General features: G+C 70.7%; 48 protein-coding genes (1 of these 48 cut by a window edge). 27 read left to right on the forward strand and 21 right to left on the reverse strand.

The genetic code is table 11. The features are described from left to right. The 3 genes in view from ABZ260_RS00280 to ABZ260_RS00290 are tightly spaced (each overlapping or abutting the next) and all read right to left on the reverse strand, a layout consistent with a single transcriptional unit that may run on beyond the window. Positions 1 to 753, reverse strand: partial view of an iron chelate uptake ABC transporter family permease subunit gene (locus tag ABZ260_RS00280; protein WP_355610720.1) — the 5' portion only. It extends 237 nt beyond the left edge of the window; only the first 753 of its 990 coding nucleotides appear in the window; its start codon is at positions 751 to 753; its stop codon lies off the left edge, out of view. Then, positions 743 to 1,558, reverse strand: a complete 816-nt coding sequence (locus tag ABZ260_RS00285; protein ID WP_355610723.1) for a siderophore-interacting protein — start codon at positions 1,556 to 1,558, stop codon at positions 743 to 745. Before ABZ260_RS00285 ends, ABZ260_RS00280 begins: the two co-directional genes overlap by 11 nt. Beyond that, entirely contained in the window at positions 1,555 to 2,556 is a 1,002-nt protein-coding gene (locus ABZ260_RS00290; protein ID WP_355610726.1) for an ABC transporter substrate-binding protein, read from the reverse strand. Before ABZ260_RS00290 ends, ABZ260_RS00285 begins: the two co-directional genes overlap by 4 nt. A gap of 112 nt (positions 2,557 to 2,668) precedes the next feature. Between ABZ260_RS00290 and ABZ260_RS00295 the strand changes: the two genes are divergently transcribed. The 3 genes from ABZ260_RS00295 (at position 2,669) to ABZ260_RS00305 (ending at position 5,410) form a co-directional block, all read left to right on the forward strand. After that, on the forward strand, positions 2,669 to 3,496 hold the full coding sequence (locus ABZ260_RS00295; RefSeq protein ID WP_355610729.1) for an AraC family transcriptional regulator: 828 nt from the start codon (positions 2,669 to 2,671) through the stop codon (positions 3,494 to 3,496). Between the two features lie 293 nt (positions 3,497 to 3,789). Beyond that, on the forward strand, positions 3,790 to 4,794 hold the full coding sequence (locus ABZ260_RS00300; RefSeq protein WP_355610732.1) for a hypothetical protein: 1,005 nt from the start codon (positions 3,790 to 3,792) through the stop codon (positions 4,792 to 4,794). Next, positions 4,787 to 5,410: a hypothetical protein gene (locus ABZ260_RS00305; RefSeq protein WP_355610735.1), complete on the forward strand. Its 624-nt coding sequence runs from the start codon at positions 4,787 to 4,789 to the stop codon at positions 5,408 to 5,410. Before ABZ260_RS00300 ends, ABZ260_RS00305 begins: the two co-directional genes overlap by 8 nt. Positions 5,411 to 5,494: 84 nt before the next feature. Here ABZ260_RS00305 and erm read toward each other — a convergent pair whose 3' ends face one another. Next, complete coding sequence (gene erm, locus ABZ260_RS00310; RefSeq protein WP_355610738.1) at positions 5,495 to 6,325, reverse strand: ErmE/ErmH/ErmO/ErmR family 23S rRNA (adenine(2058)-N(6))-methyltransferase; 831 nt, start codon at positions 6,323 to 6,325, stop codon at positions 5,495 to 5,497. A 356-nt stretch (positions 6,326 to 6,681) separates the two neighbouring features. On the opposite strand from erm, the gene ABZ260_RS00315 reads away from it, so the two are divergent. Beyond that, complete coding sequence (locus tag ABZ260_RS00315) at positions 6,682 to 7,494, forward strand: aldo/keto reductase (RefSeq protein ID WP_355610741.1); 813 nt, start codon at positions 6,682 to 6,684, stop codon at positions 7,492 to 7,494. Positions 7,495 to 7,621: 127 nt separating this feature from the next. Here ABZ260_RS00315 and ABZ260_RS00320 read toward each other — a convergent pair whose 3' ends face one another. Next, entirely contained in the window at positions 7,622 to 8,923 is a 1,302-nt protein-coding gene (locus tag ABZ260_RS00320; protein WP_355610838.1) for a GH1 family beta-glucosidase, read from the reverse strand. A gap of 68 nt (positions 8,924 to 8,991) precedes the next feature. On the opposite strand from ABZ260_RS00320, the gene ABZ260_RS00325 reads away from it, so the two are divergent. Next, positions 8,992 to 9,648, forward strand: coding sequence for a TetR family transcriptional regulator (locus ABZ260_RS00325; protein ID WP_355610744.1), 657 nt, complete (start codon positions 8,992 to 8,994; stop codon positions 9,646 to 9,648). A 117-nt stretch (positions 9,649 to 9,765) separates the two neighbouring features. On the opposite strand, the gene ABZ260_RS00330 is transcribed toward ABZ260_RS00325, so the two are convergent. After that, positions 9,766 to 10,704, reverse strand: a complete 939-nt coding sequence (locus ABZ260_RS00330; protein WP_355610841.1) for an aldo/keto reductase — start codon at positions 10,702 to 10,704, stop codon at positions 9,766 to 9,768. Between the two features lie 101 nt (positions 10,705 to 10,805). Between ABZ260_RS00330 and ABZ260_RS00335 the strand changes: the two genes are divergently transcribed. Together ABZ260_RS00335 and ABZ260_RS00340 are read left to right on the forward strand one after the other, a co-directional pair. Next, positions 10,806 to 11,168 carry a MerR family transcriptional regulator gene (locus tag ABZ260_RS00335; RefSeq protein ID WP_350912094.1) on the forward strand — a complete coding sequence of 121 codons (363 nt, stop codon included), beginning with the start codon at positions 10,806 to 10,808 and terminating at the stop codon, positions 11,166 to 11,168. A gap of 187 nt (positions 11,169 to 11,355) precedes the next feature. Continuing rightward, positions 11,356 to 12,822 (forward strand): penicillin-binding protein 2, encoded by a 1,467-nt coding sequence (locus ABZ260_RS00340; RefSeq protein WP_355610748.1) that lies wholly within the window; start codon positions 11,356 to 11,358, stop codon positions 12,820 to 12,822. 82 nt (positions 12,823 to 12,904) lie between these two features. Here ABZ260_RS00340 and ABZ260_RS00345 read toward each other — a convergent pair whose 3' ends face one another. After that, on the reverse strand, positions 12,905 to 14,782 hold the full coding sequence (locus ABZ260_RS00345) for an ABC transporter ATP-binding protein (protein ID WP_355610751.1): 1,878 nt from the start codon (positions 14,780 to 14,782) through the stop codon (positions 12,905 to 12,907). A gap of 344 nt (positions 14,783 to 15,126) precedes the next feature. Between ABZ260_RS00345 and ABZ260_RS00350 the strand changes: the two genes are divergently transcribed. The 9 genes from ABZ260_RS00350 (at position 15,127) to ABZ260_RS00390 (ending at position 26,389) form a co-directional block, all read left to right on the forward strand. Next, positions 15,127 to 17,520, forward strand: a complete 2,394-nt coding sequence (locus tag ABZ260_RS00350; protein WP_355610754.1) for a tetratricopeptide repeat protein — start codon at positions 15,127 to 15,129, stop codon at positions 17,518 to 17,520. An 810-nt stretch (positions 17,521 to 18,330) separates the two neighbouring features. Continuing rightward, positions 18,331 to 19,107: an AMP-binding protein gene (locus ABZ260_RS00355; protein WP_355554286.1), complete on the forward strand. Its 777-nt coding sequence runs from the start codon at positions 18,331 to 18,333 to the stop codon at positions 19,105 to 19,107. Between the two features lie 396 nt (positions 19,108 to 19,503). Next, entirely contained in the window at positions 19,504 to 20,796 is a 1,293-nt protein-coding gene (locus ABZ260_RS00360; RefSeq protein WP_355610757.1) for an ABC transporter substrate-binding protein, read from the forward strand. A gap of 52 nt (positions 20,797 to 20,848) precedes the next feature. Then, positions 20,849 to 21,736 carry a sugar ABC transporter permease gene (locus ABZ260_RS00365; protein WP_350912106.1) on the forward strand — a complete coding sequence of 296 codons (888 nt, stop codon included), beginning with the start codon at positions 20,849 to 20,851 and terminating at the stop codon, positions 21,734 to 21,736. Beyond that, complete coding sequence (locus tag ABZ260_RS00370; protein ID WP_355610761.1) at positions 21,733 to 22,659, forward strand: carbohydrate ABC transporter permease; 927 nt, start codon at positions 21,733 to 21,735, stop codon at positions 22,657 to 22,659. The genes ABZ260_RS00365 and ABZ260_RS00370 overlap by 4 nt, the downstream gene beginning before the upstream one ends. Before the next feature lie 74 nt (positions 22,660 to 22,733). Next, positions 22,734 to 23,609 carry an MOSC N-terminal beta barrel domain-containing protein gene (locus tag ABZ260_RS00375; protein ID WP_355610764.1) on the forward strand — a complete coding sequence of 292 codons (876 nt, stop codon included), beginning with the start codon at positions 22,734 to 22,736 and terminating at the stop codon, positions 23,607 to 23,609. 129 nt (positions 23,610 to 23,738) lie between these two features. Continuing rightward, the gene (locus ABZ260_RS00380; protein ID WP_355610767.1) at positions 23,739 to 24,494 is read left to right on the forward strand and encodes a hypothetical protein; all 756 of its coding nucleotides are present in this window, start codon (positions 23,739 to 23,741) and stop codon (positions 24,492 to 24,494) included. A gap of 343 nt (positions 24,495 to 24,837) precedes the next feature. Further along, positions 24,838 to 25,395: a PadR family transcriptional regulator gene (locus tag ABZ260_RS00385; protein WP_355610770.1), complete on the forward strand. Its 558-nt coding sequence runs from the start codon at positions 24,838 to 24,840 to the stop codon at positions 25,393 to 25,395. Between the two features lie 82 nt (positions 25,396 to 25,477). Then, positions 25,478 to 26,389: an alpha/beta hydrolase gene (locus tag ABZ260_RS00390; protein ID WP_355610773.1), complete on the forward strand. Its 912-nt coding sequence runs from the start codon at positions 25,478 to 25,480 to the stop codon at positions 26,387 to 26,389. A gap of 59 nt (positions 26,390 to 26,448) precedes the next feature. Here ABZ260_RS00390 and ABZ260_RS00395 read toward each other — a convergent pair whose 3' ends face one another. After that, positions 26,449 to 27,444 carry a winged helix-turn-helix domain-containing protein gene (locus ABZ260_RS00395; protein ID WP_355610776.1) on the reverse strand — a complete coding sequence of 332 codons (996 nt, stop codon included), beginning with the start codon at positions 27,442 to 27,444 and terminating at the stop codon, positions 26,449 to 26,451. A 66-nt stretch (positions 27,445 to 27,510) separates the two neighbouring features. Here ABZ260_RS00395 and ABZ260_RS00400 point away from each other — a divergent pair, with 66 nt between their 5' ends. After that, a complete protein-coding gene (locus ABZ260_RS00400; protein ID WP_355610779.1) occupies positions 27,511 to 28,785 on the forward strand; it encodes an MFS transporter in 1,275 nt (424 codons plus the stop codon). Between the two features lie 76 nt (positions 28,786 to 28,861). Next, a complete protein-coding gene (locus tag ABZ260_RS00405) occupies positions 28,862 to 29,695 on the forward strand; it encodes a pentapeptide repeat-containing protein (protein WP_355610782.1) in 834 nt (277 codons plus the stop codon). Positions 29,696 to 29,705: 10 nt separating this feature from the next. On the opposite strand, the gene ABZ260_RS00410 is transcribed toward ABZ260_RS00405, so the two are convergent. Further along, positions 29,706 to 30,068 carry a helix-turn-helix domain-containing protein gene (locus ABZ260_RS00410; protein ID WP_355610785.1) on the reverse strand — a complete coding sequence of 121 codons (363 nt, stop codon included), beginning with the start codon at positions 30,066 to 30,068 and terminating at the stop codon, positions 29,706 to 29,708. Between the two features lie 108 nt (positions 30,069 to 30,176). On the opposite strand from ABZ260_RS00410, the gene ABZ260_RS00415 reads away from it, so the two are divergent. Then, a complete protein-coding gene (locus ABZ260_RS00415) occupies positions 30,177 to 30,830 on the forward strand; it encodes an NAD(P)H-binding protein (RefSeq protein ID WP_355610788.1) in 654 nt (217 codons plus the stop codon). 146 nt (positions 30,831 to 30,976) lie between these two features. Here ABZ260_RS00415 and ABZ260_RS00420 read toward each other — a convergent pair whose 3' ends face one another. After that, positions 30,977 to 31,984 carry a LacI family DNA-binding transcriptional regulator gene (locus ABZ260_RS00420; protein ID WP_355610791.1) on the reverse strand — a complete coding sequence of 336 codons (1,008 nt, stop codon included), beginning with the start codon at positions 31,982 to 31,984 and terminating at the stop codon, positions 30,977 to 30,979. A gap of 125 nt (positions 31,985 to 32,109) precedes the next feature. Next, positions 32,110 to 32,967 carry an SDR family oxidoreductase gene (locus ABZ260_RS00425; RefSeq protein ID WP_355610793.1) on the reverse strand — a complete coding sequence of 286 codons (858 nt, stop codon included), beginning with the start codon at positions 32,965 to 32,967 and terminating at the stop codon, positions 32,110 to 32,112. Positions 32,968 to 33,058: 91 nt separating this feature from the next. On the opposite strand from ABZ260_RS00425, the gene ABZ260_RS00430 reads away from it, so the two are divergent. Continuing rightward, positions 33,059 to 33,469 carry a helix-turn-helix domain-containing protein gene (locus tag ABZ260_RS00430; RefSeq protein WP_355610796.1) on the forward strand — a complete coding sequence of 137 codons (411 nt, stop codon included), beginning with the start codon at positions 33,059 to 33,061 and terminating at the stop codon, positions 33,467 to 33,469. Between the two features lie 17 nt (positions 33,470 to 33,486). Here ABZ260_RS00430 and ABZ260_RS00435 read toward each other — a convergent pair whose 3' ends face one another. The 5 genes from ABZ260_RS00435 to ABZ260_RS00455 form a co-directional block, all read right to left on the reverse strand. Next, positions 33,487 to 34,308 carry an IclR family transcriptional regulator C-terminal domain-containing protein gene (locus ABZ260_RS00435; protein WP_355610799.1) on the reverse strand — a complete coding sequence of 274 codons (822 nt, stop codon included), beginning with the start codon at positions 34,306 to 34,308 and terminating at the stop codon, positions 33,487 to 33,489. Next, positions 34,292 to 34,714, reverse strand: coding sequence for a 4-carboxymuconolactone decarboxylase (pcaC, locus tag ABZ260_RS00440; protein WP_350912140.1), 423 nt, complete (start codon positions 34,712 to 34,714; stop codon positions 34,292 to 34,294). Before pcaC ends, ABZ260_RS00435 begins: the two co-directional genes overlap by 17 nt. Before the next feature lie 43 nt (positions 34,715 to 34,757). Next, entirely contained in the window at positions 34,758 to 36,098 is a 1,341-nt protein-coding gene (gene pcaB / locus ABZ260_RS00445) for a 3-carboxy-cis,cis-muconate cycloisomerase (protein WP_355610803.1), read from the reverse strand. A 90-nt stretch (positions 36,099 to 36,188) separates the two neighbouring features. Then, complete coding sequence (locus tag ABZ260_RS00450) at positions 36,189 to 36,917, reverse strand: CoA-transferase (protein ID WP_355610844.1); 729 nt, start codon at positions 36,915 to 36,917, stop codon at positions 36,189 to 36,191. 41 nt (positions 36,918 to 36,958) lie between these two features. After that, positions 36,959 to 37,759 carry a CoA transferase subunit A gene (locus tag ABZ260_RS00455; protein WP_355610806.1) on the reverse strand — a complete coding sequence of 267 codons (801 nt, stop codon included), beginning with the start codon at positions 37,757 to 37,759 and terminating at the stop codon, positions 36,959 to 36,961. Between the two features lie 209 nt (positions 37,760 to 37,968). On the opposite strand from ABZ260_RS00455, the gene ABZ260_RS00460 reads away from it, so the two are divergent. The 6 genes from ABZ260_RS00460 to ABZ260_RS00485 all read left to right on the forward strand — a co-directional run bounded on the left by ABZ260_RS00460 (position 37,969) and on the right by ABZ260_RS00485 (position 44,221). After that, positions 37,969 to 38,931, forward strand: a complete 963-nt coding sequence (locus tag ABZ260_RS00460; RefSeq protein WP_355610809.1) for an ABC transporter substrate-binding protein — start codon at positions 37,969 to 37,971, stop codon at positions 38,929 to 38,931. Next, positions 38,928 to 39,707, forward strand: coding sequence for an ABC transporter permease (locus ABZ260_RS00465; RefSeq protein ID WP_355610812.1), 780 nt, complete (start codon positions 38,928 to 38,930; stop codon positions 39,705 to 39,707). The genes ABZ260_RS00460 and ABZ260_RS00465 overlap by 4 nt, the downstream gene beginning before the upstream one ends. 71 nt (positions 39,708 to 39,778) lie before the next feature. Further along, a complete protein-coding gene (locus ABZ260_RS00470) occupies positions 39,779 to 40,519 on the forward strand; it encodes an ABC transporter permease (protein WP_355610847.1) in 741 nt (246 codons plus the stop codon). After that, entirely contained in the window at positions 40,512 to 41,276 is a 765-nt protein-coding gene (locus tag ABZ260_RS00475; protein ID WP_355610850.1) for an ABC transporter ATP-binding protein, read from the forward strand. The genes ABZ260_RS00470 and ABZ260_RS00475 overlap by 8 nt, the downstream gene beginning before the upstream one ends. Beyond that, entirely contained in the window at positions 41,273 to 42,877 is a 1,605-nt protein-coding gene (locus ABZ260_RS00480; protein ID WP_355610815.1) for a thiamine pyrophosphate-dependent enzyme, read from the forward strand. Before ABZ260_RS00475 ends, ABZ260_RS00480 begins: the two co-directional genes overlap by 4 nt. Before the next feature lie 105 nt (positions 42,878 to 42,982). After that, positions 42,983 to 44,221, forward strand: coding sequence for an MFS transporter (locus ABZ260_RS00485; protein WP_350962815.1), 1,239 nt, complete (start codon positions 42,983 to 42,985; stop codon positions 44,219 to 44,221). A 72-nt stretch (positions 44,222 to 44,293) separates the two neighbouring features. Here the strand turns inward: ABZ260_RS00485 and ABZ260_RS00490 are convergent, their stop codons facing one another. Genes ABZ260_RS00490 through ABZ260_RS00505 form a run of 4 tightly spaced genes read right to left on the reverse strand, consistent with a single transcriptional unit; the run spans position 44,294 to position 47,629 of the window. Beyond that, on the reverse strand, positions 44,294 to 44,887 hold the full coding sequence (locus ABZ260_RS00490; RefSeq protein WP_350912148.1) for a response regulator transcription factor: 594 nt from the start codon (positions 44,885 to 44,887) through the stop codon (positions 44,294 to 44,296). Continuing rightward, positions 44,884 to 46,023, reverse strand: a complete 1,140-nt coding sequence (locus tag ABZ260_RS00495; RefSeq protein ID WP_355610820.1) for a sensor histidine kinase — start codon at positions 46,021 to 46,023, stop codon at positions 44,884 to 44,886. Before ABZ260_RS00495 ends, ABZ260_RS00490 begins: the two co-directional genes overlap by 4 nt. Then, positions 46,020 to 46,742 (reverse strand): ABC transporter permease, encoded by a 723-nt coding sequence (locus tag ABZ260_RS00500; protein WP_355610823.1) that lies wholly within the window; start codon positions 46,740 to 46,742, stop codon positions 46,020 to 46,022. The genes ABZ260_RS00495 and ABZ260_RS00500 overlap by 4 nt, the downstream gene beginning before the upstream one ends. Then, positions 46,739 to 47,629 (reverse strand): ABC transporter ATP-binding protein, encoded by an 891-nt coding sequence (locus ABZ260_RS00505; RefSeq protein ID WP_355610826.1) that lies wholly within the window; start codon positions 47,627 to 47,629, stop codon positions 46,739 to 46,741. Before ABZ260_RS00505 ends, ABZ260_RS00500 begins: the two co-directional genes overlap by 4 nt. 183 nt (positions 47,630 to 47,812) lie before the next feature. Here ABZ260_RS00505 and ABZ260_RS00510 point away from each other — a divergent pair, with 183 nt between their 5' ends. Then, complete coding sequence (locus tag ABZ260_RS00510) at positions 47,813 to 48,910, forward strand: glycerophosphodiester phosphodiesterase (protein ID WP_355610829.1); 1,098 nt, start codon at positions 47,813 to 47,815, stop codon at positions 48,908 to 48,910. Positions 48,911 to 48,932: 22 nt separating this feature from the next. Here the strand turns inward: ABZ260_RS00510 and ABZ260_RS00515 are convergent, their stop codons facing one another. Beyond that, positions 48,933 to 50,009 carry an NAD(P)/FAD-dependent oxidoreductase gene (locus ABZ260_RS00515; RefSeq protein WP_355610832.1) on the reverse strand — a complete coding sequence of 359 codons (1,077 nt, stop codon included), beginning with the start codon at positions 50,007 to 50,009 and terminating at the stop codon, positions 48,933 to 48,935. Position 50,010: the final 1 nt, after the last annotated feature.

The following is a 50,010-nucleotide window of genomic DNA, read 5'->3' on the forward strand; positions in this document are numbered from 1 at the left end:
TCCGGCCACGGCCGTGGCGGCGCCGGCGAGCAGGGTGACGAGTACGAGGACGCCGAGCTTGGTCCGTGCGGTGTGACCGCCGAGCGTGTGGGCGACCTGGTCGCCCAGGACCATGGCGTTCAGCGGCCTGGCCATCGCCATGGCACAGACCAGGGCGATGCCGATCGCCAGCAGCGGGATGGTGTGCGACATCTGCTCGCGGCCGGCCAGCGCCCCGACGGACCAGAAGCGGAACCGGTCGAAGACGTCGGGAAGCATCAGGCGCATGCCGAGCGAGAGGCCCGCGAGTACCGAGCTGAGGGCGACGCCGGCCAGCACGAGCCGGAGCGGGGAGGTCCGGCCGACGGAGTAGACCAGGAGCACCGCGAGCACGGAGCCGGCGAACGCGAGCATCAGCTGCGCGAACTGTGACCCCGCGAGGCCGAGCGCGCCGCCCAGGTTGATGGCGAAACCGGCGCCGGCGGTCACCCCGAGGATGCCGGGTTCGGCCAGCGGGTTGCGGGTCAGCGTCTGGATCAGCGTGCCCGAGGCGCCGAGGGCGGCGCCGACGAGGATCCCGAGGATCGTGCGCGGCACCCGGACATCGCGGACGATCAGATGATCGTCACTGCCGGCGTAGTCGGCGAAGGCACGCCAGATCTCGGCCGGTGCGATCGCGCGCGTTCCGACACTCACGCCGGCCACCGCCACCACAACGAGCAGCGCGAGGGCCGCGAGGAGGATCGCGGCCCGCGCCGGTAGATCAGTCCTCAAGCCCGGCAACTCCGCGCTTCCAGTATCCGGTGAACAGCGAGTCGAGCCGTCCCGCGCTCCACGAGCGCAGCGGCTTGATGTCGCCCGCCTCCCCGGCCGCGAACAGGAAGGTCCGCTCCTCGGGCAGGGGCAGGGAGCGCACCGTCTCCGCGAGTGAGGAGCGGGTGCCCTCGCGGACCAGCCAGACGACCTGCACCCCTTCGCGCGCCGCGAGCGGGTAGGCGTGCTCGGCGGCGGCGTCGGTCTCGATCACCACCTGGGCCGAGACGTCGGCCGGGGACTCCTCCAGCCAGCGCGCGACCGCGGGCAGCGCGGTGGCGTCGACCGCGAAGACGTAGTGGCCGTAGTTGTGGGGGAACGCCTTGGCCCCCGGCGGACCGGCGATCGTGAGCTCGTCGCCCACCTCGGCGGCGACCGCCCACGCCGACGCGACCCCGCCCTGGTGGAGCACGAAGTCCAGGTCGAGCTCGCCGGCCTCGGCGTCGTACCGCCGCACCGTGTACTTGCGCGTCGTGGGTATCGGCCTCGGCCAGTCGAGCTCCAGGTGGTCGTTGGCGACCGGGGCGCGGCGGGTGCCGTCCGGGTCCGGGAAGACGATCTTGACGTGGTCGTCGGCCTGGTAGGTGTGGAACCCTTCGAGCCCGGGGCCGCCGACGGTCAGCCGGAGCAGGCGCGGGGTCACGTACTCACGCGCGAGCACCGAGACGGTGCGGACCCCGATCGGGTAGCCGATACGCGCGGTGCCGGTCCCGGACCGGTGGTGGGAGGCGACCCGGCCCCGCGGGTCGAGGCGGTCGATGCTCATCGGCTGAGCAGCGGCGCGAGCGCCTCGTCGATGGAGTCCAGCGCCTTGAGCGCCGAGCGGTACGTCGCCGCCTCGGTGTAGCGCAGCGGGAAGACGTTGCCGGCCTTGACCGCGGGCAGGTTCTTCCAGAGCTTGGAGTCGAGGACGTAGCGCACCGGCTCGCTCACCGAACCGTCGCTCTCCAGCGTGTACGTGACGGCGTCGGCCTCGGCGAGGCTCTCCGGCAGCTCCTCGATCGAGGGGTGCTCGCTGACGTCGAGCGCGTTGCCGCCCTTCTCCTTGACCTCGCCGTAGTAGGTCACGCCGATGTCGGAGGCGATGTTGGTGCCCCACGACCCGGCGAACTCGCGATGGAACGTTCCCTTGGCGATGTCGCCGTAGGCGCCGACGTGGCCGAACTTCACGCCGTCCAGAGCGCCCCGGTACTTCTCGGCGAGCTCGGCGGCCCTCTTCTCGTACGCCGCCTTGGCGGTCTCGAAGTCGCCGAGACGGCCCGCGGCGTCGGACTGGCGTCGCGACAGCTCGCGCCAGGCGGAGGGGACGGTCGGGCCGAGGACGACGACCGGGGCGATGGACTCCAGCCGCTTCATGTCGAGATCGGCGAGGGCCGGCTTCGGGACGCCGATGACGATCAGGTCGGGCTTGGCCTTGGCGACGGCCTCGTAGTTGGTCTCGGCGGCCGTCTCTCCGGCGACCTTTTCGAGGCCGTTGTACGTCGCCAGGTCCTCCTCGGTCATCATCGCCAGACCACGTCTCCAGCCGGAGATGCCGACCAGGGGGGTGTTGGCCTCGATGAGCGCCGGCACCGCGTACCCGGTCGCGACGACGCGCTTGGGGTCGGCGGGGATGGTGATCTCGCCGTTGTCGGCGGCGAAGACGCGGGTCTCGGGCGCCGCGGCGGCGGGCCCCTCGCCGGAATCGGTGGAACCGCAGCCGGCGACCAGGGCGAGGGTGAGGGCCAGAGCGCCGGCAAGGCGCCGGGGCTGTCGGGAGGACATGGGTGTGTTCCTTCGGGGTGTTTCAGAGCGGGAGAGTGGCCCGACCTCATGGTCAGGCGCTACTTAGGTTAGCCTTACCAAAACCTTTCTGATATCGACGGGAGGCCATCCGATGTCGCTGGGAAGTCACTCTGCGACCGGTGCCGGCCACTTCGGGACCGATCCGCTCTGGTGCGAGGAGTACGGCTACGGCCTGGGCACGCTCACCGGCATCCTGGTGCTCAAGTACCGTTCGGCGGCCGTGCTCGAATTCGGCCAGAGCAGGCAGGACTTCCTGCACCAGCTCTACTGGTCGCCCGACGGCGTGCTCTCCACCCGGTACGGTGCCGACGCGCAGTTCGTGGGCGCGCGGGAGGCGTTCTGGGCGCACCGCGCGGTGAGCCACGAGGTGCGGGCGGCGGACCGGCAGACCGTGTACCGGGTCTGCCTGCGCCAGGTGCCCGAGGTGCTCGGCGGGCTGCGCGCCGGCGCGGTGTCCATCGACGACGAGGCGGCCCGGCTCGTCCAGGCGATCGCCCGCCCGGGGTACGACGAGCAGGCGGCACTCGTCGCCCGCGAGCGCATCATGGCCGGACTCGGCGCGTCGACCCGTGACTTCGTCGGCCACCACGCCACCGGTACCGGATTCGCGATGACCGTCGCCCGCGCGCTGTCACACGACCCGGGCGACCCCGTCCTCCTTGAGGAGTGGGCCGAGCGGTTGCACGTCAGCGTCAAGACGCTGCAACGCGACTTCGTGCGCGAGTTCGGCATGCCCTACTCGCAGTGGCGCACCAAGCTGCGCCTGCGTGCCTCGCGGGTGCTGCTGGAGAGCCGGCCGGTGGCCGAGGTGGCCCGCCGTGTCGGATACGCGACCCCCTCGGCCTTCATCACGGCCTTCGCCAGGGAGTACGGATGCACGCCCGGCCGCTACGCGTTGCGCGAGGCCGATTCGGCCTGACGGTCCGGATGGCGGTGCCGGCGCCCTGCTCGACGAGGTGCGCGGCGTCGTGCCTGGATCCGTGATGGCCGGCACCCCGGGGCGTCCGGTGTCCGCTCCTCATTTGACTACGCACCAAACCGGGATATCGCCGATGGATAAATTCGATCCCGACGGGTCTCTCGTTCTCTCGGGCAGGTAGAACGTCGTTTTCGCGGAAGAAATCAAATCTCCTGTCGGAGAAGTAGATCCATCCGTTCCGTTTCCCCGTTAACTTGGGTGAATCAGCCGGCTGGTCAGGTGAGGGCGGTGGCGTGCGCGGAAAAGTTCTGCTGGCCTGGTTCGGTGCCAATGCCGAAGCGCTGATCGCGCTGGTGATCGCGGTTGTGGCGGGTGTGCTCGGGCTCACCGGTGTGGCATCGGTCGCGCATGTCAACAGCGCCATCCTGGTCACGCTCGCGGCGCTCTCGCTCGCGTTGCTGCGTGAGCGTTGGGGAAGGGAGTCCGAGCCGGATACTCGCAAGGCACTGCTGGCCGCCGGGGCCGCCTTGGAGCAGTTGCCCGATCAGCTTGAGCGGATCAACGCCGTCGATGACGTGATCTCCGATGCCAGGATCGCGCTGGACGAGGCGGCCAAGGTCAGGGTCCTGACCGGAAGCGAGATCTCCCGGGTCCTGGCCGAGGCCAGGAGCGAGGCCAAGGAATGGATTTTCAAGGGGGGCACGGCGACCTTCGTACGGGCGGTGGTGATTCCCGAATGTGTACGGCGGGCGCGGCATAACCGCCGGGAGTTGAGTATCCGGCTGGAGATCCTCGATCCGATGAATTATGAGCTGTGCGCGCGATACGCGAACTATTTCCGGCGCATGGTCGACGACCCGAACGAGGACGAGAGATCCTGGACGGCCAAGCAGACGCAGGTGGAGTTGTACGCCACGATCTTCGCGGCGTGCTGGTGGCAGCAGAGATACCCGCGCCTCAAGATCGCTGTGGGACTCTCGTCCACCATGACCATCTTCCGCTGGGACATGACGCAGGCGTGCGTGGTCATCACCGAGCGGGGCCCCCGCTTTCCCGCCATGCTGATCAAAGAAGGTCGCTTCTACTACGACTACTGGCGCAATGAACTGGACGAGAGTTTCAACCAGGCGCGGGCCGTGCCGTTGCGTCGCGCCCCGATGCTGAGCGATACGCCTACGGTGGAGGAAGCACGAGAACTGTTCACCCAGCTGGAGATGCAGCTTCCAGATGCCTACTCCGATTCGGACGTCGCAGAGGTCGTCAGGCACGCCATCGACGCCGACAATCCGTATGTGTGAGGTCGACCCGGTACGAGCTCTGCGTGACGGCGACACGGTGAGCCTGCGGCGGTGGGCGCGGGATACCATCACCGAACTGTGTTCGGGACGCCGTTCCATCAAGGCGGTCCGGCACCCCCTGGAGTTCGTGTGCCTGCCCCTGCGTCGGGACGGGTTGACCGGACTCTGCCTGCACCTGTGGGAAGGCGAGGGGGAGGAGGTGTATCCCGTCGTCCACGCGCACAGCTGGGACCTGTGCAGCTATGTGCTGTCCGGCACGGTGTTCAACGAGATATTCGAGATTCGTGACGACGCCGCCCGCCGGGGTCATCGCCTGTACCAGGTGGACAGTTCGGACGGTGTGGACGAGGCCCGGTTCACCGAGCGCTTCGTCACCTCCGTCCGCGAACGGCTGGAAGAGGTCCCGGAGGGACGGGTCTATCGCCTGGCGGCCGGGCAGTACCACCGCAGCGGGCATCGTGGCCGCACCGCCACCGTTGTGCTGGGAGAGCATCGTCCCGGAGTGCACAACCTGGTGCTGGGCCCGCTGGACGGTGAGCTGTCGACGAGCCGTCGTGAGTCGTACCCGGCGGACAGGGTCCTGGCCCTGTTGCGGCCTCTTGCCCATGCTCTGTGACGGGGCGGCACCGGATGGCCCGAACGGAAGGGGACCCGGGGCCGGCCGATGAGGTCGGCCGGACCCGGGCGGTGTGCGGGAGTGTCAGCAGAGCAACTCGAAGAGGGTCAGCCACCGGTCGGGGTGGACGAACGCCACCACCGTGTCGCGGTCCACTCGCGCCTCCGCGAACGCGGCGTCGACCCGGTGGGCCGCGTACCGCATCCGCAGCGAGGCGTGCAGCGAACCGCCAAGACCGGTGAAGCCGTACTCGACGAACTCGCGCCAGGCCGCGTCCCGCTCCGCGGGCAGCAGCCGGACACCGCGCGGCTCGATCCGCAGGATCGCCGAGTCGACGGCGGGCACCGGCCGGAAGCTCATCCGGCCGACGCGGCCGGCCAGCTCCCAGGAGTGACCCGGCCAGGTCAGCACGGTCAGCCTGCTCCAGCGGCCGAAGTCGCCGGACCGCTTGCGCGCGTACTCCAGCTGGGTGAGCAGGGTCGCCGAGGTGAGCGCGGGGGCGCGCAGGCACCAGTCGACGATCCTGGAGGTGATCGAGTACGGGATGTTCCCGGCGACCGCGAACGGTTCGCGCGGGGCCCGCGCGGTCAGGAAGTCACCCCTGATCACCTCGATTCTGTCGTCGCCGCGGGTGCGGGCGGCGAGCCTGCCCGCATGTCGCGGGTCGATCTCGTACGCCACGACCCTCGCGCAGCTCTCGGCGAGGGAGAGGGTGAGAGCACCCTCGCCCGCGCCCGGCTCCAGGACCAGCCCGTGCGATCCGGCCGCGGCGGCCATCTGCCGGACGGCGCGCGGATCGACGAGGAAGTTCTGCGAGAGGGTGCGTCTGGCCCGGTCGCGGTCATCGCGACCGCCGCCGTTCCTTACCTTTCTCTGGGTGTGCGAATGGTTTCCGTGCGCGAAGGAGTGCGCCACAGCCGTCGCCCTTTCGGGTCCGAGGTGAAAAAGGTCTCGGAAAGGCCCTGGGCGCGCATAGGGGACGCGTGCGGAACGGAGTGGAGGTCGACGCGTCCCTAGCGGGCCAGAGCCCGGCTGCCGCGAGGACGGATCACGTAGCCGACCAGAAGGTTGGCGAAGTACATGCACATGGCTCTGGACGCTACGGGCCCCTCTCGCCGGCTCGCAACGGATTTTCCGCTCCGTCGGAGGGGATCTGTTCTGGTGTTCGCCGTGGCGGCGTGCTCAGATAACCGGCGTTTGCCGATAATGCGGAGATCTGTGTTCGTGACGGCCACCAGGTTGTTCGCGACCGCTCAAGGAGAGAACCACTGATGATCACTTTGAACAACGGGGTCTCCATGCCCCGGCTCGGCTTCGGCGTGTACCAGGTGCCGCCGTCGGAGACCGCCCAGGTGGTGAGCGCCGCGCTGGAGGCGGGATACCGGAGCATCGACACCGCGAAGCTGTACGGCAACGAGCGGGAGGTGGGCGAGGCGCTGGCCGCCTCCGGCCTGCCGCGTGACGAGGTCTTCGTCACCACCAAGCTGTGGAACAGCGACCACGGCTACGACGCCGCCCTCGCCGCCTTCGACGCGAGCATGGAGCGGCTGGGCCTGGAGCAGCTCGACCTCTATCTCATCCACTGGCCCACCCCGGCCAGGGACCTGTACGTCGAGACCTGGAGGGCGCTGGAGAAGCTGTACACCGAGGACCGGGTCCGCGCCATCGGGGTGTCCAACTTTCAGTCCGCCCACCTGCTCCGCCTCATCGAGGAGTGCGACATCGTCCCGGCGGTCAACCAGGTCGAGCTCCACCCGGCACTGCAGCAGGTCGAGTTGCGCGAGTTCCACGCCAGGCACGGCATCGTCACCGAGGCGTGGAGCCCGCTGGCGCAGGGGGCGGTGCTCGTCGATCCGGTGATCGTCGACATCGCCGAGAAGTACGGCAAGACCCCGGCCCAGGTGGTCCTGCGCTGGCACCTCGACCTGGGCAACGTCGTCATCCCCAAGTCGGTGACGCCGTCGCGGATCAGGGAGAACCTCGACGTCTTCGACTTCGCCCTCACGGACGAGGACATCGTCGAGATCGCCAAGCTGGACACCGGGACCCGCATCGGCCCCGACCCGGACGCTTTCAACCGCTGAGTGCGGTGTCCGTGCCGTGGCGGTGAGCCGCACCGCCACGGCACGGACACGGCGTCGGGGACGCGATGCCGGCTCCCGGTGTACGCGGGCGTCCGAGCACGCGGCGCCGGGCGGGAAAGACGTGACGTCAGCTCTGTGAGATCCGCCGGCGCAGCCACGCGTAGGAGGCCTTGGGGGTGCGCCTCCCGGTGGGGAAGTCGACGTGGACGAGTCCGAAGCGCTGGCTGTAGCCCTCGGCCCACTCGAAGTTGTCCAGCAGGGACCAGACGTAGTAGCCGCGCACGTCCACCCCCTCCGCCCGCGCCCGCTCGACGGCCCCGATGTGGCCGTCGAGGAAGTCGATCCTGGCCTGGTCGTCGACCGTCCCGTCAGGGGCCGGCTCGTCGGGCTGGGAGCAGCCGTTCTCGGTGATGTAGACCGGCGGGAGGGCGTCGCCGTACCGGGCCCGGAGGCCGACCAGCAGCTCGCGCAGGCCGTCGGGGACGACGGGCCAGCCGAAGGCGGTGGTGGGGTAGCCGGTGACGCCCACGTCGGAGAAGGGGAGGCCCGCATCGGTGGGCGCGGCGATCCGGGTGGGGTTGTAGTAGTTGATACCGATGCCGTCGAGGGGCGCGCCGATCAGATCCAGGTCGCCGTCCCGGACACAGTCCAGGCTCACCCCGTACGCCGACAGGTCGGGATAGGAACCGAGCAGCACCGGGTCGTTGAACAGGCGGTTGTGCAGGGTGTCGTAGGCGTCGGCGGCGGCCAGGTCGGCGGGGTCGGCGGAGGCGGGCCAGACCGGGGTGCAGTTGTTGGTGATCAGGACCTGCTCCGCGCCGCGCGCCCGCAGCTCCCGCACGGCCAGGCCGTGCCCGAGCAGCTGGTGGTGGGCGGCGGGGAGCGCGTCCAGGAGCAGGGTCCTGCCGGGGGCGTGGGCGCCCAGCGCGTAGCCGAAGACCATGTGGACGAAGGGCTCGTTCAGGGTGATCCACATCGGGATCCGGTCGGCGAGCCGGTCGGCGACCGCCGCGGCGTACTCGGCGAAGCGGTAGGCGGTGTCGCGGTTCAGCCAGCCGCCCTCGTCCTCCAGGGGCTGGGGCAGGTCCCAGTGGAACAGCGTGGCCGCCGGGACGATGTCCCGCTCGCGGAGCGCGTCGGTCAGCCGGTCGTAGAAGTCCAGGCCGGCCTGGTTGATCGCACCCTTGCCGGCCGGCTGGACGCGCGGCCAGGCGATGGAGAAGCGGTAGGAGTTCACGCCGAGGCCGGACATCAGCTCGACGTCCTCATCCCAGCGGTGGTAATGGTCGCAGGCCACGTCACCGGTGTCGCCGCTGCGGACGCGGCCGGGCTCGTGGGTGAAGGTATCCCAGATCGAGGCGCCCCGCCCGTCCTCGGCGACGGCGCCCTCGATCTGGTAGGACGCGGTCGCCGTACCCCACAGGAACATTCCGGCCTCCAATGCATGAGTCTGGCTCATGTTAACCCCCGGGTCTGCTCGTGGGGGATGATAGGGGGATGACGAACGTCTCCGGGGGAACGCTTCGCCGCCGCCCTGCCCAGCGCCGCAGCCTGGAACGGGTCGAGCGCATGCTGGACGAGTGCGCGCGGCTGCTGGACGAGGTCGGCTACGAGGCGCTGACCACCAAGGAGGTCGCGCGCCGCGCGGGGGTGCCGATCGGTACCTTCTACCAGTTCTTCCCCGACAAGCAGGGGCTGGTACGGGCGCTGGCGCTGCGCAACCTGGAGGCGTTCCTCGGCCGGATCACGGCCAGGCTCGCGGAGGTGCGGCTCTCCAACTGGACGGAGATGGTCGACCTCGCGATCGACGAGTTCGTCGCGATGAAGCGGGCCACGCCGGGATTCGCCGTCGTCGACTTCGGGGAGGTGCTCGCCGCACCCGGCGGGCCCGTGGTCAAGGGGACCAACCGGATGCTCGACGCCGCACTGGAGAACAACGTCATCGTGGCCGACCGGCTCCGTACGATCACCGTCGAGCTGCTCGGCGCCCCGATCGGCCCCGAGCTGGATCGGGCGCTCTTCGTCGCGGTCGAGGCCGCCGACGCGGTGCTCAAGCTCGCCTTCCGCTCCCTGCCGGACGGGGACCCCGAGCTGATCGCCGAGTGCAAGCACCTGGTCCGCCGCTACCTGTCGGCGCACCTGCCGCAGGAATGACCCCGGGCACCCGCTCGCGTCGGCAGGCGTTCCTGCGCGCCGTACCCGGCCTTCACGGCAGGGTACGGCGTGGTCGCGGGCAGCTCTCCGTGACCTGGGGCGGGATCCCGGGGTCCTTCAGCGGGCGGCGTCCAGGCGGGCGCGGTGCTCGCCGTCGAGCTTGAGGTCCAGGGCGCCCAGGACCTCCTCCAGCTGGGCCACCGAGCTCACCCCGACGAGCGGGACCGTCGTGACGTCACCGCCGGTCAGCCAGGCCAGCACCACCTGGTTGACCGTCGCGCCCAGCTCGTCCGCGATCTCCCGTAGCGCGGCGAGCCCACGCGTGGTGCCCGGGTGGTCGTAGGCGTCCTGCATCGGCCGGTCCGCGCGGGTGTAGGAGCCGGCCATGAGCGTGTTGTACGCCCACAGGGTCAGACCGGGCTCCGAGCGCAGGTAGTCGAGCATGTCGTCCTCGACCAGGACGTGACCTGAATCGGGCAGCCGCGTCCCGTACCGGGGGTGCAGGTAGGTGTGGCGGAGCTGCACATGTGTGTAGAGCGGCCGGCCGGTGGCCCGAGAGGTGGCGCGGGCGCGCTCCAGACTCCAGGCCCGCACGTTGCTCGCGCCGATCTCACGGACCTTGCCCGCTCCGACCAGCTCGGCGAAGGCGCCCAGGGTCTCCTCCAGGGGTGTGGAGCGGTCCTCGATGTGGGCCCAGTACACGTCGACGTGGTCGGTGCCCAGCCGCCGCAGGCTGCCCTCGGCGGCGGCGGCGATCGCCTTGGCGGACAGGCCCTCGGCGGAGTCCAGGGTCCGGTCACCGGGGACGGTCGGCCGGGCGCCGCACTTGGTGCTCAGCACCACCCGGTCGCGGTTGCCCCGGGCGGCCAGCCAGCGGCCGAGGGCCAGCTCGCTCTCGTCGCCGGTGGCACCCTCCTTCCAGAACGCGTAGTTGTTCGAAGTGTCCAGCAGGGTGCCACCGGCCTCGGTGAACCGGTCGAGGATCGCGAAGGCGGTCTCGTCGTCGAGGAGGGTGCCGAAGGGAATGGTGCCCAGGGCGAGGGGGATGTGCGTCATGGGGACGACCTTGAATGCTGGAGTGGGCTCCAGGTCAAGCGGGTTCATCCAGAAATTTTTGGGCTTGACCTGGAGTGGGCTCCAGGTGGCATGCTGCCCAGGTGAGTGTGTACACACCGGGACAGGTGGTGGAGGAGACCGGCTTCAGCCTCGACACGCTCCGCTACTACGAGCGGATCGGGCTGCTTGAGTCGATCGACCGCAACGCGGCCGGACAGCGCAGGTTCACCGAGAAGGACGTCGGCTGGCTCGGCATGATCCGCTGCCTGCGCGACACCGGGATGCCGATCGCGGAGATGCTCCGCTTCGCCGAGATGACCAGGGCGGGCGACCACACGGTGCGCGAGCGGATCGCGCTGCTCGAAGCCCACGACCGGCGGGTGCAGGAGCAGGTCGACAACCTGCGCGAGCGGCAGGTGGCGATCCGGAACAAGATCGCTTTCTACCACTCGGTGGTCGACTAGCCCCGCTTGCCGCATCGTTGCCGATCGGCGGCCGTCGCCGATCCGACACCACGGGCGATCGGCCCGGGTGGAGGCCACGGCCGTGGACCATCGCGGCTTATGGTCGGCTAGAACCCGTACGGCGGCTTTGCCGCTGGTCGAGGTGCCCTTTTCGGTCCGGCTGTTAAACCGGTATCGGGGAGGGGTCATGGTCGCACCGCGCGCACGCCGGATCAACATTCCGCTGCGGCACGTCGCCCTGATGTGCGGCGGGATGCTGTTCGCCCTCCTCGCCAACGTGACCTACCTCCAGGGGCTGGACTCCGAGCGGCTCAACGAGGACCCGCGCAACCAGCGGACGATGATCGCTCGTTTTCACAGCCCCAGGGGGCAGATCCTGCTCCACGACGGCACGGTCATCGCGACCAGCCGGAAGGCCAGGAGCGCCACCTACCGGTATCAGCGGTTCTATCCCGATGGCCCGCTCTACGCGGCGATCACCGGGCACTTCTCGCTCCACGGCGGCGCGGGCATCGAGCAGGCGGAGGAGGCCCTGCTCTCGGGAGGCGACCCCCGGGTGAGGGTACGCGGGCTGGTCGGGGGCACCCGCGGCGGCGCCACGCTCCGGCTCACCGTCGATCGCGGCGCCCAGCGGGCCGCCTACGAGGGGCTGCGCGCCACCGGAAAGCCCGGCGCCGTTGTCGCGATCAACCCCCGCACCGGCGCGATCCTGGCCATGGTCTCGCTGCCCTCGTACGATCCCAACCTGTACGCGAGCTTCGACGCGGCCAGGCTGGACAGGGTGGACAAGCGGCTGCGGGGTGACCCCGCGAACCCGCTGCTGAACCGGGCGATCCAGCGGAACTACCCGCCGGGATCCACCTTCAAGGTCGTCACCGGCGCGGCGGCGCTGCACTCCGGGCGGTACGGCCTCGGCACCCACGTCAGCGCCCCGGCATCCCTGCGCCTCCCCGGCACCAGCACCTACCTGCGCAACTTCGGCGGCGATACCTGCGGCAACGGAAACCCGCCGCTGCTCCAGGCGTTCAAGCTCTCGTGCAACACCCCCTTCGCGAAGATCGGGGTCGACCTCGGCCAGGACGCGCTGCGCGAGCAGGCCGAGGCGTTCGGGTTCGACACGGACGATCTGGAGGTCCCCATGCCGGTGGCCAGGAGCGTCTACCCTCCCGTGCTGGACGACGCGCAGACCGCGATGTCGGCGCTTGGCCAGTTCGACGTCCGGGCCACCCCGCTCATGATCGCGATGATCGCGGCGGCGGTGGCCAACGACGGCTCGCTGATGCGCCCCCACCTCGTGAAGGACGTACGTCTCGCCGACGGCACGATGATCGACGAGACCGAGCCGTCGGCGTACCGCCGGGTGCTCGACACGGAGGAGGCCGAACGGCTCACCGTGATGATGGTCGCCGCCACCGGGAAGGGGGGGACCGGTTCCGCCGCGGCCATCCGGGGGGTGAAGGTCGCCGGCAAGACCGGCACCGCGGAGAACGCCACCAAGGGCAGGGCCCACGCGCTCTTCACCGGCTTCGCCCCGGCCGTCGCCCCCCGGATCGCCGTGGGGGTCCTGGTCGAGGGCGGCGGATCCGGAGGACGGGTGGCGGCTCCCATTGCCAAAGCCGTCATGGCGGCGTTTCTGGGTGGTCAGGCGGAGTAGGTGGTGGGTTCGGAGGACGGGTGGCGGTCTCTGTTGCCGGAACCGTTATTGCCAAAGCCGTCATGGCGGCGTTTCTGGGCGGTCAGGCGGAGTAGGCCCTGGCCTGGAGGCCGTAGAGGTCGGCGTACAGGCCGTCGAGGCCCATGAGCTCGTCGTGGGTGCCGTGCTCGACGACCTTGCCGTGGTCCAGGACGTAGATCCGGTCGGCGTAGCGGACGCTGGCCAGCCGGTGGGTGATCAGCAGGACGGTGCGCCCGTCGGCGTGCTGCCGGATGCGTTCGAACAGGGCGTGCTCGGCACGGGCGTCCAGGGCTGCGGTGGGCTCGTCGCAGATCAGCAGCGGGGCGTCCCTGTGGAAGCCGCGGGCCACCGCGATCCGCTGCCACTGACCGCCGGACAGCTCCTGGCCGTCCTTGAAACGCCGGTCGAGCAGTGTGCTGTAACCGTGCGGCAGCTCGGCGACCACCTGGTCGGCGCCCGCGACCTCGGCCGCCGCGACGAGCGCGGGTTCCCCCTTGTCGGTGCCCATGCTGATGTTGTAGCGGGCGGTCAGCGGCCAGCGGGTGTGGTCCTGGGCGATGACCGCGATGCGGTGGCGCAGTTCGTCGGGATCGACCCCGGCCAGATCGGTGTCGTCCCAGCTGACCCGGCCGCCGTCCGGTTCGTACAGCCCGGAGAGGAGTTTGGCCAGCGTGGTCTTGCCCGAGCCGTTCTCCCCGACGAGGGCGATCACCTCGCCCCTGTCGATACGCATCGTGAGTCCCTGGAGCGCGGGGACGGTGGAACCCGGGTAGGTGAAGACGACGTCCTCGGCGATGATCCGCTCGAAGCTCTCCGGCGCCCGCGCCGGCCGCCCGGCGGGCAGCCTGCGCTCCGCCTCCGCGCAGAAGTCGAGGAAGTCGGTGAAGTACAGCCCCTCCTCGTAGAGCCGGTTCGTGGCGAACATCAGGTTGGCCAGGTAGGTCTGGCCCGAGCGGATCGCCAGCACGGCGGTGCCCGCCACCGCCAGGGGGACCGCGCCCATCGCGAGCAGCACGCCCAGGGCCACGTAGACCACGGCGGTGCCGACCCCGCCCAGTGCCTCGCCGACGACCTTCGCGAGCACCTGCCGCCGGGCCAGGCCGAGCATGACCGTCTGCTCGGCGGTGGCCAGCGCGTCGTACATCCGCATCAGGAAGCCGCGCATGGTGAACGAGCGCACCTCGGCGGCCGGTTCGCGCTCCGCGAGCAGCTCCGCGATGATCCATTTTCGGCGGCGGGCGGGGATCAGCGCGTACATGGTGGTGTAGCGCATGCGCGCGGAGCGGACCGCCGCCCAGGCGTCGGGCAGCACCGCCAGCACCAGCAGCGGCAGCAGGACCGGGTGGAGCACCCCCAGCACGCCCGCTGCGGCGGCGATGCCGATGATCGCGGTCAGCGCGTTGATGGCCGTGACCACCACCTCGTCCGCCATGGACACCCCGCGAGCCCTGGCCCGCTGGAGCGTGTCGTGGAAGTCGGGGTCGTCGAAGGCCGCCAGGCCGACCTGGCTGGTCAGCCCGTACAGGCGCTCCTCGGCGATCCGGCCGACCTGGGGCTCTAACCGCGACTGAGCCCAGCCCGCGCCCGCCTGGGTGAGGGTACGCAGGGCCGCGGCCACGCCCACCAGGATCAGGCTCGGCAGGGCGGCCCGCACCCGCTCGGGAGTCGGGCCCGCCTCGAACAGCGCCGACAGCACCCCGGTCGTGGCGAGCAGCCCGAACGCGGTGAACACCCCGCCGAACAGGTTCAGCGTGATCGCGACGGCGGTGTCGCGGGGACTGGCCAGCCACGCCAGCCTGACGGCCTGCGAGACCAGCGCGGGAAGCCTGCGGGCGATGGTCAGGAAACCGACCTTCGCCATCTTGTCGGTGTGCGCGTACCAGTCGGAGAGGCTGAGCTCGCCAAGCTCGGGGGCCGGATCGGTGGGAGAGTCTGCCATGCGAGCAGTGTGAGCCGCCGCACCGGCGATGGCCATCGGATGGCCGGTTACGGTCGGCGTCACCTCGCCCGCGGACTGTCACGGTCCGCGACGGATCGCCGCTCCGAGACGGTGCGAGCGGTCGCGGCCGGGTGGCGGGGAGGCGGAACATGCCGGGACGGGATGATCTGTGGGCCGGAAATGGTCTAAGACTGGGCATGGTTCGGTAATTGATGTCACACTTTCTGTGACGGTTCTACCCGCGACCTCTTTAAGAGCCGATGACCCAGGAAACCGCACACGCTTCCCTCACCGGAGGCAACCTGCCTCTCGAACCCAACGGCTTCGTGGGGCGTGAAGCCGACGTGGAAGAACTCGCAGACCTACTGGGCGTCGCCCGGGTGGTGACCCTCTGCGGGGCGGGCGGCATCGGCAAGAGCAGGCTGGCGATCCGGGTCGCGACCCAGCTGGCGGAGGAGTTCCCCGGCGGTGTCTGGCTGGTCGAGCTGGCCGACGCGGTGCCGGGCGACCTGATCGAGCCCCGGGTGGCCGCCGTGCTCGGGGTCAAGGCCGAGCCGTCCCGCGCGCTGGCCGACACCCTGATCGACGCGCTCGGCGAACGGCGGCTGCTGCTGGTCATGGACAACTGCGAGTCGCTCATCGAGGAGTCCGCCAGGTTCTGCCGCGCCGTGCTCACCGTCTGCCCGGACGTACGCGTGCTCACGACCAGCCGCGAGCCCCTGCGGGTGGCAGGGGAGACCGTGTGGCGGGTGCCGCCGCTCAGCCTGCCCAGGAGCGAGGGCCACGACGTCGGCGCCAGCGAGGCGGTGCGACTCTTCGTCGACCGCGCCACCGCCGCCTCGCGGGGCTTCGCCATGACCGAGCAGAACGCGGCGGACATCGCCGGGCTCTGCGAGGCGCTCGACGGGATGCCGCTCGCCATCGAACTCGCCGCCGCCCTGTGCAGGGTGCTGACCGTGGAGCAGATCAACGCCAGGATCCGGGACCGGTTCCGGCTGCTGTCGGCGGGCGACAGAACGGCCCCGGCCAGGCAGCGGACGCTCAGGGCGACGGTCGACTGGAGCTACCAGTTGCTCAACGAGCCCGAGCGGATCCTGCTACGGCGGCTGGCGGTCTTCACCGGCGGCTGGACGCTCGACATGGCCGAGCAGGTCTGCGCGGGCAACGCCCTGTGGGCCGAGGACGTTCTGGGGGTGCTCTGCGACCTGGTCGACAAGTCGCTGGTCCTGGCCGACGCCGAGGTCGCGGGTGAGACGCGCTACCGCATGCTGGAGACGATCCGCGAGTACGCCGCGGAGCAGCTCGAAGCCTCCGGCGAGGAACCCGAGTTCCGGCGGCTGCACCGCGACCACATGATCGAGCTCGCCGCCCGGATCCACCAGACGATAGTCCGGCGGCCCCGGCCCACCTGGGCCGAGATCTGCCCGATGCTGGTCATGCTGGACGAGCTCCAGGCCAACGTCTGGGCGGCGGTGCGCTGGTCGGTCGAGGCCGCGAGCGACCCGGAGAGCGCGCTCCGCCTCCTGGTGCTGCTCCGCTGGCCGATCATCGCCGGGGGGAGGTTCACCCCGACCGACAAGTGGCTGGACCGCCTGCTCGACACCGCCCCCGAGGAACTGGCGCCGTACGTGCGCGGCGACGCCCTCGCGCTGCGCGGGCAGGTGGCCTTCGGGCAGGGCGACCCGGACACCGCGCAGAGCGCCTGCACCGCGGCGGTCGAGCTGTGCCGCGAGACGGGCCTGCCCGGGCCGCTCAGCGGCGCGCTGGCCATCCTCGCCTGGGTGGCGATCTACCAGCGCCGCCCGGAGCGGGCCAGGTCCCTGCTGGACGAGGCGCTGGAGGCCGTGCACACCGTCGACGACCCGTGGCACGAGACGGTCATCCGCTCCATGGAGGGCACTTTCGCACTGTCGGAGGGCAGGGCGAAGGAGTCGCAGCGCTCCTTCGAGGCCGCGCTGGCCATCGCCCACGAGCTGGACAATCACTGGGCCGCGCCGGTGGCCCTCATCGGTCTGGCCCAGGTCGCCTGGCTCCGCGGCGACCTGGCGGAGGCCCGTGCCCACTACGAGCGCGCCCTCGACATGCTCCAGGACATCACCGCCCACTGGCAGTCCATCACCTGCCTGTCAGGTCTTGGCCGGATCGCCCTGGCCCAGGGAGACCTCGTCACCGCGCGGGCCAGGCTGATCGAGAGCCTGCGGCTCTGCACCGGGACCGGCCAGCGGCTCGGCGTGGCCCGCCGGATCGAGACGCTCGCCCAGCTCGCCCTCGCCGAGGAGGACGACCGCAGGGCGGTCCGCCTGGCCGGCGCCTCCGCCGCGATCAGGAGCGCGATGAGCGGCGCCGTGCTGCCGCCCGGGTTCGGGGCACGGATGGAGGAGCTGCTCCAGCCCGCCCGGGTACGCCTCGGTGACGCGCTGGTCGCCCAGCTGTGGGCGCACGGCCAGGAGATGTCCCAGGAGCAGGCGGTCCGCTACGCACTTCAGCTCGACGAGCCGTGCGAGACGCCGGTGCTGCTCGGCAGGCCTCCGGTCATCGCCCCGCTGACCACGCTCACCTGCAGGGAGGCGGAGATCGCCGAACTGATCGCCAGGGGAATGAGCAACAGGGCCATCGCCGACGAGCTGGTGATCAGCCCCGCCACCGCGGCCAGGCACGTCGCCAACATCCTGGCCAAGCTCGGCTTCTCCTCACGCACGCAGGTCGCCACCTGGGTCGTCGAGCAGAATCGTTCCTGACCCGCGGGCCGGGAGCGGTCACCGGTCGTGGGCTCGGCCGCGGGGTGGCCGGCCCGGAGCCGGCGAGAATCCGCGGTCACCGGGTCGGCCGCTCGGGCTCTACACACTCCGGGCTACACATGTGCGGGCGTGAAGATACATCTCGGGATACCTAGTCCGGAGTATGTTCCGGGGCCGCCGCCCGCCGTACGTTTTCCTGGTGTTCGACCGATGACGTCCAGCCTTCCGCACCGTGCCGGCCACAGTTCCGGTCCGGAACGGCGGGTCCACACCATCCCGGGCGTCTCGGTCGAGCACGTCGCGGTCGTCGCGTGTCCCGGTAGACGGCGAGGTCCCCTCGGAGGGGTGGGGGCCGGAGCCAAGGGCCGCACGCGGCAGCGGGCTCGAGTCGCGCAGGGCTCGAGCCCGCCTTCCGTAGTGGGGGACTGCTCGGGGCGCTGCTTTCGGGGCCTGATTCGGGGGACTGCGGCGCGGGGGGATCACTGGACATCTGGGGCGGATGCCCCGTTCTTCGGGGAGGGGGAAGCACTGCTCGTTTTTCGCTTGGTGTGCGGGTGTGCCTCGGTGGGGTCGGGGTGTTCCGCGATGACCAGGTGAGGCATGTTCATCCGAACGCGGCGGGGCGCGCCCGTGTTCGCGCGGGGAGGCTTCGGGATTGCCCGGGCAGGCGAACCGGCGGACCCGACCGGCAGGTCGGGTGCTGGAATCCCCGGCTTTCAAGACATGGAAGGACGTCACGGGGCCGAATACACAGTCATCTACATACATCTGTCGATGCCCCTGTGGACAGGCGACCCTACCCTCATCGGAATGAGACCCACCTCGCCGTCCACCAGCTGCACACTCACCGAGGCGGTGTTCGGCTACGCGCACGGGCGAGGTGATCGGCCGGCCCTGATCGACCTCGGCGCCGGAATGGTGTACGGCTACCGCAGGCTGGCCGCGGAGGTGACCCGAGGAGCCTCGGGCCTGGTGCGGCGGGGGGCACGGCGGCGTCAGGTGGCCGGAATCCACGTGGACAGCGCGGTGGCCCAGACGTTGGCGGTGCACACGGTCATCGCGGCCGGAGGGGTGGCGGCGCCGATCACCTCGGGGTGCGCGGAGATGGCCGATCTGCTGGCCGAGTGGGAGGCGCGGCTGCTCATCACCACTCCGCGCCTGGCGGACGCCTCGTTGCGGGCCGTGGAGGACTCGCGGGTCCGGCAGGTGATCGCGTTCGGCCAGGCCCGCGACACCGTCGACTTCGCCGACCTGCTGCTCCTGGAGCCCGTCCCGCTGCCCTTCCTCGACCCCGCGGTGCAGCCCGCCCTGCTGATCGAGGACGGAGGGGTGCTCACCCACCAGGACCTGATCACGAGGATGAGCCTGCTCGACAGGGGCGCCGAGCTGGGGAAGTCCGACGTCCTCCTGGTGACCTGGCCACTGAGGTGCAGCCTGGCCCTGACCACTCTGATCGGGCTGGCGTTGATGCGCGGCTCCCTGGTCGTCGTGGCCCCGGGCCTCTCGTCCGAGGACCTGGCGGCGACCATCCATGACTTCGGCGTCACCGTCGTCGCGCTCTCCGACGGTGCGGTCCAGCGCGTCTGAGCCCGCCCACGGATCCCTACGAGCTCCTCTTCCCACGGCGGCATCGAGCGCCAAGACCGGGTTGCGTCCACGAACATGGCGTACGAGCAGCCGAATCCGGGGGAGCCGGTCACGGTTGTCCTCCACCCCGGTGCCCAATATGACCGCTTTGTTTCCTCCTAGGTGTTATTTCGCACTTCTCCACCTATGCGGTGCGCTGTGGTTTCGCGTGGGCGTGTGTCCGACCGGTCCGCTGTCACCGGAGGGTGTCATCTGGTGCTCATATCCCGGGATATTGAGCTGTTATCCGCGCGACCTTGACGGCGCTTGGTGCGGAGTGGCTTGATTGCCGTACTGACAACGTTGTCATATTTTCGGGGGTTTTGTGCACCCCAAACCCCGAAGGGACGGAGAGCTGTGCGACGACAGTGGATGGCAGCCGTCGCGGTCACCGTGGCGGGCCTGCTCGCCCTGACCGCCTGTGGTGACGGCGGCGGTGACGGTGCCACGCAGAGCCCGCAGGCCGACGCGAAGAAGAAGGTCGAGGTCTTCTCCTGGTGGACGGGACCCGGCGAGGCCGACGGCCTGAAGGCCATGAAGGAGATCTTCGAGAAGCAGAACGCCGGGCTTGAGTTCTTCGACGCGGCCGTGGCGGGCGGGTCCGGGGACAAGGCGCGGGCCCTGCTGACCACCAAGCTGCAGGCCCAGACCCCGCCGGACACCTTCCAGGGGCACGCGGGCGCCGAACTCCAGGGCTACATCAAGGCCGGGCAGCTCGAACCGCTCAACTTCCTCTACGACGAGCTCAAGCTGAAGGACGTCTTCCCCCAGCAGCTGATCGACCAGATCAGCGTCCAGGGCCAGGTCTACTCGGTGCCGGTCAACATCCACCGCTCCAACGTGATGTGGTTCAACCCGGCGGTGCTGAAGGAGGCGGGCGTCACCGAGGTGCCGAAGACGATCCCCGACTTCGTCGCCGCGCTGGAGAAGGTCAAGCAGAAGGGCAAGATCCCGCTCTCGATCGGCTCGGAGTGGACCATGGTCCACCTGCTGGAGAGCGTGCTGCTCGGCTCGCTCGGCACCGACGCCTACAACCAGCTCTGGACCGCGGGCTCCGACTGGTCGGGCCCGGCGATGACCAAGGCGCTCGACGACTTCAAGACGATCCTGTCCTACGCCGGTGACCCGGCCGACGACTGGCAGCCCGCGGCCAAGCAGGTGGCCGACGGCGAGGCCGCGTTCAACATCATGGGTGACTGGGCGTACGGCTACTTCCACAACCCGCCGGACGGCGGCCTGGGCAAGACCTCCAAGACCGACTTCGACTGGGCGCCCTCGCCGGGCACCGGAGGCACGTTCATGTGGCTCTCCGACAGCTTCACCCTGCCCAAGGGCGCGCCGAACCGCGACGGGGCGGTGGCCTGGCTGAAGGTGGCCGCGAGCAAGGAGGGCCAGGACGCCTTCAACCCGAAGAAGGGCTCCATCCCGGCCCGCAAGGACGCCGACACCGCCCTCTACACCGACTACCTCGCGGACGCGCTGAAGGACTGGGGCGGCGACAAGCTCGCCGGTTCCATCCAGCACGGCGTGGTCGTGAACGACGCCTGGCGCGTCGCGATCAACGAGGCGGTCGGCCTGTTCCACGGAGACAAGGACGTGGCCGCGCTGCAGAAGGCGCTGGCCGAGGCCGCGAAGAACTCCGGGCAGTGATTTTCGGTACGGCCCGCGAAGGCGCGGGCCGTACCTCGCGGAAGGGGTGTCCGTGACACGGGTACGCAGGTGGCTGCCGGGGCTGCTGCTGGTCACACCGTCGATCATCGCGATCGCGGTCTTCGTCTACGGCATGCTCGGCTGGAACTTCCAGTTGGCGATGACCGACAAGCACGACGAGGTGTCCGAGGGGAGTTTCGTCGGTCTGGAGAACTTCTTCACCCTCTGGGACCAGAAACGCTGGGGCATCTCGGTCAACCACGCCATCGTCTTCACCGTGGTCTTCGTGTTCGGGGCGCTGCTGCTCGGCTGGCTGCTGGCGTTCCTGATGGAGAAGGGGATCAGGGGCGAGGGGACCTTCCGGGCGGTCTACCTGTTCCCGATGGCGATCTCCTTCGTGGCGACCGGGGTGGTCTGGCGCTGGCTGATGAACTCCGGTCAGGGCGAGCGGGCGGTCGGGTTGAACCGGCTGTTCGACAGCCTCGGGCTGGAGTTCCTGCAGTGGCAGTGGTTCCGCGATCCCGACTGGGGGATGGCCGCCATGGCCATCCCCGCTATATGGCAAATGTCGGGATATGTCATGGCGTTGTTCCTGGCGGGGTTCCGGGGGGTCCCCGAGGACCTCCGGGAGGCGGCCCGGGTCGACGGGTGCGGCGAGTGGCAGGTCTACCGGCACATCGTGCTGCCGATGCTCCGCCCGGTCACCCTCTCCGCCCTGATCATCCTCGGCCACATCTCGCTCAAGGTCTTCGACCTGATCGTCGCGGTCTCCGGCAAGCAGATCATCACCGACGTGCCCGCCGTCTTCATGTGGGTCGCGGTCTTCGACTCCCACGACCCGGCCAAGGGCGCCACCATCGCGTCGTACATCGTGCTCGCGGTCAGCGTCTTCGTCATCCCCTACCTCGTCTGGACCCTCCGCAGGGAGCGGCGCTCATGACCTCCACCGTGACCGACACCCCCGCCGCCGCCCCCGTACGGGACGGGAACCCCGGCGGACGGGCCAGGCGGCGGGCGCGGCTGTCGCGCGGCGTCCGGCTGACGCTGCTGGTCGCCTTCCTGCTCGTCTTCCTGATCCCGATCTACGTGCTGCTGGTCACCAGCTTCAAGCCGCTGACCGAGGCCGATCCCGGCCGGGCCTGGGCGCTGCCCGAGGTGTGGACCGTCGAGCCGTGGCGGGTGGCCTGGGAGAAGCTCGCGCCCGGCATCTGGAACAGCGTGCTGCTGGCCGTACCCGGCTCGCTGATCTCGGCGGTGCTCGGCTCGATGAACGGCTACGTGCTGTCGAAGTGGCGCTTCCCCGGCTCCGACGTGCTGTTCACGCTGTTCCTGTTCGGCATGTTCATCCCGTACCAGGGCGTCATGATCCCGCTGGTGCAGCTGCTGGTGAAGCTCAACGAGGTCACCCTGGCGGTCACCGGCGTGCCGGGTGTCTTCTACGGAGCGATCCCCGGGCTGCTGCTGGCGCACGTGGTCTACGGCATTCCGATCTGCACCCTGATCTTCCGCAACTACTACGTCACCATCCCCGACGAGCTGATCGAGGCGTCCAGGGTGGACGGCGCGGGGATGCTGCGGACCTACTGGTCGGTGGTGCTGCCCGTCTCGGGTCCCGCCTTCGCGGTTGTGATCATCTGGCAGTTCACCTCAATGTGGAACGACTTCCTGTTCGCGGTCTTCCTGACCGGCCCGCAGAGCTGGCCCACCACGGTGATGCTCAACAACATCGCCGGAGCCCAGACCGTCCCCTACAGCCAGCAGATGGCCGCGGCCCTGCTCGCCTCCATCCCCACAATGATCATCTACGTCCTGCTCGGCCGCTTCTTCATGCGCGGCCTCATGGCCGGAGCATTGAAGGGCTGATATCTTGACGATTTTGTGTTAGATTTCGCCTCTTTTTCTGGTGTGGAGGCCGTTCGGTCTCTAACGTGCAGGTCATGCTCTCCGCCTCACGGGCTGGTGCGTCGCCTGATGGCAGAGGGACCGCCGTTATCACCGAACTGGTCTGCTATCCCGTCAAGGGATGCGCCGGCGTCTCGATGACCGAGACGCTGCTGACGGTGGCGGGCCTGGCGCACGACCGCAGTTTCATGGTGGTCGGTGACAACGGCGTGTTCCGCAGCCAGCGGCGCGACCCACGGCTCGCCACCATCCACCCCGAGATCAACGCGGACGGGGATCGGCTCACGCTCCGGCTGCCGGGTTTCGACGCGCTGACCGTCGATGTGGATCTGCTCTCCACCAGGCGCGATGTGGAGCTGTTCGGCACGCCGTACCAGGGGATCGACCAGGGACGGGCAGCGGCCGAGTGGCTGTCGGAGGTGTTGGGCACGCCGAGCAGGCTCGTGCGGGTGCCGCCGGAACACCGCCGGGTGACCGACGGCTGGACACCCGGTACGTCCGGCTACGCGGACAGCAGTCCGGTGCATCTCATCTCCGAGGCCACCCTCGCCCTGCTCGACCGGCGACTCACCGAAGGTGGCGGCGCCCCGTTGCCCATGGCCCGGTTCCGCCCCAACATCGTGATCGGCGGGTGGACGGAGCCGCACCGGGAGGACGGGGCCCGGCGGATGCTCGTCGGCGACACCGAACTCGGTTACGCCAAGCTCGCCATCCGATGCGCCGTCACGATGGTCGACCAGGACAGCGGCACCAGAGCGGGGCCGGAGCCGCTGCGCACGCTGGCCACCTACCGCCGCGCACCCGAGGGCGGGGTCGCGTTCGGCGTGAAACTCTCCGTCGTACGGCCCGGCAAGCTCGCCCTGGGCGACCAGGTGAACGTCCAATCCTGGGGCGAGCCGGAACTTCGGTAGGCCGTTGCCGAGACGACTGACCGGCAGAGGACACGCCCATGGACGCGGCGTGCGGCATCTGAACCCGGCAGACGGGGGGCCGTACACCACATCCGTGGATCCGACCCAGCTCTGAAGGGTGACATGATCATGCGACTGTCCGTCCTGCTGCTTCTTGTCGCGCTGACCGCTTGCGGCGCCCCCGCGACCACGGCTCGAACCCCGGACGCCTTGGCAACGGCATCCACACCCCCTACGCGGGAAGCACCGGAGACGGGGGCCGCACCGAAAACACCGGTGTCCCCGGCCTCGACGGAGTCGGCGCCCCGATCCGCTTGCGCCCCGGTCCCGGCCAGAGCACTGAACCTCAGGCTGCTCCGGCAGACGGCCTTCGACTACGACCCGCTCAACTCCCCGGAGGAACTCGCGGCGAAGACCCCGCTGGTCGTCGCGGGCACCGTCGAGGACTTCCTGCCGGGGCAGATCGTCGAGGAGGGGATCCCCGGTGACCGCACGCACTACGTGCTGATGCCGGTGCGGGTGACCGAGCGGTTCAAGGGGCCGGCCGCTCGCCTGGTCCACGTGAAGTTCTTTCAGGGCGGAATATGGAAGAACCAGACCCCGGTCAACTCGGTGGCCGACTTCCGGCGAGGGGTGCCCCGGGGCACCCGGGTCCTGCTGTTCGTCCATCCGGACACCCGAGAGGGACCCGTCATCAAGGACCGCGCCGCCCTCCCGGCCGGAACGCCGATCTACTCGGCCCACCCGCAGGGCGTACTCCTCGGCCGGGGCCTGACGGTCATCGGCGGCATGGAGGAGATCAACCCGGCCTCCCGCTGGGCCGACCCCTGCGGCCTGGACGGCATCGCCACCCGCCTACGCGCCGCCGGCCACCAAGGACAGTGACCACCTCCACCACGAGTGGAAGCTCTCAACGCCGCTCGACTTGCGATGAACGCTTTCCACGCCCGTCAGCCGGAGGTCTGCGGACTTCACCGGGTCCTGCGCCGAGGCGTAGGCCTTGATTCGCCGGATCCGGCGGTAAGTGGATCGCGGTCCCGCAGGCGATCCCCACGTAGGAGTCGGCCCGTAGACGCCGAGCCTCACGGCGGGCCACACCGTCTAGCTGTGCGCCCTCTTACCGCTTCAACCGGACAGTGGCCCGGGAGATCTGAGCTACGTTTACTACTCACACTAAAATTTTTTAGTATCGTTGGGGTGTTCAACGCATCGGGTGAAGGTGGTTCGCGTGTCGCTACGGATGGCCCTGATCACGCTCATCGCCGGGCAGCCGCGTAGCGGCTATGACATCAGCCAAGAGTTCGACGGCGTGTTGAAGTTCGTCTGGCACGCCAAACCCACGCAGGTCTATCCCGAATTGAGGCGGCTTGCGGCCGACGGCCTCATCAGGGAGCAGGACGAGGGGGCGCGGGGCCGGCGCCCCTACGAGATCACCGAGGAAGGACTGCGGGCGCTGCGGGAGTGGTTGACGACTACCTCCGCGGACCACTCCCAGCGCAACGAGACGGTGCTGCGGTCATTCGCGCTGTGGCTCATCAAGCCGGAGGAGGCCCGTGCTTTCCTCCGGGAGGAGATGGAGTACCACCGGGCGCGATTGCGGGGCATGCGGGTCCTGAGGAAGGGACTCGATCTCAGCCGACCCGCCGACCGGGCGTCCCTGCTCGGCCTCGAAGCCGGCATCCGGCGCCTGGAGGCGATGATCTCCTGGGCGGAATGGGCGATCGATGTCGTGGCGACCTGGCCGGCGGACGCCGACGCCGCGGCCGACGAGAGGGAATCAGGCTGAGGCGCCGCTCCCGGCGCCATCCCGAACACCCCTGACCCCCTTTTCACCATCCTCACGACCGAGAAAACGAGGAGCACCGCCCATGAACGCGAGCACCACCGCAGAGCGGAGCATCACCCTTCAGGACGGCCGGCGAATGGGGTATGCCGTCTTCGGTGACCCTGTCGGACGGCCATGCCTGTTCGTCCATGGCTACTCCTCCTCGCGATGGTCAGCGGGATGGACCTTCTCCAACGCGACTCTGCACCGCCAGGGCGTGCGCCTCATCGCCGTTGACCGGCCGGGTTACGGCCTGTCGACAGCGAATCCGGGAGCCGGTTTCCTGGACTGGGCCCGTGATGCCTCGGCGCTCACCGACCAACTCGGCCTCGACCGCGTTGCCGTCATCGGCGTGTCCATGGGCGCGGGTCCTGCCCTGGCACTCACCGCTACCCATCCCGCCCTTGTCACCAGTACGACGATCCTGGGCGGCATGCCGCCGGTCGCCGTGCGGGAACGGTGGGCCCCCGCCAGTCGTGCGGACGCTTTCTACTGGCGGCTGGCCCGGCGTGCTCCCTGGTTGTTGCGAAGGTTGTGCTCCGCCTCTGCCGCGATGATGGCCACCGCCGCTCGCGGTGACACCGGCAAGCTCATCGGCCGGGTCGAGCGAGGGCTTCCCGGCGCGGACCTGCGAATCTTCCGTGAGTTGCTCAACGATGCCGACAACAACGCGAAGGCCGCCTTCATCGCCGACGTCCGTGAAAGCTGCCACCAGGGCGGAGCGGCCATGGCCGACGATCTACGGCAGTACCTGCGGCCCTGGGGGTTCGATCCCGTTGACGTCCGCAGGCCTGTCCACCTGTGGCACGGGCTCGAAGACCCGAAGGTCCCGATCATGCTGGCTCGGCGGCTGGCCGACCGACTCCCCCAGGGAACGTCAAGGTTCGTGCCTGGCGGCCACTTCGCCTCCTTTGCCCACCGCGACGAGATCATCGGCAGGATCGCGGATGAGTAGGCGGCAGGCCTACGGCCACCGCCCAGCGCCGCTGGACAGACCCGTACGGGAGAAAGGCCTCACGAGGAAGTGCCGAGGGCCGGTGAGCGGCTGACCAGGGAGTCGCCCAGGGGGGTGCGGTGGTAGAGGACGGTGCGGCCGGTGCGGTTGCCGGTGATCAGGCCCGCGTTCCGCAGGGCGGAGAGGTGGCCGCCCACGGTGCCGAGACTCAGGCCCAGCAGTGTGACGAGCTGGGTGGTGGTCGCCGGGGTCGCGAGCTCCAGCAGCAGCCGGGTCCTGGTCCTGCCGATCAGGTGGGCCAGGCCGTCCGCCGTCTCGGGCGGGATGCCGGTGCCCCGGGCCGTATAGCTGATCGCGTACGGCCAGCTCTTATCCAGGTAGTAGCTCACCCCGGCGGGGAACACGGTCGGGACGAAGAGCATCCCGCGTCCGTCGAGCCGGTAGGTCTCGTCAGGGAAACTGGATTGCACCTCGATGACACCGTCGGAGTGCCACCGGATTCGCGGGTTGAGGTCGTCGAGCGCCGCAGCCCAGCCGTAGGTCGCCAGCCGGCCCGCCCGCTGGATCACGTCCCGCTCCAGGATCGCGTGAAAGCGCGGCCAGACGGGGGAGACGATCTCCTGCCAGATCGCCGCGAGTGCCTCGGCGAAGAGTTCCACGACGTTCGGTGAGAACAGCACCTCCCTGACGGACTCCGAGGGGCGGGGCATTCCCTCCAGGTTTCTGGCGATCTCGTCGTGCGCCTGGGCCAGCGGGGTGGCTCTCACCAGCGCGAGTTCCGTCTCGACCGGGGTGTTCACCCCGGTCGGCGGCGGTGCGGGGAAATCGACGTTGTAGTAACGCTCGCGGAACAGAGCCACCATCGGGGCCAGTCCCGGGTGCGTGCGTAGCAGTCTCCGATACGGCTCGCGCATTCGCTCCGCCCACGTCCGCCACCCCCCGGCACCCTTGACACCGGACAGGATCCAGAGGGTGTGCTTGGTCTCCATGAGCGGGGAGATGGCGAACCTGCTGGCCATGACGTCGTGCGGGGTGACCTCGATGCGATGGACCACTGAGCGACCTTTCGGGTATATCTGAAAGGTTAGCCAACCGTCCGGGCGTCCGTTCAGCATCGTGCCATGACCACACAAGAACGCGGCGCGACCTACACGGAGGTCTTCGCGAGCGGTGAGTTCCGTGTCCTGTTCGGAAGTTTCACCCTTCTGGTGGCCGGTGACCAGGTCAAGATGCTGGCCCTGTCGGCACTGGTCTACGCGCGGACCGGCTCGCCGGGGCTGTCGGCGGCGGCGTACATGCTGGGCTTCCTGCCCTACGCCGTCGGCGCCACCTTCCTGCTCTCGCTGGCCGACCGGATCCGGCCGCGCGCGCTGATGATCGCGGGGGAACTGGTGCGGGTGGTGACCTGCCTGCTGATCGCCTTCGCCGGGCTGTCCGTCTGGGCGATGCTCGCCCTGGTCCTGGTCACCGGCCTGTTCTCACCGGTCTTCGGGGCCGCGCGGATGGCCCTGCTGCCCGACCTGCTGCCGGGGGACGCGTTCGTGCTGGGCAGATCCGTGCTGACCGTGACGTCGGCGGGAGCGCAGATCGGCGGACTGGCCGTGGGCGGTGGCATCCTCGCCGCCACCGGCCCCTCGGGGGCGCTGGCCGTCACCGCCGCGCTGTCCGTGCTGGCCGCCGTGGTGCTCCGCTTCGGCCTGCCCGACTTTCCGGTCAGGGGCGCGGAGGCCGGCCTTCCCGGTGAGCGTACCGAGGATGGAGATCTCCCGGCCGGGGAGGCGGAACACGGGAGTGTGCGCACTGAGAAGGTCAGCGGCAGAGGTGCCGTCTGGGAGACCCTGCGGGTCAACCGGGTGCTGCTGGCGGATAGGCGGATACGCGGCCTGCTTCTCGCGCAGTGGCTGCCGGTGACGTTCGCGGTGGGCGGCGAGGCGATGCTGATCCCCTATCTGGGGAGCACCGCCGGGTACGCGCTCGCCGCGGCCTCCGCGGGCCTGGCGGTGGGAAGCTTCGTCGTCGGCCGGCTGGTCTCGCCCTCCGGCAGGGAACGGCTGGCGTTTCCCATGGCGGTGGCGTCGGGCCTTCCGCTGCTGGTGTTCGCCCTGCAGCCGGGGCTCGGGGGAGCCGCGCTGCTCGTGCTGCTCGCCGCGGTGGCGTTGACCGCCTACGAGCTCGGGTTGCAGCGGTGGTTCGTGGAGGCGGTACCCGAGGCGATCAGGGGCCAGGCGTTCGGCCTGGCCTCGGCGGGGATGATGACCGGCCAGGCGCTCGGCGCGGCCCTGGTGGGCGTGGCCGCCGAGCTGACCTCCCCGCACATGGCGATCGTCCTGGCGGGGGCCGCGGTCGTCTGCTGCTCACTCGCCCTGCACCGCTCCCTGCGGCCGGAGCCTTCCTGACCGGACCTCCTCGTACGGTCGGCGAGAATGGAGGTTCGTGCAGAACGTTCCACCTCGCGGCAGGAGATCACCTACGTTGTCCCAGAAGCGCGAAGTCCCCCTGGCGGGCGGCGACCGTCCCGGTCTGCGGGCCGACTGTGCGAACTGCTTCGGGCTGTGCTGTGTCGCGCTGCCCTTCGCCGCCTCGGCCGATTTCGCGATCGACAAGGACGCGGGGAAGCCGTGCGTGAACCTGCGGGCGGACTTCCGCTGCGGCATCCACGCGAACCTCCGCGAGCGGGGCTTTCCCGGCTGCACCGTCTTCGACTGCTTCGGCGCGGGGCAGCAGGTCTCCCAGGTCACCTTCGGCGGGCAGGACTGGCGGCAGGCTCCGGGCACCGCCAGGCAGATGTTCGAGGTGTTTCCCGTCATGCGGCAGCTCCACGAGCTGCTCTGGTACCTGACCGAGGCACTGGCGCTGCCGCAGGCCCGCCCCATCCACGATGATCTCCGTCACGCGCTGGACGACACCGAGCGCCTCACCCGTGGCAGTGCCGAAACGCTCGTGGAAACGGACGTGGCAACGGTCCGTCAGGGCGTCAACGCCCTGCTGCTCCGCACCAGCGAGCTGGTACGGGCCGAGGTGCCCGGCCGCAAGAAGAACCACCGGGGAGCCGATCTCATCGGGGCCAGGCTCAAGGGCGCCAACCTGCGCGGGGCCAACCTGCGCGGGGCCTACCTCATCGCGGCCGACCTGCGAAACGCCGACCTGCGTACGGCCGACCTCATCGGGGTGGACCTCCGTGACGCCGACCTGCGCGGTGCCGACCTCACCGGGAGCATCTTCCTCACCCAGGCCCAGGTCAACGCGGCCAGGGGAGACGCCGCGACCACGCTGCCCGCCGCGCTCACCCGCCCCGCGCACTGGTAGCGCTCCAGGTTCAACGACCCTGGTGGGCCTCGCGGGCGTCGAGCAGTGCGGGCAGGTGCGCCTCGGCCCATTCGCAGCAGGCGGCCATGGGCTTGAGGAGCGTGGTTCCAAGCGGAGCCAGTTCGTACTCGACTCGTGGGGGGATCTCGGCGTAGGCGGTGCGTGTGATCAATCCGTCGCGCTCCATCGCCCGCAGTGACTCGGTGAGGACCTTTGGCGTGATGCCGCGTAGGGGCACCTGCAGTTCGGAAAATCGTCGAGGGCCCGTCTCCAGACACCGGATGATCTTCCCTGTCCATTTGTCGCCGATCCGGACCGGGGAGGTGACGTGTGCGCATCCGCTGAACATGTCGGGATCAAGTGGCTCGCTCACACCGGCAAGCGTACGTAACTATCGTTGCGGAAACCAAGGGGGCGCCCAATAGTGTCCGGGGCATCGGCCACCGATTCAGGTCGGCCTTGTCGAACGGAGCGTCGTCTCATGAGCAGGATCGTTGTCTTCGGTGCCGGTGGGCGTGCGGGTCGACGTGTGGTCGCCGAGGCTGTTACCCGCGGTCATCAGGTCACGGCGGTAGTGCGGGATCCGGCCAGGCACCAGGACCTGGCAGGTGACGGCGTGGTGCTGGCCGCCGGTGATGTCACCAGCGCGGACAGCGTCGCGGCGGTGGCAGCGGGGCACGACGCGGCGATCAGCGCCGCCGCCCGGCTCGACATGTCGTCAGAGGAGTTCTTCGCGGGCGCGGCCCATGCCCTGCTCGATGGCCTGGCACGGTCCGGGGTGGTCCGGCTGCTGCTGATCGGGATCGGCACCACGCTGGAGATCGCGCCCGGGGTGCCTGTCCATGACGCGCCCGATTTTCCGGCGGAGGGCCGCGCGTTCTCCCTCGGGCATGCGGCGGAACTCGACGTGCTCCGTGCGGCGGACACGGAGATCGACTGGCTGGTCCTCGCCCCGCCGCCGGTCTTCCTCGACAATGACGCGCCACGCACCGGCCGGTACCGGATCGGTGGTGGCCAGGTTCTGCCGGCCGATGACGACGCCGCCACGTTCTCCTACGCCGACCTGGCGGTCGCGCTTGTGGATGAGGTCGAGACGGCGAAGCACCACCGCATGCTGGCGGCGGTGGCCTACTGATTGCGGCAACGACGGGGGCATCCTGTCATCGGTGGTGGTTCGACGGTCACGCAGGGCCGTTGACGAGGTGCCGCGAGCTCGTCCCCTTCAGGGCCGAGAAGCCGACAGCCAGGTGAGACGCCGAGCCCACCGGCTCTGGTGGCGCCTCATCCGGGGAGCTCTCCCGAGCCCCGGGGAATGAGCCGGGTCGGCAGCTCGACCCGCTCGGGGGTGCCCTGTTCGCCCGACAGGCGGCGGAACAGCAGCTCGGCGGCGGTCCTGCCGAGTCGCACCGGGTCCTGGGCCACCACGGTCACGCCGGGGACCAGCAGGTCGGCCAGCTCGAAGTCGTCGAAGCCCACCAGGGCCGGCCGGTGTCCGGTACGCAGCACGGCCACGGTGATCCGGCCGTTGCCGGTGAACACCGCGGTGGGCGGGGCGTCGCTGGAGAGCATCCGGTTCAACGCGGGACCCGCCTGCTCGGCCGGGCCGGTCGCGACCAGTGACGGGTCGAAGGACAGGCCCGCCTCGCGGAGGGCGCGGCGGTAGCCGTGCAGCCGCTCGCCCGCGGTGAAGATGGACGCGCTGTCGCCGATGAAGGCGATGCGGCGGTGACCGTGCCGGATCAGGTGGCTCACCCCCGCGTGCGCGCCGCCCGCGTTGTCGCAGAGCACGGTGTCGGCGTCCAGCCCTCCCGGCCGGTCGGCGAAGACGGCGGCGATGCCCGCGTCGAGTTCGGGCCGCAGGTAGTCGTGGTCGGTCCCGGCGGGCACGATGACCAGGCCGTCGACCCTGCGCGAGCAGAAGGCGAGGATCAGTTCCCGCTCGCGCCGGGGGTCCTCCCCCGAGGAGCCGCTGAGCACCAGCGAGCCGTGCCGGAGCGCCACGTCCTCGACCGCGCGGCTGAGCCCCGAGTAGAAGGGGTCGGCCACGTCCTCGATCACCAGGCCGATGGTCGCGGTCCTGCCCCGGCGCAGCACCCGGGCGCTCTCGTTGCGCCGGTAGCCGAGCCGCTCGATGGCGGCCGTGACCCGTGCGGCCGTGGCGGGGTTGACCCCCGGCTCCTCGTTGACGACCCGGGAGACGGTCTTCAGCGCCACCCCGGCCGCCTCCGCGACGTCCTTCATGGTGGGACGGCCTCGCACACTCTCTGTCACGACTCGATCATCGCCCATGCACAGCGTACTGACAACGTTGTCAACAGTGATCGGGTGAACTCGCGTCCGAGTCGTCGTCCGTTGCGGGCGGGCCCGTGGGGTCCGGCCACGTCCGGACCCCACGTCCGGACCCCACGCCCGGATCAGGAGGCGGCGGCCCGTACCGCGTCGGCCGGCGGTGTGCCGGGCCGGCCGATCAGGCGAATGAGGTCGTCGTCGGGGGCGTCGAGGTCGCCATGCGCGATGGCCTCGTCCAGGCCGGCGACGAAGTGGGCGGTGCCCTCGTCGAGACCGGCGGACTGGAGGACGCCGGCCAACTCGGGGACCGTGACGTCGCGGTACACGACCTTCGTCCCGGTCACCTCGGTGATCGTCGTGGCGAGTTCCGTCAGCGTGAACGGCGTGCCGCCCAGCTCGTAGACGGCGTTGTCGTGGCCCTCGCCGGTCAGCGCGGCGGCAGCGGCGGCGGCGTAGTCGGCCCGGGTGGCGGCGGCGATCCGCCCGTCGCCGGCGGCGCCGAGGATCTCGCCGCGCTCAAGGTACTGGCCGAGCTGGCCGGTGTAGTTCTCGGTGTACCAGCCGTTGCGCAGCAGGGTGAACGGGACGCCGGACTCGCGCAGCGCGATCTCGGTGGCCTTGTGCTCCGCGGCGAGGGAGAGTTCGGTGCTGTCCGCGCGCAGGATGCTGGTGTAGGCGATGCGCGCGACTCCGGCGGCCCTGGCGGCCTCGATCACGGCCGTGTGCTGGGGCACCCGTCGGCCGACCTCGTTGCCCGAGATGAGCAGCAGGTTGGTGACGTCCCGCAGCGCGGCGGGCAGCGTCTCGGGCCGGGAGTAGTCGCCCTCGCGCACCACGACGCCCCTGGCGGCGAGGTCGGCGGCCTTGGACGGGGTGCGGGCGATGGCGACGATGTCGGCGGCGGCGACGCCCCCGGCGAGCAGCGCGTCGATGACGAGACGGCCGAGGGGGCCGGTGGCGCCGGTGATGGCATAGGTGGTCATGATCTCTCCTGGAGGTCACCTGTAGTTACCAGTCAGCAGTACTAACTTTTATACAGTACTGGTTGTTTTATGAATTCTGTACCCTTGGGGTATGCCGAACGCGTGTGCCCCCGATCCCGACACCGGTGAACCCACCGACGAGCTGGTCAGCGACGTGTTCGCCCGCGACTGCACCTCCCGGGCGGCGCTGGAGGATGTGGCCGGCAAGTGGGGAGTCCTCGCGCTGCTCGCCCTCGGCGAGTCCGGTTACCGGTTCAACGCCCTGCGGCGACGGGTGGCGGGCGTGAGCGAGAAGATGCTGGCGCAGACCCTGCAGACCCTTGAGCGAGACGGCATGGTCACCCGCGAGGTGCTGACGGTGATACCCGCCCGGGTGGAGTACTCCCTGACCCCGCTCGGCGCCCGCGTCGCCGAGCGTCTGCGCGGTCTCGCCGATCTACTCGAAGGCTCCGTGGACGAGATCGGTGCGGCGCGCGAGGCGTACGACAGCCGCCAGGCGTGACCGCGGGCGGGAACGGCTCAGGAGGACTCTCTCCAGGAGGCCCGGGTGGTGCCTCCCGCCGTCCCGGCCGCGTGCAGGTCGGCCTCGACGCGGGCCGCCGCCGCGAGCAGCGGCGGCAGCAGGTCGCGGCGGGCGGACTCGGGGGTGGTACGGCTCGCGTGGGAGGAGATGTTCATCGCGGCGGTCACCCGGCCGGAGCGATCGCGGATCGGCACGGCGATCGAGCGCAGCCCCTCTTCCAGCTCCTGGTCGACCATCGCCCAGCCCTGGGAGCGGACCCGCTCCAGCTCGGCCCGGAGCGCCTCGGAGGTCGTGACGGTCTTCGGGGTGAACCTGCGCAGTGCGGCACGCTCCAGGTAGGCGGCCAGCTCGTCCGGGGGCAGCCAGGCGAGCAGGACCCGGCCCATCGAGGTGCAGTGGGCCGGGAAGCGGGTGCCGATGTTGATGGTCACCCGCATGATCCGGGTGGTGGCCACCCGGGCCACGTAGACGACGTCCTCGCCGTCGAGCACGGCCACCGACGCCGACTCGTGCACCTCGGCGACCAGCCGTTCGAGGTGCGGCTCGGCCATCTCGGGCAGGGAGAGGCTGGACAGGTAGGCGTATCCGAGGTCCAGGACGCGGGGGGAGAGCGCGAACAGCCGCCCGTCGGTCCTGACGTAGCCGAGGTCGACGAGCGTCAGCAGGAACCGGCGGGCCGCCGCCCTGGTCAGGCCGGTCGCGCGGGCGACCTCGCTGAGCGTCAGCTCGGGGCTCGTCGCGCTGAACGCCTTGATCACCGAGAGCCCGCGCGCCAGCGACTGCACGTGGTCGGAGCCGCGGTCAACCGGTTCGATCATCGCCGTCCTCCTCGTTCCGATCGAACTCTAGCGCCGCCCGTGCCACCGCGAACGCCCGGTTCGCGGCGGGTACGCCCGCGTAGATCGCGGTCTGCAGCAGCACCTCCTTGATCTCCTCCTCGGTGAGACCGACGCGGAGCGCGGCCCGCACGTGCATGGCCAGCTCGTGCTCCTGCCCGAGCGTGGCCAGCATGGCGAGGGTGATGCAGCTGCGGGTGCGCCGGTCCAGGCCGGGACGGGTCCAGATCTCCCCCCAGGCGTACCTGGTGATGAACTCCTGGAAGTCGGCGGTGAACGGAGTGGCGCTCGCGGTGGCGCGGTCCACGTGCTCGTCACCGAGTACGGCCCGGCGCGTCGCGTCCCCGGCCTCCCACCCGCTCATGTCCCTGCTCTCCTCCGCGCTCATGTCCCTGGTTCCTCTCGTGCTCGTCCGCCGGTCTTCCCCGCGCTCACCTGCCGGGTTCCGCGAGGTTCCGGTGGGCGGCGAGCGCCCGGTCGACGAAGGTGAAGGCGGAGCCCAGGGCACCCGCCGGGTCGAGGGCCGCGTCGACCTCCTCGGCGGTCAGGGGGACACCGGGATCGGCGAGCAGGACCTCCCGCAGCGTCAGGCCCCCGGCGGCGGCGCGGGCGCAGGCGGCGTCCACCAGCCGCCGGTCCTGCGGGGTGCCGCCGAGCCGGACGACCACCTGCTCGGCCATCAGCAGCCCCCGGGTCGCGTCGAGGTTGGCGCGCATCCTGGCGGTGTCCACGGTCAGGCCCTCCAGCACCTCGCGCAGCCAGGAGGCGGCGCTGCCGGTGAGCCGGAGCAGCTCGCCCAGCGTCTCCCACTCGGCCTGCCAGGGCCCGGCCGCGCGCTCGTGCTCGGCGACCATGCCGCCGAGGAGGGAGGCGACCAGCCCGGGTACGCGCTGGACGCAGGCGAGTACCGACATCGAACCCACCGGGTTCCGCTTGTGCGGCATCGCGCTGGAGGTGCCCCGCCCGGGTCCGGTGGGCTCGGCGACCTCCGCCACCTCGGTCTGGGCCAGCAGCTTCACATCGTTCGCGATCTTGCCGAGCGTCCCCGCGGCGGTGCCGAGCGCGCAGGCGAGCCGGACGACCGGGGTCCGGTCGGTGTGCCAGGGAACGACCGGTTCGGCCAGCCCGAGCTCGGCCGCGAGCAGCGGCGGCACCTCGTGGCCCCGCTCGCCGAGGACCGACAGGGTACCCGCCGCCCCGCCGTACTGGGCCGGCAGTGGCACCCGCGCCAGCTCGGTCCGGGAGCGGTCCAGCGCGCTCAGCCAGCCCGCCGCCTTCAGCCCGAACGTGATCGGTACGGCGTGCTGGCCGACCGTACGCCCGGCCATGACGTTGCCGCGGTGCTCGGACGCCAGCCGCGCGCACGCCCCGGCGCAGGCGGACAGGTCGGCCAGGACCGGGGCCAGGGCACGGCGGGAGAGCAGCATCGCCGCGGTGTCGTTGATGTCCTGGCTGGTGGCGCCGTAGTGCACGAACCGCCGCAGGCCGGGCTCGATCCGCGCCCGCAGGGCGGCGACCAGGCCGATGACGGGGTTGCCGCTCCGGGCCGCCTCGGCGCCCAGTTCGGCGAGGTCGTAGAGCTCGGGACGGCAGGCCGCGGCCACTGCCGGGGGCACCTCGGCGGGGACCAGTCCGATCCCGGCCTGCGCGGTGGCCAGCGCGGACTCGACGTCCAGCATGGCGGCCAGCCACGCGACGTCCGACACCTGCGCGGCGGCCCCGCCCCTGGCGAACATCCCGGAGAACAGCCCGGCGGTGGCGGGAGCGGTCATGGTCACCTCCGGATGGCTCGAATGTCGTTCACGGCGGCCCGGGAGTCGGCGCCCCCGGGGACAATGCTGACCTACCCGGTGCCGCCTTCCTCACGGCCGTCCGCCGGTGAGCCCGCGGAGGGCGGCGAGCTCCTCCGGGGCCGGGGGCGCGGTCTCGCGGAGGCCGGGGGCGGCGGCCAGCGCCCAGCCGGTGGCGGCGCGGGCCTCGTCGAGGGTGACGCCGGGGTGCAGGTGGGTGAGGACCAGCTCGCAGGTGTCCGGGTCGGGCTCCAGGATGCCCAGGTCGGTGATGACCGTGCGGGGGCCGCTGCCGCGCAGGCCGAGACGCTCGCGGTCGCCGGGCCCCGAGCCGAAGCCCACGGAGGTCACGAAGTCCACCCGGTCGACGAACGTGCGGCGGCTCTGCCGCACGACCACCGTCACCTCGCGGCAGGAGGCGGCGATCTCGGGGGCCCCGCCCGCGCCGGGCAGCCGGACCTTCGGGTCGTCGTAGCGGCCGATCACCGTCGTGTTGATGTTGGCGAACCGGTCGATCTGGGCGGCGCCCAGGAATCCGACGTCGATCCGGCCCGGCTGGAGCCAGTAGTTGAAGATCTCCGGCACGCTGACGACGGCGTCGGCGGTGTCGGCCAGCACGCCGTCCCCGATCGACAGGGGCGGCCGGTCGGGCTTGGCGCCGATGGTGCCGGACTCGTAGACGAGGATCAGGCCGGGGGCGTGCGTACGGCGGGCGAGGTTGGCGGCGACGCTGGGCAGGCCGATGCCGACGAAGCACGAGCCGCCGTCCCGCAGCCGCCGGGCCGCGGCCACGGTCATCATCTCGTCGGAGGTGTAGCCGGTGCTGTGGGAGGGGGCGGTCGTCAAAGCACGTGCTCTCTCATCCAGGCCGCGAAGGTCTCCCGGTCGCGGCTGATCTCGTCCCAGGCGAGGTAGAAGTCGTTGTCGCGGCTGGAGTACCCGGCGCTGTAGGAGGGGTGGGAGCCGCCGGGGGCCTCGGAGACGTAGGTGATCGCCCAGCCGGGCAGCACGATCGCGCCGGGGCGCGGCTCCAGCTCGTCGACGACCTCCTCCACGGTGACCAGCGAGCGGCGGGCGGCCAGGACCGCCTCCTTCTGCACGCCGGTGATGCCCCAGAGCTGCACGTTGCCCCGCCGGTCGGCGCGCTGCGCGTGGATCACGGCGACGTCCGGATTGATCGCGGGGACCGCGGTCAGCTCCTCGCCGGTGAACGGGCAGGTGATCGGCCTGATGTTGGCGGTCCTGCCGGGCAGGTCGGTGCCCCGGTAACCGCGCAGCACCGCGAAGGGCAGCCCGGAGGCCCCGGCGACGTAGGCGTTCGCGATGCCCGCGTGGCTGTGCTCCTCGATCTCCAGAGGGCCCGGCCAGTGGTTCTGCACCGCGTCGCGGAAGCGGTGCAGCGAGCCCACCCCGGGGTTGCCGCCCCAGGAGAAGACCAGCCTGCCGGCGCAGCCCATCCCGATCATCTGGTCGTAGATCAGGTCGGGGGTCATCCTGATCAGGGTGAGATCGCGGCGCCCCTGCCTGATGATCTCGTGCCCGGCCGCGTAGGGGATGAGGTGGGTGAAGCCCTCCATCGCCACGCTGTCGCCGTCGTGCACGAGATCGGCCACCGCCTCGGCGAGCGGAATCACCGTGGCCATCGCGCCCCCTTAACGCATGTTCGGCATGCGAACGAATGTTCTTTGAGTGAACATACTGACTCACCGTCCGGATGGTCAAACCGGTGGCCATCATTCCTTGACACACCTGAGATTCGCGGCGTAACTTCCGGCGATAAACATTGTGCGTTTAGAGAATTATTGTTCGTTTGGCGAACACCATCCCTCTCCTCTTCCCCCCGGGAGGTTCCGTGCGCCGTCCCACAGCCGTCCTGGCCACCGCTGTCGCGCTGGTCGCGCTGTCCGCACTGTCCGCGTGCGGCTCCACCGAGCAGTCCGCCGCGGGAGGTGGGGACGGCGGCAAGGACAAGGTCAACGCCGGTGTGATCGCCATCGTGGACACCGCCCCCATCCACCTCGGTAAGTCCAAGGGGTTCTTCGACAAGCAGAACATCGACCTGACGATCACTCCCGTGCAGGGTGGGGCCGCGAGCATCTCCGGTACCGTCAGCAACCAGTTCCAGTTCGCCTTCGCCAACACCACCTCCCTGCTCACCGCGCGCGAGCAGGGACTGGACGTGAAGGTGGTGGCGAACGGCGTCTCCTCCACCGGCGAGCCGGGCAAGGACTTCGGCGCCGTCCTGGTCAAGCAGGACAGCCCCATCCAGGGTGCCAAGGACCTCGCGGGCAAGAAGGTCTCGGTCAACCAGCTCAAGAACATCGGCGACACCACGATCCGCGCCTCGGTCCGTAAGGCGGGCGGCGACCCCTCCACCATCGAGTTCGTGGAACTGGCCTTCCCCGACGCCCCCGCCGCCCTTACCGGCGGGCGCGTCGACGCGATCTGGGTGGTCGAGCCCTTCGTCAGCCAGGCACTGTCCCAGGGCGCCCGCGCGGTGTCGTGGAACTTCGCCGAGGCGGTCGACGACCTGACCGTGGCGATGTACTTCACCGGCGGCAGGACCGACGCCGACCTGGTCAAGCGGTTCACCGCGGCGATGAACGAGTCGCTGACCTACGCCGAGGCCAATCCCGAGGAGGCCAGGGAGATCCTGAAGTCGTACACCAAGATCGCCCCCGAGGTGATCGCCAAGATCACCCTGCCCAGATGGGGTACGGAGATCAACCGCGCGTCGGTGCAGGAGATCGCGGACCTGGCACAGGCGGACGGCATCCTCAAGAACAAGGCCGACGTGGCCGCCCTGATCCCGTGACCCGCCCGTTCTCGCCGGTCGCGTACGGCGCGGCGGGGCTGGGCACGCTGCTGCTCGTGCTGGAGGCGGTTCCCCGCCTGGGCCTGGTCGACTCCCGCTACCTGCCGCCCGCGTCGGAGATCCTCCGTACGCTGGCGGCCGAGCTGACCACCGCCGAGCTGTGGACGGCCCTGGGCCAGACCATGTGGGGGTGGGCGCTCGGCCTGGCCATCGCCTGCTGCGCGGCGGTGCCGGTCGGGGTGCTGATCGGCGTCGTGCCCGGTCTGCGGGCCGCCACGCACTCGGCGATCGAGTTCCTGCGTCCGATCCCCTCGGTGGCGCTGATCCCGCTCGCCACCCTGCTGTTCGGCGCGTCGCTGGGCTCCACGCTCCTGCTGGTCGTCTACGCCGCGTTCTGGCAGGTGCTCATCCAGGTCCTGTACGGCGTCGCGGACGTGGACGCCGTCGCCCACGACACGGCCAGGTCGTACGGTCTCTCCACCTGGTCCCGGATCCGCAACCTGGTCTGGCCGACCGCCCTGCCGTACGTCATGACCGGGCTGCGGCTGGCCGCGGCCGTCGCCTTCATCCTCGCGATCACTGCGGAGCTGGTCATCGGCAGCCCCGGCCTCGGCCTCGCCATCCAGGTCGCCCAGTCCAGCGGCGCGGTGTCCACGATGTACGCCCTGGTGGTGCTGGCCGGGCTGATCGGCATCGGGGTCAACCTCGCGGTCCGGCTGCTGGAGCGGCGGGTCCTGTCCTGGCACCCCTCGATCAGGCGGGAGGCCGCGGCGTGACGGAAGGCGTGACGGAACATCGGGGCACGGAGCCCGGCGGCGGGCGCCGGGTGGTGCGGCGGGTGCTGACCGTGGCCGGGGTGCCCGTGCTGCTCGTGCTCGCCTGGTGGGCCTACGCCGTGCTGTCGGAGAGCTTCTACGTGCCCACCCCCGGCGAGGTGGCCGGCGCGTTCGCCGAGACCTGGTTCTCGCCCCGGCTGGTGGAGGACGCGCTGCCGAGCGTGCTCAGGCTGCTGGCCGGATACCTGCTCGCCACCGTCGCCGGGGTCGGGCTCGGGGTGGCGATCGGGCTCTCCGCCCGGCTGCGCGCCGCCGCCGAGCCGGTGCTGGAGTTCTTCCGCGCGATCCCGCCGCCGGTCCTGGTACCCCTGATCATGCTGCTGGCCGGGATCGACGACGGGATGAAGGTGCTGGTCATCGCCTCGGGCTGTGTCTGGCCGATCCTGCTCAACACCGTCGAGGGGGTCCGGGCGCTGGACGAGGTGCTTTCCGACACCTGCCGCATGTACGGCGTGCGCGGCACCTCGCGCCTTCGCCACCTGGTGCTCAGAGGCGCCAGCCCGCAGATCATGACAGGCCTGCGGCAGTCGCTCTCCGTCGGGATCATCCTGATGGTGATCAGTGAGATGTTCGCCAGCAGCAGTGGTCTGGGCTTCACGATCGTGCTCTTCCAGCGCGGCTTCGCGATCCCCGAGATGTGGAGCGGCATCCTCCTGCTCGGCCTGCTCGGCTACCTGCTGGCGGTCCTGTTCAGGCGGCTCGAACGCCGCGTTCTCTACTGGTACTACGGCCGTGGGGGTGACCGTGCTTGAGGTCTCGGGACTGAGAAAGGTCTACCAGGGGCGGAACGTCGAGGCACTGCGTGACCTGACCTTCCAGGTGGACACGGGAGAGCTGGTCTGCGTCGTCGGCCCCTCGGGGTGCGGCAAGACCACGCTGCTGCGCTGCGTGGCGGGCCTGCTGCCCCCCACCTCGGGGTCGGTGCGGGTGGCGGGCGTGCCGGTGACGGGGCCGCCGCCACGGATGGCCGTGGTCTTCCAGGAGTACGGCAGGAGCCTGTTCCCCTGGATGACCGTGTGGCAGAACGTCGAGCTTCCGCTGCGGGAGAAGAAGGTGGCGCGCGGGCGCAGGGACGAGCTGGTGACCGGGGCGCTGGCCGCCGTCGGCCTCGCCGACGCCGCGGACGCCCACCCCTGGCAGCTGTCGGGCGGCATGCAGCAGCGGGTGGCGATCGCCAGGGCCGTCGCGTACGAGCCGCAGGTGCTGCTGATGGACGAGCCGTTCGCCGCGGTCGACGCCCAGACCAGGGCGGACCTGGAGGACCTGATCCTCACGCTCTGGCGCGACCTCGGGATGACCACGCTGTTCGTCACCCACGACATCGACGAGGCCGTCTACCTCGGCCGGCGCGTGGTCGTGCTGTCGTCCTCGCCGACGGTCGTGCTGGAGGATCTGAAGATCGACCTGCCGCCGGACCGCGACCAGCTCACCACCCGTTCCCTGCCGCGCTTCGCCGACCTGCGCGGCCATCTGTACGCCCAGATCCAGCGGGCGAGGGGAGACCGATGAGAACCGTCAGGGACGCGACCTTCGACGTGCTCCGCCGCACCGGCATGACCACGATCTTCGCCAACCCCGGATCGACCGAGGTGTCCCTGCTGACCGGGCTCCCCGACGACCTGGAGTTCGTACTCGCCCTGCACGAGGGCTCGGTGGTCGGCATGGCCACCGGCTGGGCCATCGCGCGGGAACGGCCCGCGCTGGCGCTGCTGCACACCACGGCGGGACTGGGCAACGCGGTCGGCGCGATCGCGACCGCGCGGGTGAACCGGGCGCCGCTGGTGGTGCTGGTCGGCCAGCAGGACCGCAGGCACCTGGCGCTGGAGCCCTTCCTGGCCGGGCGGCTCGGCGGTCTGGCCGGGGACTACCCGGTCCGGGTGGACCAGCCGGTCCGCGCCCAGGACGTGCCGGGGGCGGTGGCCAGGGCCTGCCACGAGGCGGTCACCTCCCGCGGGCCCGCGATGGTCGTGGTCCCCATGGACGACTGGTCCGCCCCCGCCGAGGCCGAGGAGCTCGCGGCACCGCTGCGGGTGGTCAGGCCCGCCGCCGTCGCCGACGCCGAGCTGGCGGCTCTCGTCGCCCTGCTGGCCGGGGCCCGCTCCCCGGTACTGGTGGTCGGCGCCGGGGCGGACTCGCCGGAGGCGTGGCAGGCGCTGACCGCGCTCGCCGAGCGGCTGCGCTGCCCGGTCTGGCAGGAGTCGTTCGGCGCCCGCGCCGGGTTCCCGCAGGACCACCCGCAGTTCGCCGGGATCCTGCCCGCGGGCCGGTCCCGGCTGCGGGAGGCGCTGGCGGGGCACGACGTGGTGCTCGCCGCCGGTGCGCCGGTGTTCCGCCAGTACCCCTACGAACCGGGCCCGCTGGTCGCGCCGGGGACCGCGGTGGCGGTCGTCACCGACGATCCGGCCGAGGCGCATCGCAGCCCCGCCGGCCTGGCCGTGCTGGCCTCGCCCGCCGCCGTCTGCGCCCGCCTCGCCGCATCGCTGCCCGCCCGTTCCACAGCCGTGCCGCCCCTGCCGCCGCGCACGCGGCCGCCGGATCCGCCCCTGCCCTGCGAGCCGCTGCGGGCCGCGCACGTCCTCGCCGAGCTGGCCGTACGGCTCGCGCCCGAGGCGGTGGTCGTGGAGGAGACCCCGTCCTCCCGCCCCGACCTGCACCGGCTCCTCCCCGCCAGGCGCCCGCTGGGCTTCCTGTCGGCGGCGATGGGCGGGCTCGGCTTCGCGCTGCCCGCGGCGGTCGGCCTGCGGATGGCCGCGCCGGACCGCCCGGTGGTGGCGGTCGTGGGCGACGGTTCGGCCCTGTACGGAATCCAGGCGCTGTGGAGCGCGGCGCACTACGGGGTGGGAACGCTCTTCGTGGTGCTCGCCAACGGCAGGTACGCGGTGATGGACCGGCTGGCGGAGCGGGCGGGCACCGGCAAGGCGCCCTGGCCGCCGTTCACCGAGGTGAGCATGGCGGCCATGGCGAGGTCGTTCGGCTGCCCGGCGTTGCGGGTGGAGACCTACCACGAGCTGGCCGACGTGCTGGACGAGGTGGTTCCCGGCCTCGCCGGGCGGGGCGAACCCCTGCTGCTCGACGTGGCGGTCGCGCCGGACCCGGACTTCCAGCCGTGACGCGGGGGAGGACCCCGGCCCGATTTCATCGGTGCGTGCCCGGCACGGGTGCCGGGCCCTACCCCTCGAAGCGCTTCACCAAGCTGGCTGTGGGAAGGTTGGCCAATGGTCGAGCGGGGGGTCGGTGTGTCGCGGGTGTCGTGGGTGGTGCTCATCGCGGGCTTCGTGCTCGCCTCGCTCAACCTGCGGCCCGCGCTGGCGAGCGTCTCCCCGGTGCTGGACGAGATCATGGGCGACCTCGGGCTGAGCGCCGCCGGGGGAGGAGCGATCACCACGGCCATGGTGGTCTGCCTGGGCGTGCTGGGCCCGCTCGCCCCGCTGCTCGCCCGCCGCTTCGGCCTGGACCGCACGCTCATGGCCGGGCTGCTGATCCTGGCCGCCGGGGTGATGCTGCGCAGCGCGGGAAGCGTCCCCGCGCTCTACGCGGGAGCGGCCGTTGCCGGCATGGCCATCGCCGTCATGAACGTCGCGATGCCCGGCGTGGTCAAGCAGCACTTCCCCTCGCGGGTCGGCCTGTTCACCGGGATCTACGTCTCCGGACTGGTGCTGGGCGCCGCCGCGGCGTCCGGGCTGATGATCCCGCTGGAGCGTGCCACCGGGTACGGCTGGCGCGAGGTGACCGCGATGACCGCGATCCCGGCGCTGGCCGCCGCGGTGTTCTGGCTGCCCCAGGCACTGCGCCGCCCCGCCCGCTCCGAGGTCGCGCCCAGACCGTTCGCACAGCTGCTCCGCACCCGGATGACCTGGTACGTCACCGTCTACATGGGCCTGCAGTCGCTGACCTTCTACGTCATGCTGGCCTGGCTGCCGACGATCTTCAAGGACGCGGGGCTCCCCGCCGACCAGGCCGGATACCTGCTCAGCCTCACCAACCTGGCCCAGGTGGCGGCCACGTTCACGGTCCCGATCCTCGCCGGGCGGGCGCGGTCGCAGGTGCCGTACGTCACCGCCGCGACCCTCCTCACGGTGGCCGGATACCTCGGTGTGCTGTTCGCCCCGGCCACCCTCCCGTGGCTCTGGATGATCGTCCTCGGTGTGGGGCAGGGCGCCTCGATCGCGCTGGCCCTGCTCATCATCGCGCTCCGCGCCCCCGACCCGGTCTCGGTGACCGCGCTCTCGGCCGTCGCCCAGTCCGTCGGGTATGTGCTGGCCGCGCTCGGGCCGCTCCTGGTCGGCGCGCTCCACCAGTTCTCCGGTGGCTGGACGCTGCCGCTGCTGGCCGGGCTCGGCGCGTGCGGCCTGCAACTGGCGGCCGGGTTCCTGGCGGGGCGACCGGTCACGCAGGCCGGTACGGGCGCCCCGCCGGGAACCCGGCCGGCCGAGGATTCCCCCTCCTTGGCCTGACCCATCGCCCCTCGGGGGCGGCGGAGCGGCTCAGGACATCGGCTCTCGGCGCAGAATGATCAGTGTGGCCGGTCAGAGCCAGCCGCGGGACTCGGCCACGCGAGCGGCCTCGACGCGGTTGCGGGCCCCGGTTTTGCCGATGGCGGAAGACAGGTAGTTGCGGACGGTTCCCTCAGTGAGGAACAGCCTGCGGGCGATGTCCGCCACGGTGCTGCCGTCGGCGGCCGCGCGCAGCACCTCGGCTTCTCGCTGGGTAAGCGGGCTGGTGCCCATGGTCAGAGCGCTCACCGCCAGCCTCGGGTCGATCACCCGCTCGCCGGTGATCACCCGGCGAATGGCGGCCGTCAGCTCGGTGACCGGGGCGTCTTTCACCACGAAACCGGCCACACCGGCCTTCAGAGCCCTGCTGAGGTAGCCGGGCCTGCCGAACGTGGTCACGATGATCACCCGGTGGCCGCGGAGGCGCTCGGCGACGTCCAGGCCCGATAGTCCAGGCATCTCGATGTCGAGCAGGACCACGTCGGGGTCGTGCTCCGCCACCGCGGATTCCACCAGGTCTCCGCGCCCGACCTCGGCCACCACCTCGATGCCGTCCTCGAGAGCGAGGAGCGCCGCCAGGCCACCCCTGACCAGGTCCTGGTCGTCGGCGATCAGCACGCGGATCATGATTCCTCCAGCGGGACGCGCACGCACAGCCGGTATCCCCTGCCGGGCAACGACCCTGCCTCCAGCCGTCCACCGGCCTCCGCGACCCGCTCGGCCAGCCCGGTGAGCCCGTGCCCCGCCCGCCCCGCGCCGGCCCCGTCGCCCGGCGGAGTGCCGTCGTCACGGACCTCCAGGCCCGCGGCCGTGTCGTCCACGCTTAGGTCGATCCAGCAACGCCCGGCCCGGCTGTGGCGTAGCACGTTGGTCACCGCCTCTCGTACGGCCCAGGCCAGCAGGATCTCGGCGGAGGCGGGAATGGGCCCCTCGGCGGGGGAGACCTCCAGCTCGATCCCGGCGGCCCGCAGACCGCGGGCGGCCTTGTCGAGTTCCTCCGACAAGGCGGGGGCACGGTAGCCGGTGACCGCGTGCCGTACCTCGTCGAGGGCCTGGCGGGTGGCGTGCTCCACGTCGGCCATCTCGCGGGCGGCGCGGTCCGGGTCGGTACGGGCCAGCCGCGCCGCAAGCTGGCTCTTGATGATGATCGACGCGAGTGTGTGGCCGAGAATGTCATGCAGGTCCCGGGCGAACCGCAGCCGCTCGTTCTCGATGGCCATCTGCGCGACTTCGGCGCGGGCCGCCTCCAGCCGCGCCACCAGCACCCCCATCTGTTTCAGGCTCTGCACCACCGCCGTCTGCACCGCGATGACGAGCGGCACCCACCAGATCCCGGCGAACGGCGCTCCCAGGACCCACAGGGCGATCACGTCCACGACCGCTGTCACCACCACCGCCGCAGTGAACACGACCGGTCGCAACGAGGCCGCGAGAGCGGAGACGACCAACACGAAGCAGACGTACGCCCACGGCCGCCCCAAGACGGGGAGCAGGGCCAGTGTCGCGCCGAGCAACCCGGCCAGAGCCCACGGCCGCGGGGTGCCTCCCCGGCTGCTGAACATCCGCCACGTGATCATCAGCCAGCAGCCGGCCAACAGCGCCGCGCCCCCGAACGCCCATGCCACTCTTGGGATCCCCGGTTCCGCGTCGAGTAGCGACCAGAGCGGCCAGCACAGGATCAGCAGCCACGCGGCGGACCCGGCCCGGGCCATGGTGCGGGCCCGGCCGTGCTCAAGCTCCGGCAGCGTCGTCCTCACCGTCACAAAGCCCGACGGTAACGCCACATGCCCAGCGCGGCGAACAACAGGGTCCAGGCCACCAGTACACCCACCCCGGTCCCGGTCGGCCACCGCCCGTCCAGCATCCGCCAGCCGAGTGATCCGGCCTGATAAGCGGGACTGTACTCGGCCAGCGCACGCAGGCCCGCGGGCATGGCCTGCACCGGCAGCCAGAGGCCGCCCAGGACGGACAGCCCGAAGTAGACGCCCATCATGGCCAGGTTCGCCGCCTGCCCTCGGAGTGTGTAGCCGAACGCGATGCCCAGCGCGGCGAAGGGCATGACGCCCAGCCAGATCAACACCACCAGCGCCGGCCAGGTCCACAGGGACAGGCGCACCCCGCCCAGCACCGCGCCGGCGGCCAGCACGACGAAGATGCTCGGCAGCACTCCCGTCATCCCGCTGACCAACTTGGCCACCACGTAGCCGTGCGGCGGCAGCGGCGTCACCGCGAGCTGCCGCGACCAGCCCTTGCTCCGCTCCAGCGCGATGGCGCCCCCGATGAACAACGCGCCCCCCATCGCACCGTACGTGGCCATGGAGACCATGGAGAACGCGGCGAAGTCCGCGCGCTGTTCCTGCGGCACCACGGTGAGTACCTTGGTCCACAGCAGGTATAGCGCCAGCGGGAAGCCGGTCAGCAGGATCATCCCGGCCGGGTTGCGGAAAGCGCGCCGTATCTCGAGTCTCAGATACGACCTCATCGTCCCGCTCCTCCCGTCAGGCTGACGACGGCGCTCTCCAAATCGGTGCTCATGGTGCGTACCTCCCTGAAGTCGTCGAACGTCGCGAACAGGGCGCGAAGCGTGGCGTCGGAGTCATCCGTGCGCAGTGTGACGGCACGCCCCTCGATCCGCACCTGGCGCACGCCCGGCAGCGTTTCGAGCCCGCTCGCATCGGCGCCGTCGAAGACGAAACGCACCTCCATGCCGCCGACCAGGGATTTGATGGTGCTCACCGGCCCATCGGCGACGATCTTTCCGCCGGTGAGCAGGACGACCCGGTCGGCGTAGTCGTCGGCCTCGGCGAGGTAGTGGGTGGCGAAGACCACCGTGCGGCCCTCGGCCGTGCGAGCGCGTACCTCCTGCCACAGGGCGCGGCGGCTCTCGATGTCCAGCCCCACGGTTGGCTCGTCGAGCACGAGCAGCTTCGGGTCTCCGACCAGCGCCAGAGCGAACCGCACGCGCTGCTGCTGGCCGCCGGACAGCCGGCCGATGCGCCGGGTGGCGAGTTCGGCCACGTCCGCGGCTCGCATCGCCGCCTTGACGGGATGCGGGTGAGGGTACATTCCCGCGACTGTCGCGACCAGTTCCTCCACCCGCACGTCCTCCAGCAGCCCGGAGTCCTGCAGGAGCACGCCGACCTCGCCGGCGTGCAGCGCTTCCACGGGTGTGCGGCCGAAGACCCTGGCAGCTCCGTGACTGGGACCGAGGAGCCCGAGGGCGATCGACAACAACGTGGTCTTGCCTGCGCCGTTCGGCCCGAGAACGGCGACCGTCTCCCCTTCCCCGACACGCAGATCTACGTCGTCGAGCGCGACGGTGTCGCTGTAACGCTTGCTCACGGCCTTGAGCTCCACTGCTGTTCGCATGACCACCACCCTGACCGACGACACGGAACCGGCTGAAGTGCCATAGGTCAGCGCGAACGATGTGACACATGTCAGCCCACGGCAGGGACCAGGCCGTTGTCTTTGTGACTCGCTGCCCTTGTGGCTGACTTCCTTTGCGAATCGTTGTTCTGGTGGTCATCCGGGCCTCCTACGGTCCTGAACATGATCCGTAGGTTTCAGGTCGCGATGCTGGCGGCCCTCGTGACCGGTACCGTCGCTTTCGTGTTGCCACAATCCGAACCCGCGATCGCCGAGCCCCGTGTCCGCGAACCCATCGTCATCGGCCACCGGGGCGCCAGTGCGCACCGGCCCGAGCACACCCTGCTCTCCTACGAGGCCGCCATCGCGCTCGGCGCCGACTACATCGAGCCCGACCTGGTCGCGACCAAGGACCACGTGCTGGTCGCCAGGCACGAGAACGAGATCGGCGCCACCACGGACGTCGAGAACCATCCCGAGTTCGCGGACCGCCGCACCACCAAGACCGTCAACGGCAGGTCCATCACCGGCTGGTTCACCGAGGACTTCACGCTCGCCGAGCTGAAGACCCTCAGGGCCGAGGAGCGCATCCCCGACCTGCGCCCGGGGAACGCCGTCTTCAACGGCCTCGCGCAGATCCCCACCTTCGACGAGGTGGTCGAGCTGGCACGGCGGCACGGGGTCGGGGTCTACCCGGAGACCAAGAGCCCGAGCTACTTCGACTCCATCGGTCTCTCCCTGGAGGAGCCGCTGCTGGAGGTGCTCGACCGGCACGGCTGGAGCGGGAGCGGCGCCCCGGTCTTCATCCAGTCCTTCGAGACCGCCAACCTGCGCGAGCTGAGCAGGATGACGGAGCTGCCGCTGATCCAGCTGATCACCGCCGGCGGCGCCCCGTACGACTGGATCGCGGCCGGAGACCCGCGCACCTACGACACCATGGTCACCCCCGCGGGGCTGCGTGAGGTGGCCGGTTACGCGGACGGCGTCGGCGTCGACACCCGGCGGATCGTGCCGGCGGGACCCGACGGCCGCCTGCTGCCGCCCACCACGTTCGTCCAGGACGCCCACCAGGCGGGACTGAAGGTCCACGCCTGGACCGTCAGGAACGAGAACTCGCACCTTCCGCTGGACTTCCGGCTGGGCAACCCGGCCAGCCCGGCCTTCCCCCGGGCCACCGGCGACGTGATGGGCTGGCTGGAGAGGCTCTACCGGCTCGGCCTGGACGGCGTCTTCGCCGACGACCCGGGCATGGCCAGGGCGGTGCGGGAGCGGGTGTTCTGACCTGGGAGGCTTTCAGGGGTCCTCAGGGCCCGAACAGTGCGGCGGGTGCGTTGCGCACGTGAGCGGCCAGTGGGCCGGTGACGTATTCGGCGTCACGGGTGACGCCGCGCAGGGTGTTGGAGGCGAACGAGCGCTGGAATTCCAGTCCCACGTACACCAGGCCCGGATGGGTGGTGGAGATTCCCCCGGCGTGCCGGGGTGCGCCGTCGGTGTCCAGGGCGCCCAGAGGGCGTAGGTAGTCCAGGTTGGGCCGGTATCCGGTGGCGAAGATGACCGCGTCGGTGGGCTCGTGGGTACCGTCGGCCCAGATGACGCCTTCGGGGGTGAAGGCGGTGAACATCGGCCGGCGCCGCATCGCCTCTGAGCTCAGCGCGTTCTGGTAGCGGCCCTCGTCGAGCACCAGGGTGGCGCCGAGCATCGCGGCCAGCCATTCGGGCGGCAGGTCGTCGAACCCGGTCGCGGCCAGCCAGTGGTGGATGTCGTGGCCGCGCACCCGCTGGGGAAGGAACGCCACCGGGGCGCGGGTGGCCAGCGTGACCGCGGCGACCTGCGCCAGCTCGTAGCCGACCTGCACTGCGGAGTTACCGGCGCCCACCACGATGACGCGCCGCCCGATGTACGGGGCGGGGTTGCGATAGTCGGCCACGTGCGACAAGCGGCCGGTGAAGCTTTCCTGGCCGGGCAACCGAGGCAGGTGCGGGTTGGCGAAGGAGCCACTGGCGGCCACCACACCCCGGGTGCGCAGCCGCCGCCCGTCGGCGGTGGCCGCGACGAAGCCCCCGCTTCCGTCGGACTCCACCGCGCAGACCCGGGTGCGGGTGCGGATGTCGGCTCCGTCGGCCCGAAGCCGGTCGGCGTAGCGGGTCAGGTAGGCGACCACCTCGTCGCGGTGCGGATAACGGTCGCCCTCACCGTCGTCGCTGCCGGGGAAGGGCATGGCACCCAGGGTGCTGTGGCGGGCGGGTGAGAACAGGGTGAGGCTGTCGTAGTAGGAGGGCCAGGAACCGGCTGTCTGCTCGCCGGCTTCCAGGACGACGGGGGTCAGGCCGGTGTTCAGCAGGGCGCGGGCGGCGGCCAGTCCGGACTGGCCGCCGCCGATG

Origin of the sequence: Streptosporangium sp. NPDC006013, assembly GCF_040614275.1 — a bacterium.
Taxonomy (GTDB): domain Bacteria; phylum Actinomycetota; class Actinomycetes; order Streptosporangiales; family Streptosporangiaceae; genus Streptosporangium.

What these genes read in the sequence shown, in the direction of transcription:
- ABZ260_RS00285 (WP_355610723.1), bottom strand. Translation starts at nt 1,558, where the DNA reads ATGAGCATCGACCGCCTCGACCCGCGGGGCCGGGTCGCCTCCCACCAC.
- ABZ260_RS00290 (WP_355610726.1), bottom strand. Translation starts at nt 2,556, where the DNA reads ATGTCCTCCCGACAGCCCCGGCGCCTTGCCGGCGCTCTGGCCCTCACC.
- ABZ260_RS00295 (WP_355610729.1), top strand. Translation starts at nt 2,669, where the DNA reads ATGTCGCTGGGAAGTCACTCTGCGACCGGTGCCGGCCACTTCGGGACC.
- ABZ260_RS00305 (WP_355610735.1), top strand. Translation starts at nt 4,787, where the DNA reads ATGTGTGAGGTCGACCCGGTACGAGCTCTGCGTGACGGCGACACGGTG.
- ABZ260_RS00315 (WP_355610741.1), top strand. Translation starts at nt 6,682, where the DNA reads ATGATCACTTTGAACAACGGGGTCTCCATGCCCCGGCTCGGCTTCGGC.
- ABZ260_RS00320 (WP_355610838.1), bottom strand. Translation starts at nt 8,923, where the DNA reads ATGTTCCTGTGGGGTACGGCGACCGCGTCCTACCAGATCGAGGGCGCC.
- ABZ260_RS00325 (WP_355610744.1), top strand. Translation starts at nt 8,992, where the DNA reads ATGACGAACGTCTCCGGGGGAACGCTTCGCCGCCGCCCTGCCCAGCGC.
- ABZ260_RS00330 (WP_355610841.1), bottom strand. Translation starts at nt 10,704, where the DNA reads ATGACGCACATCCCCCTCGCCCTGGGCACCATTCCCTTCGGCACCCTC.
- ABZ260_RS00340 (WP_355610748.1), top strand. Translation starts at nt 11,356, where the DNA reads ATGGTCGCACCGCGCGCACGCCGGATCAACATTCCGCTGCGGCACGTC.
- ABZ260_RS00345 (WP_355610751.1), bottom strand. Translation starts at nt 14,782, where the DNA reads ATGGCAGACTCTCCCACCGATCCGGCCCCCGAGCTTGGCGAGCTCAGC.
- ABZ260_RS00355 (WP_355554286.1), top strand. Translation starts at nt 18,331, where the DNA reads ATGAGACCCACCTCGCCGTCCACCAGCTGCACACTCACCGAGGCGGTG.
- ABZ260_RS00370 (WP_355610761.1), top strand. Translation starts at nt 21,733, where the DNA reads ATGACCTCCACCGTGACCGACACCCCCGCCGCCGCCCCCGTACGGGAC.
- ABZ260_RS00375 (WP_355610764.1), top strand. Translation starts at nt 22,734, where the DNA reads ATGCTCTCCGCCTCACGGGCTGGTGCGTCGCCTGATGGCAGAGGGACC.
- ABZ260_RS00380 (WP_355610767.1), top strand. Translation starts at nt 23,739, where the DNA reads ATGCGACTGTCCGTCCTGCTGCTTCTTGTCGCGCTGACCGCTTGCGGC.
- ABZ260_RS00390 (WP_355610773.1), top strand. Translation starts at nt 25,478, where the DNA reads ATGAACGCGAGCACCACCGCAGAGCGGAGCATCACCCTTCAGGACGGC.
- ABZ260_RS00400 (WP_355610779.1), top strand. Translation starts at nt 27,511, where the DNA reads ATGACCACACAAGAACGCGGCGCGACCTACACGGAGGTCTTCGCGAGC.
- ABZ260_RS00415 (WP_355610788.1), top strand. Translation starts at nt 30,177, where the DNA reads ATGAGCAGGATCGTTGTCTTCGGTGCCGGTGGGCGTGCGGGTCGACGT.
- ABZ260_RS00420 (WP_355610791.1), bottom strand. Translation starts at nt 31,984, where the DNA reads ATGGGCGATGATCGAGTCGTGACAGAGAGTGTGCGAGGCCGTCCCACC.
- ABZ260_RS00425 (WP_355610793.1), bottom strand. Translation starts at nt 32,967, where the DNA reads ATGACCACCTATGCCATCACCGGCGCCACCGGCCCCCTCGGCCGTCTC.
- ABZ260_RS00430 (WP_355610796.1), top strand. Translation starts at nt 33,059, where the DNA reads ATGCCGAACGCGTGTGCCCCCGATCCCGACACCGGTGAACCCACCGAC.
- ABZ260_RS00435 (WP_355610799.1), bottom strand. Translation starts at nt 34,308, where the DNA reads ATGATCGAACCGGTTGACCGCGGCTCCGACCACGTGCAGTCGCTGGCG.
- pcaC (WP_350912140.1), bottom strand. Translation starts at nt 34,714, where the DNA reads ATGAGCGCGGAGGAGAGCAGGGACATGAGCGGGTGGGAGGCCGGGGAC.
- pcaB (WP_355610803.1), bottom strand. Translation starts at nt 36,098, where the DNA reads ATGACCGCTCCCGCCACCGCCGGGCTGTTCTCCGGGATGTTCGCCAGG.
- ABZ260_RS00450 (WP_355610844.1), bottom strand. Translation starts at nt 36,917, where the DNA reads ATGATGACCGTGGCCGCGGCCCGGCGGCTGCGGGACGGCGGCTCGTGC.
- ABZ260_RS00455 (WP_355610806.1), bottom strand. Translation starts at nt 37,759, where the DNA reads ATGGCCACGGTGATTCCGCTCGCCGAGGCGGTGGCCGATCTCGTGCAC.
- ABZ260_RS00480 (WP_355610815.1), top strand. Translation starts at nt 41,273, where the DNA reads ATGAGAACCGTCAGGGACGCGACCTTCGACGTGCTCCGCCGCACCGGC.
- ABZ260_RS00485 (WP_350962815.1), top strand. Translation starts at nt 42,983, where the DNA reads ATGGTCGAGCGGGGGGTCGGTGTGTCGCGGGTGTCGTGGGTGGTGCTC.
- ABZ260_RS00490 (WP_350912148.1), bottom strand. Translation starts at nt 44,887, where the DNA reads ATGATCCGCGTGCTGATCGCCGACGACCAGGACCTGGTCAGGGGTGGC.
- ABZ260_RS00500 (WP_355610823.1), bottom strand. Translation starts at nt 46,742, where the DNA reads ATGAGGTCGTATCTGAGACTCGAGATACGGCGCGCTTTCCGCAACCCG.
- ABZ260_RS00505 (WP_355610826.1), bottom strand. Translation starts at nt 47,629, where the DNA reads ATGCGAACAGCAGTGGAGCTCAAGGCCGTGAGCAAGCGTTACAGCGAC.
- ABZ260_RS00510 (WP_355610829.1), top strand. Translation starts at nt 47,813, where the DNA reads ATGATCCGTAGGTTTCAGGTCGCGATGCTGGCGGCCCTCGTGACCGGT.